This is a genomic window from Bartonella elizabethae F9251 = ATCC 49927, from assembly GCF_000518165.1.
In the GTDB taxonomy this organism is placed as follows: domain Bacteria; phylum Pseudomonadota; class Alphaproteobacteria; order Rhizobiales; family Rhizobiaceae; genus Bartonella; species Bartonella elizabethae.
Genome location: NZ_JADB01000003.1, coordinates 230,686 through 279,953 on the forward strand (window position 1 = coordinate 230,686; position 49,268 = coordinate 279,953).

At 38.5% G+C, this 49,268-nt stretch carries 40 protein-coding genes, 1 tRNA gene and 1 pseudogene (1 of these 42 running past the window's edge); 12 read left to right on the plus strand and 30 right to left on the minus strand.

The features are described 5' to 3' along the window. Positions 1-223, minus strand: the 5' portion of a protein-coding gene (gene rpiA, locus T429_RS0104845; protein ID WP_005773619.1) for a ribose-5-phosphate isomerase RpiA. 482 nt of this gene lie to the left of the window's left edge; only the first 223 of its 705 coding nucleotides appear in the window; the start codon lies at positions 221-223; its stop codon lies beyond the left edge, outside the window. On the opposite strand from rpiA, the gene T429_RS10615 reads away from it, so the two are divergent. Further along, on the plus strand, positions 222-395 hold the full coding sequence (locus tag T429_RS10615) for a hypothetical protein (RefSeq protein WP_154645784.1): 174 nt from the start codon (positions 222-224) through the stop codon (positions 393-395). The two genes, rpiA and T429_RS10615, sit on opposite strands and share 2 nt — an antisense overlap. Positions 396-561: 166 nt before the next feature. Here T429_RS10615 and T429_RS0104850 read toward each other — a convergent pair whose 3' ends face one another. Further along, entirely contained in the window at positions 562-2,838 is a 2,277-nt protein-coding gene (locus T429_RS0104850) for a ComEC/Rec2 family competence protein (RefSeq protein WP_005773620.1), read from the minus strand. A gap of 112 nt (positions 2,839-2,950) precedes the next feature. Between T429_RS0104850 and gltX the strand changes: the two genes are divergently transcribed. The 7 genes from gltX (at position 2,951) to T429_RS0104885 (ending at position 10,582) form a co-directional block, all read left to right on the plus strand. Next, on the plus strand, positions 2,951-4,381 hold the full coding sequence (gene gltX / locus T429_RS0104855) for a glutamate--tRNA ligase (RefSeq protein WP_005773621.1): 1,431 nt from the start codon (positions 2,951-2,953) through the stop codon (positions 4,379-4,381). Between the two features lie 267 nt (positions 4,382-4,648). After that, complete coding sequence (gene gltA, locus T429_RS0104860; RefSeq protein ID WP_005773623.1) at positions 4,649-5,944, plus strand: citrate synthase; 1,296 nt, start codon at positions 4,649-4,651, stop codon at positions 5,942-5,944. 320 nt (positions 5,945-6,264) lie between these two features. Then, complete coding sequence (locus tag T429_RS0104865) at positions 6,265-7,017, plus strand: transporter substrate-binding domain-containing protein (RefSeq protein ID WP_005773624.1); 753 nt, start codon at positions 6,265-6,267, stop codon at positions 7,015-7,017. Between the two features lie 453 nt (positions 7,018-7,470). Continuing rightward, a complete protein-coding gene (locus T429_RS0104870; protein ID WP_005773625.1) occupies positions 7,471-8,223 on the plus strand; it encodes a transporter substrate-binding domain-containing protein in 753 nt (250 codons plus the stop codon). 78 nt (positions 8,224-8,301) lie between these two features. Beyond that, positions 8,302-9,024, plus strand: coding sequence for an ABC transporter permease (locus T429_RS0104875; protein WP_005773626.1), 723 nt, complete (start codon positions 8,302-8,304; stop codon positions 9,022-9,024). After that, positions 9,021-9,728 carry an ABC transporter permease gene (locus T429_RS0104880; RefSeq protein ID WP_005773627.1) on the plus strand — a complete coding sequence of 236 codons (708 nt, stop codon included), beginning with the start codon at positions 9,021-9,023 and terminating at the stop codon, positions 9,726-9,728. Before T429_RS0104875 ends, T429_RS0104880 begins: the two co-directional genes overlap by 4 nt. A gap of 80 nt (positions 9,729-9,808) precedes the next feature. Beyond that, entirely contained in the window at positions 9,809-10,582 is a 774-nt protein-coding gene (locus tag T429_RS0104885) for an amino acid ABC transporter ATP-binding protein (protein ID WP_005773628.1), read from the plus strand. A gap of 23 nt (positions 10,583-10,605) precedes the next feature. On the opposite strand, the gene lpxB is transcribed toward T429_RS0104885, so the two are convergent. From lpxB to T429_RS0104950, 13 genes are all read right to left on the minus strand, one after another. Beyond that, entirely contained in the window at positions 10,606-11,802 is a 1,197-nt protein-coding gene (gene lpxB, locus T429_RS0104890) for a lipid-A-disaccharide synthase (protein WP_005773629.1), read from the minus strand. Further along, positions 11,795-12,667: an LpxI family protein gene (locus T429_RS0104895; RefSeq protein WP_005773631.1), complete on the minus strand. Its 873-nt coding sequence runs from the start codon at positions 12,665-12,667 to the stop codon at positions 11,795-11,797. Before T429_RS0104895 ends, lpxB begins: the two co-directional genes overlap by 8 nt. Before the next feature lie 2 nt (positions 12,668-12,669). Beyond that, positions 12,670-13,494, minus strand: a complete 825-nt coding sequence (lpxA, locus tag T429_RS0104900) for an acyl-ACP--UDP-N-acetylglucosamine O-acyltransferase (RefSeq protein WP_005773632.1) — start codon at positions 13,492-13,494, stop codon at positions 12,670-12,672. 24 nt (positions 13,495-13,518) lie between these two features. Further along, positions 13,519-13,986 carry a 3-hydroxyacyl-ACP dehydratase FabZ gene (fabZ, locus tag T429_RS0104905; protein WP_005773633.1) on the minus strand — a complete coding sequence of 156 codons (468 nt, stop codon included), beginning with the start codon at positions 13,984-13,986 and terminating at the stop codon, positions 13,519-13,521. A 1-nt stretch (position 13,987) separates the two neighbouring features. Beyond that, on the minus strand, positions 13,988-15,034 hold the full coding sequence (gene lpxD, locus T429_RS0104910) for a UDP-3-O-(3-hydroxymyristoyl)glucosamine N-acyltransferase (protein ID WP_005773634.1): 1,047 nt from the start codon (positions 15,032-15,034) through the stop codon (positions 13,988-13,990). A gap of 66 nt (positions 15,035-15,100) precedes the next feature. Beyond that, complete coding sequence (gene bamA / locus T429_RS0104915; RefSeq protein WP_005773635.1) at positions 15,101-17,497, minus strand: outer membrane protein assembly factor BamA; 2,397 nt, start codon at positions 17,495-17,497, stop codon at positions 15,101-15,103. A gap of 203 nt (positions 17,498-17,700) precedes the next feature. After that, on the minus strand, positions 17,701-18,849 hold the full coding sequence (locus T429_RS0104920; protein ID WP_005773636.1) for a M50 family metallopeptidase: 1,149 nt from the start codon (positions 18,847-18,849) through the stop codon (positions 17,701-17,703). Positions 18,850-18,864: 15 nt separating this feature from the next. Continuing rightward, a complete protein-coding gene (locus T429_RS0104925; protein WP_005773637.1) occupies positions 18,865-19,680 on the minus strand; it encodes a phosphatidate cytidylyltransferase in 816 nt (271 codons plus the stop codon). Positions 19,681-20,364: 684 nt separating this feature from the next. After that, complete coding sequence (gene frr / locus T429_RS0104930; RefSeq protein ID WP_005773638.1) at positions 20,365-20,925, minus strand: ribosome recycling factor; 561 nt, start codon at positions 20,923-20,925, stop codon at positions 20,365-20,367. Between the two features lie 37 nt (positions 20,926-20,962). After that, the gene (gene pyrH / locus T429_RS0104935; RefSeq protein ID WP_005773640.1) at positions 20,963-21,682 is read right to left on the minus strand and encodes a UMP kinase; all 720 of its coding nucleotides are present in this window, start codon (positions 21,680-21,682) and stop codon (positions 20,963-20,965) included. A gap of 156 nt (positions 21,683-21,838) precedes the next feature. Next, positions 21,839-22,762 (minus strand): translation elongation factor Ts, encoded by a 924-nt coding sequence (gene tsf / locus T429_RS0104940; protein ID WP_005773641.1) that lies wholly within the window; start codon positions 22,760-22,762, stop codon positions 21,839-21,841. Between the two features lie 102 nt (positions 22,763-22,864). Further along, on the minus strand, positions 22,865-23,644 hold the full coding sequence (gene rpsB / locus T429_RS0104945) for a 30S ribosomal protein S2 (protein ID WP_005773642.1): 780 nt from the start codon (positions 23,642-23,644) through the stop codon (positions 22,865-22,867). Between the two features lie 167 nt (positions 23,645-23,811). Then, positions 23,812-24,648: a cell envelope integrity EipB family protein gene (locus tag T429_RS0104950; protein WP_005773643.1), complete on the minus strand. Its 837-nt coding sequence runs from the start codon at positions 24,646-24,648 to the stop codon at positions 23,812-23,814. A 145-nt stretch (positions 24,649-24,793) separates the two neighbouring features. On the opposite strand from T429_RS0104950, the gene T429_RS0104955 reads away from it, so the two are divergent. Both T429_RS0104955 and T429_RS0104960 read left to right on the plus strand, forming a co-directional pair. Continuing rightward, entirely contained in the window at positions 24,794-25,255 is a 462-nt protein-coding gene (locus T429_RS0104955; protein WP_005773644.1) for a RidA family protein, read from the plus strand. A gap of 133 nt (positions 25,256-25,388) precedes the next feature. Further along, positions 25,389-25,811 (plus strand): HIT family protein, encoded by a 423-nt coding sequence (locus T429_RS0104960; protein WP_005773645.1) that lies wholly within the window; start codon positions 25,389-25,391, stop codon positions 25,809-25,811. 22 nt (positions 25,812-25,833) lie between these two features. Here T429_RS0104960 and clpA read toward each other — a convergent pair whose 3' ends face one another. Next, positions 25,834-28,185, minus strand: a complete 2,352-nt coding sequence (clpA, locus tag T429_RS0104965) for an ATP-dependent Clp protease ATP-binding subunit ClpA (RefSeq protein ID WP_005773647.1) — start codon at positions 28,183-28,185, stop codon at positions 25,834-25,836. Positions 28,186-28,191: 6 nt separating this feature from the next. Then, positions 28,192-28,587 (minus strand): ATP-dependent Clp protease adapter ClpS, encoded by a 396-nt coding sequence (clpS, locus tag T429_RS0104970; protein WP_005773648.1) that lies wholly within the window; start codon positions 28,585-28,587, stop codon positions 28,192-28,194. Between the two features lie 232 nt (positions 28,588-28,819). On the opposite strand from clpS, the gene T429_RS0104980 reads away from it, so the two are divergent. Together T429_RS0104980 and T429_RS0104985 are read left to right on the plus strand one after the other, a co-directional pair. Further along, the gene (locus T429_RS0104980) at positions 28,820-30,169 is read left to right on the plus strand and encodes a D-alanyl-D-alanine carboxypeptidase (RefSeq protein WP_005773649.1); all 1,350 of its coding nucleotides are present in this window, start codon (positions 28,820-28,822) and stop codon (positions 30,167-30,169) included. Between the two features lie 32 nt (positions 30,170-30,201). Continuing rightward, a complete protein-coding gene (locus T429_RS0104985) occupies positions 30,202-30,480 on the plus strand; it encodes a hypothetical protein (protein WP_005773650.1) in 279 nt (92 codons plus the stop codon). Positions 30,481-32,044: 1,564 nt separating this feature from the next. Here T429_RS0104985 and T429_RS0104995 read toward each other — a convergent pair. From T429_RS0104995 to tuf, 13 genes and pseudogenes are all read right to left on the minus strand, one after another. Next, complete coding sequence (locus T429_RS0104995) at positions 32,045-33,436, minus strand: L-serine ammonia-lyase (RefSeq protein WP_005775110.1); 1,392 nt, start codon at positions 33,434-33,436, stop codon at positions 32,045-32,047. Between the two features lie 340 nt (positions 33,437-33,776). Further along, positions 33,777-34,466, minus strand: coding sequence for a nitroreductase (locus T429_RS0105000; protein ID WP_005773652.1), 690 nt, complete (start codon positions 34,464-34,466; stop codon positions 33,777-33,779). A 221-nt stretch (positions 34,467-34,687) separates the two neighbouring features. Further along, a pseudogene (locus T429_RS11025) lies at positions 34,688-35,065 on the minus strand (MerR family transcriptional regulator); the annotation flags it as partial. Positions 35,066-35,529: 464 nt separating this feature from the next. Continuing rightward, on the minus strand, positions 35,530-39,741 hold the full coding sequence (gene rpoC, locus T429_RS0105010; protein ID WP_005773654.1) for a DNA-directed RNA polymerase subunit beta': 4,212 nt from the start codon (positions 39,739-39,741) through the stop codon (positions 35,530-35,532). A gap of 170 nt (positions 39,742-39,911) precedes the next feature. Then, positions 39,912-44,063, minus strand: a complete 4,152-nt coding sequence (gene rpoB, locus T429_RS0105015) for a DNA-directed RNA polymerase subunit beta (RefSeq protein ID WP_005773656.1) — start codon at positions 44,061-44,063, stop codon at positions 39,912-39,914. A gap of 287 nt (positions 44,064-44,350) precedes the next feature. Then, entirely contained in the window at positions 44,351-44,722 is a 372-nt protein-coding gene (gene rplL / locus T429_RS0105025) for a 50S ribosomal protein L7/L12 (protein WP_005773658.1), read from the minus strand. Positions 44,723-44,821: 99 nt separating this feature from the next. Next, positions 44,822-45,340: a 50S ribosomal protein L10 gene (gene rplJ, locus T429_RS0105030; RefSeq protein WP_005773659.1), complete on the minus strand. Its 519-nt coding sequence runs from the start codon at positions 45,338-45,340 to the stop codon at positions 44,822-44,824. A 355-nt stretch (positions 45,341-45,695) separates the two neighbouring features. Next, entirely contained in the window at positions 45,696-46,400 is a 705-nt protein-coding gene (gene rplA, locus T429_RS0105035; protein WP_005773660.1) for a 50S ribosomal protein L1, read from the minus strand. Positions 46,401-46,404: 4 nt separating this feature from the next. Next, positions 46,405-46,833 (minus strand): 50S ribosomal protein L11, encoded by a 429-nt coding sequence (gene rplK / locus T429_RS0105040; RefSeq protein WP_005773661.1) that lies wholly within the window; start codon positions 46,831-46,833, stop codon positions 46,405-46,407. A gap of 149 nt (positions 46,834-46,982) precedes the next feature. Continuing rightward, complete coding sequence (gene nusG, locus T429_RS0105045) at positions 46,983-47,513, minus strand: transcription termination/antitermination protein NusG (protein WP_005773664.1); 531 nt, start codon at positions 47,511-47,513, stop codon at positions 46,983-46,985. Positions 47,514-47,533: 20 nt separating this feature from the next. Beyond that, positions 47,534-47,746 (minus strand): preprotein translocase subunit SecE, encoded by a 213-nt coding sequence (secE, locus tag T429_RS0105050; protein WP_005773665.1) that lies wholly within the window; start codon positions 47,744-47,746, stop codon positions 47,534-47,536. A 223-nt stretch (positions 47,747-47,969) separates the two neighbouring features. After that, positions 47,970-48,045 (minus strand) — tRNA-Trp (locus T429_RS0105055). Positions 48,046-48,092: 47 nt separating this feature from the next. Next, on the minus strand, positions 48,093-49,268 hold the full coding sequence (gene tuf / locus T429_RS0105060; RefSeq protein ID WP_005773266.1) for an elongation factor Tu: 1,176 nt from the start codon (positions 49,266-49,268) through the stop codon (positions 48,093-48,095).

A 49,268-nucleotide genomic window follows, 5' to 3' on the forward strand; every position in this document is an offset into this window, starting at 1 on the left:
TTTGTTCTAAAGTGCGAACAGGTACCCCAAACTTATGACAGAGTTGTTCAGAATATCGTGAAGTCGCAACACCAGTCACCCGCAGACCATCCGCAACACGCTCACCAAGAAGACGAATAAATTCATTAACAGTTGACCCCGATCCGATGCCAAGCCGCATATCATCTTCAATAAATTCAAGCGCTTTAATAGCCGCTCTCTTTTTTAACTGCTGAACATCCATGAATGACTTTACCTTTTATCCGCAAACAACATTTACCACCACTCTTGCCACCAATAACAATGATAATAAAAGGCAGCCTCTTAAACTCAGTCTATCTAAACTTAACCGTCATCTTTCTCTTGAAGAGATGTTACTCGTTATAGAAATATATGATAAGAATAAAATAGGATAATCAACAATTATCTTTTTTATTTCTTCGAGAAAAGTTGTTGGGGCTTTTCCTCATTCACAATGCAATTGATAAACTGATCAATTTAAAAAACGTAAAAATGTATCAGAAAAATCTTCTGTTATTTTTTGTTTTGTCAAGTATCCAGATATGAAAAAAATGCGATAAATTATGGGATTTTTTGTGAATGCTGTCTGTGCATATTCCACGGTCTATGAAACCCTCGTGAAGACCAAATAATATCCCCGCCTTTAGTCACCATAACGCTTCCTCGTGATAATACTTGTTGAGGCGTAAAGGTTATTTTTGCCTTCTTATGACATGTTGGATTCTGCATTACAAATGTCTGAATGAGGATATCTGCCTCTATACAGTGATCTATTTTTTCACGTAAAATGATAATTTTTAATCCATTCTCTAATAAGGATGTGCATATATAATGATCACAAATAAATTGTCCAAGAAACGAAGGACCATACTTTGTTGGTTTAATTGTTTCATTCAAATGAAATGACTTTTTCCAGATGGATGTCGTAAACTTAGAATAATGGTAACGATCAATATATAATTTTTTATCCTGGATAACACCCACAAAACGCATATTATCTGCTATAATCAATTGTACAGGTGAATGCATTATACAAATAGAAATACCAGCTACAATAAAAAGATTAAAAAAGAGCCTGATGGGTGTTCTGCAAAAAGTCAGTCCAACCAAGCCTATGCTCAATAAAACTAACGCAGACAACGGCATAAAACCAGGATTCAAATCAGGAGAAATAGTCTTGATAGCATGTGCAATCTTTATCACAAGATCAACACCAAATCCCATAATTTGAAGAGGAAGCCATTCGAATCCTCCTAACATTGCAAGAACTGCGATTAATCCGAAAGGGATAACCAAAATTGAGATGATAGGCAAAGCAAAAGCATTACTGATAATGCTTAAAGATGCCATATTAGAAAAATGATAAGCAGCATAAATTCCACTTGCACTCCCTGCTATAAGCGAAGATGCACATGTTGAAAATATTGATATAAAAGCGAAATTTATCACTTTTTCTCCAACATAAGAGGAGATTATTTTTCTTGTACGAAAAAGTGACCTTCTGCTCCACCAATCAAAAAAAGCAATCAAAGCAGCCGTCGCAGAAAAAGACATTTGAAAGCTAGGACCTAATATTTCATGGGGTCTAATCGCTAGAGTTATCAACCCCGCAATAGAAAAATTACGCATTGTGATAGCTGAGCGATTACATAATATAGCAACCAACATGACAGCAATCATCACAAAACTTCTTTGTGCTGATATTGCTAAGCCCGACAAGAGTAAATAAAAAGCTGTTATCATAAATGCAACGATAGCAGCCAATTTTTTACTGGAATAATAGGAAGAAAAAACTGGAAAAAATGCTAAAAAGCTACGGATAGTCAAAAGAACTAGTCCGCTCAACAGAGCCATATGTAAACCTGATATGGATAAAATATGGGCTAATCCAGCCACACGCAGTGCCTCATTTGTCTCATTTGAAATACCAGCACGCTGTCCTGTTATGAGAGCTGCCGCAACACTTCCCTTTTCTCCTTCAAGGGCTAGACGGATTCTTTGTGTCATCTTCATGCGTAAATTTTCAATTTTCTGCAGAACAATAGCGAATATTCCATCAGACTGCGAAATGGATATTTTTCTTGGTTTTCCTAAATAAACGCCTTGCGCCCCAATCCCTTTAAAATAATTATGAAAACTAAAATCGTAGCCTCCTGGACGCACCGGTCCAGAGAATGCACGAAGCTTAACCTTCCCATAGAGTCCATCACCAATTACTAATCCAGATGGCAAATATCTTGCCGATAAACGAACACGATGAAGACTATGGTGTAATATGGGCTTTTCTGTACTTACAACATCCAAGACTAAACGAAATCCCCCTTTGGGGACTGATTCAATAGAAACAATTCTTCCCGTTAATGTAGTGACAATATCTCTGCTTAACATGGGTGTTGCAATACGCCATGTTTCTATTTTTGCCGCCAAAGCTCCCAATACAATACAAAACAAAAATCCCACGAGAATCCATATTTTTCGATAAAAACGCGCAATATAGAATATTCCCCAAAAGATGCTAACCAATGCCCCCAATTGTTCCCAACTTGGCTCCTGTTCTAAATGAAAATAAAAAATGATTCCTAGGGAAAAAAAGACTAAAATCAGTGAAAAATGGATACCAAAAGAAACTTCTTTATCAATACAATCCGCTAACCATTTTCTAATAACGATGATTGCTTCTTTGAAAGGCATCAATAAAAAAAGATTTTGTTGGTTATAAATACTATTCTTTGTATCATCACAGCTAGAAAAAATACTCCGCCCTATTTGACATGCGTTTTTTCTTTCTATAACAGATTTTACGGATAAACTCTTTTTAACTTTGCTTTGATTAAACATCCGCCCCCCACTTTAACGCGCAATGCGGCTATTCACACCCCGTTACCTATGCTAACATAACTTTTCTATAAAGTTCCATAAGTAATATCTCAATTTAAAGGAAAATATACTCGTGTCTGTTATTACTCGCTTTGCTCCCTCTCCCACAGGATTCCTTCATATTGGTGGCGCTCGTACTGCTCTTTTTAATTGGCTTTATGCAAAACATACCGGTGGAAAAATGCTTCTACGTATTGAAGATACAGACCGAGAACGCTCAACAGAAGCAGCTGTAAAAGCCATTATAGATGGCTTACACTGGATGGGACTTAGTTATGATGGTTCCCCTATTTCACAATTCGAACGTGCAGAACGTCACCGCCAAATCGCCGAACAGTTGGTCAAAAATGGCAAAGCATATTATTGTTATGCCTCACCTGAAGAGTTAGCTGAAATGCGTGAAAAAGCCCGTGCAGAAGGACGCCCTCCTCGTTATGATGGACGTTGGCGTAACCGAGACATTTCTGAAGCGCCTCAAGGTATCAAACCTGTTATTCGCATCAAAGCCCCTGAAGAAGGAGAAACAGTTGTACACGACCGTGTTCAAGGTGATGTTCGTTTTCCTAATAAAGATTTAGATGACTTTATTATTTTGCGTTCTGATGGTTCGCCTACCTATATGCACGCTGTTGTCGTTGATGATCACGATATGGGTGTCACACATATCATACGGGGTGATGATCATCTAACCAATGCAGCCCGACAAACGATCATCTTTAAAGCTATGGGTTGGGATATTCCTGTTATGGCCCATATTCCTCTTATCCATGGTGAAAACGGTGCAAAATTATCAAAGCGGCATGGTGCGCTCGGTGTTGATGCTTATCGAACAATGGGATACCTTCCTGCTGCTTTGCGCAATTACCTTGTCCGTTTAGGGTGGAGCCATGGTGATGACGAACTCATGTCACTTAAAGATATGATTTCTTGGTTTGATATTGAAGATATTAACAAAGGTGCTGCTCGTTTCGACCTCAAAAAGCTTGATTCCATCAACGGACATTATATGCGCATGAGCAAGGATCAAGAACTTTTTGATGCTGCTCTTGATATTCTACCAGAAACCGATGGGGGAGCACAAATCATTGAAAGACTTGATGAACAACGTCGTGTTCAATTTTTTAAAGCAATCCCACATTTGAAAGAGCGTTCAAAAACACTGTGCGAACTGATTGACAATGCCTCATTCATTTTTACGCAAAGACCATTAAAGCTTAATGAAAAGGCACAGACTCTCTTGGATAAAAATGGACGAACCATTTTAAATGATCTTTATTTTGCCCTGAAAGCTTGCCCCTCTTGGGATACAAAAGCCCTTGATGAAACTCTTCGCTCTTATATCCAAACACAGAATCTTAAATTTGGATCGATTGCTCAGCCACTTCGTGCAGCTCTTACAGGGTGTACCACATCGCCAGGTGTTTTGGATGTTCTTACTTTATTGGGACGCGATGAATCTCTTCATCGCATCAATGATCAGCTTATCACAACAATAGGTTCATAATGTGTACTGAGTATATCTCTTTACATGAGTATCTCATGTAGATACTTCAACGCAATCTAAAAGAGTTTTTTTATTTTATATCATTGAAATACAGTTTTTATTGAGTAATAATGATCAATAATGAAATATTTTTAGATTGCATGTCCTCATTTTTAGAGGCAATCTACCCTCAATATAAGTAAGAAAAGCTTCAATTATTATATATCTCGCACTCTCATGAAGCAGAGTTTTAATTTATAGAAGAGAAGGATCTGAAAGGAATACCGAATGTCTGAGAATAACGCACATATTATTGTGAACGATAAAAAAGTAGAACTTCCCCTGCGTAAAGGCACGAGTGGACCCGAGGTTATCGAAATCGCTTCTCTCTACAAAAAAACCAATATTTTTACTTATGATCCTGGTTTTACTTCAACAGCTTCTTGTGAATCAAAAATTACTTACATTGATGGCGATAAAGGAATATTGCTTTATCGTGGATACCCTATCGACCAATTAGCTGAAAAAGGTGACTTCCTCGAAAGTTGTTATCTTCTTCTTTATGGGGAACTCCCAACACAGCAAGAAAAAAATGACTTTGATCGATGTATCATGCAGCATACAATGGTCCACGAACAATTTTCACGCTTTTTCCACGGCTTTCGTCGTGACTCCCATCCCATGGCTGTCATGGTTGCCTGCCTTGGTGCTATGTCTGCGTTCTATCACGACTCTATTGATATTACAGATCCTCACCAGAGAATGATTGCTTCTGTTCGTCTGATCTCAAAAGTACCAACACTTGCTGCTATGGCCTATAAATATAGTATTGGACAAGCATTTGTTTATCCACGCAATGATCTTAGTTATGCTGCAAATTTCCTCCGTATGTGTTTTGCTGTTCCTTGTGAAGAATATAAAATAAACCCTGTGCTTGCCCGAGCAATGGATCAAATCTTTATCCTTCATGCAGATCATGAACAAAATGCTTCTACATCGACAGTCCGTCTTGCTGGATCATCAGGGGCTAATCCGTTTGCCTGTATTGCAGCAGGTGTTGCATGCCTTTGGGGGCCAGCCCATGGTGGCGCCAATGAAGCATGCCTAAAAATGCTACAGGAAATCGGTTCTATTAAAAGAATTCCTGAATTTATTGCTCGTGCAAAAGATAAAAATGATCCTTTCCGCCTTATGGGCTTTGGTCACCGTGTCTATAAAAATTATGACCCACGTGCAAAAATCATGCAAAAAACTTGTCATGAAGTTTTAAAAGAGCTCAATATTCAAGATGATCCGCTTCTTGATATTGCAATAGAACTGGAAAAAATTGCCTTAAGTGATGAATACTTTATTGAGAAAAAGCTTTATCCCAACGTTGATTTCTATTCCGGTATTACATTAAAAGCTCTAGGCTTTCCAACCGAAATGTTTACTGTTCTTTTTGCATTAGCACGCAGTGTCGGGTGGGTAGCACAGTGGAAAGAAATGATTGAAGATCCTGCACAAAAAATTGGTCGTCCTCGACAACTCTATACAGGCTATGCTACGCGTGACTATGTTCCTATAGATAAGCGTGTTAATTAAAGAAAGAAATCAATAAAGCTTCAGTAAACTGAAGCTTTATTGTAAATGATTAAAAACATCCTTTAAAATTTTTTAAAAAGGTAATTAATTAATTTTAAATAAAACTATTATTATTCATTCCATCATTAACAAGAACTTTCCTTCTTTCCTGTATTTCTCCCGTCATACTTTATACCAATAACTCATTTTTTTGACTGTAATTTAGCGTAATGATAGCAAAATGGAGACAGATAAATTTTTACATTGCTCCTAAAGAGCTTACAGATTATAAAAATGCCTCATAGTTTTATATTTGTCAGCTTATTGAATAGGAGAACATAATGAAGTTATTACGAAAAGCTCTTATAATAAGCGCAACACTCTTTACTTTATCGGCGAATTCTCAAACACTTAAAATTGCAAGTGATGCTTCTTATCCCCCGTTTAGTTATATTGATTCAAATAATGAGCTTAAAGGGTTTGATATTGATATATCTTATGCCCTTTGTGAAAAAATGAATATTGAATGTACAATTGTCACGCAAGACTTCGAGGGGATGATTCCCGGCCTTCTAGCCAAAAAATATGATGCGATTGTTTCTTCCCTTTCTCCTACAAAAGAGCGCTTACAAAAAATTGGTTTTACAGATCCTTACTACAACACAGTACTGGCTATCATTGTTACCAAAAATTCGGGGATTACAGAAATCTCAACACAAGCCTTTAGAGGTAAAAATCTTGGTGTACAATCGAATACAACACAAGCTGCCTATGCAGAGGATCATTACGCCTCTGAAGGCGTGAATATCAAACTTTATCCTACAGCAATAGAAGTTCATCGTGATCTTTTAAGCCATCGGCTTGATATCATCATCTTTGATAAAGTAAAGGCATTAAATTGGCTTGAGAATGAAGGAAAAGATTGCTGTAAGCTTCTAGGAACTTTGGAAGAAACAAAATTTCCTGTTTCAATTGCACTGCGTCAAAACAATAATGATCTTAAAAATAAGTTCAATGAAGCAATAAAAGAAATCCGTTTGGATGGAACTTATGAAAAAATTATGAGAAAATATTTTACATTCGATATCAATTAGATTTGAATCTTTTGAAGAAATGTCTTTTAACTTTTTGTTGGGCATGAAAAAATAGGTGAAAATTCAGCATTTTTATAAGAAGAATTTACATCTATCAAAAGAATTATTTTTTTCTCGATAGTTAAATGTTTATGAAATCCAATGACAACAATGAGGTTGTCTTATCTACATCTAATTTTATATTTAAATTGAATAGCCTTGCCTTGAAAGAAAATCTCTCAGTTTTTACTTATGAAATGATGTAAACTTAGCATTTCATAAAAATTAAGCCTTGTACAGAGTAAGATATTTATTCTTCTTTCAATCAATAAAAAAGATAATTTTTTGATAATAATGTCTAATATCATAATCTAAAATAAATACCGATAAATTTTTGCATTGCTCCAGAAAAGCTTACAGATTATAAAAACGTGACGATTTCATATTTGCCCGCTTATCCAATAGGAGAATATCATGAAACTACTAGCAGGAGCTCTTATAATAAGCGCCGCGCTATTCACCCCATTGGCTGATGCAAAAACATTAAAAATCGCCAGTGAAGGTACTTATCCTCCCTTTAGTTACATTGACTCAAATAATGAGCTTAAAGGATTTGATATTGATATATCTTATGCTCTTTGTAAAAAAATGAATATTGAGTGCACAATTGTCACGCAAGATTTCGAGGGGATGATCCCCGGACTTATTGCAAAAAAATATGATGCTATCGTTGCTTCCCTTTCTCATACACAAGAGCGTTTACAAAAAATTGACTTTACAGATCCTTACTACGATACAGCACTGGCTGTCATTGTTACCAAAGATTCGGGAATTAAAGAAGTCTCGTCACAAAGCTTTAAAGGCAAAAATCTTGGTGTACAATCAAATACAACACAAGCTGTTTATGCAGAAGATCATTATGCCTCTGAAGAGGTAAACATCAAACTCTATCCTTCTACAATAGAAGTGAATCGTGATCTTTTAAATCATCGACTTGATGTGATTATTGTTGATAAATTACAAGCATTAAATTGGCTTAAAAATGAAGGAAAAAATTGCTGTCTCCTCCTAGGAACTCTGGAAGAAACAAAATTTCCTGTTGCAATTGCGCTGCGTCAAAACAATAATGATCTTAAAAATAAGTTCAATGAAGCAATAAAAGAAATCCGTTTGGATGGAACTTATGAAAAAATTATGAGAAAATATTTTACAAGCGATGTTTATTAAAGATCACTATGATATTTAGATGAAACTCACTGTTGATTTCTAAAAACATTATCTAACTCTTTCATGAGGAACACAAGAATGATTGAAAATTTAGCATTGCTATCGTTTAGCAATGGTGGATGGGGAGCGGTTATACTTTCTAGCGCAGGAATGACATTGTCACTGGCTTTATGTTGTGGACTTCTAGGACTTCCTCTAGGACTTCTAAATGCAGTCATGATTCGATCTGATATTAAGATGGCGAAAACTATAGCACGTCTTTTTTCAACGGTATTTCGTGGGCTCCCAGAGCTTTTAACCTTGTTTTTAGTGTACTACGGATTACAAAGCCTTATCCAAAATGTCTTTGACTATTTTAATCTTGAAGTCATGTTCAGTATCAATGCTTTTGTTGCTGGTGTTCTTGCACTAAGTATGGTTCTTGCCGCTTTTTCTTGTGAAGTTTGGCTTGGAGCATTCAACATTTTTGATAAAGGGCAATATGAGGCTGCTAAAGCTTTAGGGCTTTCACGCTCAACCACATTCTTTCGTATTGTCTTTCCTCAGCTCATCCGAAATGCCTTGCCAGGACTTTCCAATAATTGGCTTACTTTACTGAAAGATACATCCCTCGTTTCAACTATCGCGCTTGTTGACCTCATGCGACAAACAAATTTAGCTGTCGCTGCAACCAATAAACCCATGCTATTTTACCTTGTGGCCTGTTTACTCTATTTATTATTTTCAGCGCTTTTTGGCGCAATCTTACGCCATTTGGAAACATACACTCAAATAGGCTATAAAAAGGTACCAAGTCAATGATTCCTGAATGGCTTTATTTCCTTTTTAATCCTGATCTTTTAAGCCGTTATGGGCCAAAATTTATTGATGGCTTTATTGTTACTGTTGAGCTTGTTTCTATCTCTTGTTCTCTTGGTTTTTTCCTTGGAATGCTTATCGCTTTTGCACGTTTATCAAAAAATACGTTTTTACAATATTTTGCAAATGCTTATGTCTATTTTTTTCGCGGCTCTCCTTTATTAGCCCAACTCTTCCTTTTTTATTATGGGCTTGGTTCAATGAACAATTTTTGGCAACAGATTGGTCTATGGTGGTTTTTTCAAAACGCGTGGTATTGTTGCCTTTTTATTTTCACACTCAATTCTGCTGCCTATCAATCTGAGATCTTTAAAGGAAGTTTTCTATCCGTAACCACTGGACAACGTGAAGCGTCAAAAGCTTTAGGTCTGAGTAATTCTGTCACATTTTTTAGAGTTATTCTTCCACAAGCAATGATTGTAGCATTACGTCCCTTAGGAAATGAGTTGATTTTAATGATTAAATCCAGTGCCATTGCCTCACTTGTTACTGTTTATGATTTAATGGGAATTGCTAAACTCACTTATTCACGTACATTTGACTTCCAAGTTTACGTTTGGGCCGCACTTATCTATCTTTTTATTGTTGAACTCATTCATCGTTTTATTGTTTTTATCGAACATCATCTCACGCGATATTTACGGTAAAATAAAATGATCATAAAAAACTTTACCAAATCAAAATGGTGCATTAATCAATTTATTCATCAATGAAAGAATAAAACAAGATGAATTTAAAAAATAATCAATCAATCTATCCCAATAAAAACTCTGTAATTTCCATTCAAAACCTCAATAAATGGTATGGAAACTTTCAGGTCTTACACGATATCAACTTTGATGTTCAAGCTGGTGAACATATCGTTATTTGTGGACCATCCGGATCAGGAAAATCAACGCTAATTCGTTGTATTAACCAATTAGAACAAGCACAAAAAGGTTCAATCTGTATTCATAACGTTGATATCAATACCGCACCTATACAACAACAAAAAAATGTTCTACGAAAGATAGGAATGGTTTTTCAGAACTTTAATTTATTTCCCCACATGAGCGTTCTACAAAATTGTATTTTAGCCCCTATGACAGTTCAAGGGCTTTCCAAACAACAAGCAAAAGAAAGGGCAATTCGTTACTTAACGCATGTCGGTATTGAAAAACACTGTGAAAAATATCCTTTACAACTTTCTGGTGGACAACAACAGCGTGTCGCGATTGCTCGTGCACTTTGTATGGAACCTGAAGTCATGCTTTTTGATGAACCCACTTCAGCTCTTGACCCAGAAAGTGTGGGAGAAGTTTTGGAAGTAATCGCTCAATTGGCCGATACTGGAATTACAATGCTTTGTGTTACCCATGAAATGGGCTTCGCAAAAAAAGTCTCAGAAAGAATACTCTTTCTAGAAAATGGAAAAATTGTTGAAGACACAGCCTCTGATAAATTTTTTACCAACCCTAAAAGCCAACGTGCTTGTGATTTTCTTGCTAAAATTAAACATTAGTCATCAAAATATTGCTTTATTATTTATACAATTTTACCCTTACTTTTTAAAAGAGTGATAATTTTTTGCGCGCCAACAATCCCTGATGGGATTTCAGTTTTCATTTTCTGTTGCACTATCTCAAAAGCGTCGAGTTGAGCTTGACGCAATAAAGGATTAGACAAAAGTTGTTCTACCTGTCTTGCTAACATGCCAGGACGGATCAATTCATTCAAATATTCTGGAATAATCGGCTTATCAGCAATAATATTTGGAAGAGCAGCACTCCATAACATCATTTTAGGAAAAATAAATAATTTAGAAAAATGATCAAGTTTATAGCAAAGAGCCATAGGAATTTTTGCTAAAGCTAATTCAAGAGAAACTGTCCCATGGGCTGCAAGAGCAACATCCGCTCGTGCAAAAGCATGCCATTTTTCATCTTCACCCACAACAATTTCTACTTTGCTTTTCCAGCCCTGCACAAAATCACGAGTTCTATCCACCAAATGGGGTAAAGTGGGTAAGATAATCTGTAAATGAGGGATACGTTGTAAGAGAATCTCTACTGTTTCTCCAAAAATAGGCATTAAAGAACGAAGCTCTAAATTGCGTGATCCTGGCAAAATAACCAATGTAGGCGATGATGTTTGTGGACCACACAAATTTCTTTGTTCTTCTTGGCGCTTTTTTTCTAACTGAACTCTCAAAAGAGGAGGATATGTCAAAAGACGATGTCCAACATAGGTGGTAGAAGGACCTTCCAAATCCTGCATAACCTTTTCTTCAAAAGGAAAAACCGCTAAAATATGATCTACAAATTCCCGCATAGCTTTTGCACGCTCTGGCCTCCATGCCCAAACGGTTGGTGCAATATATTTAATAATCGGAATAGAAGGCGCTAAAGCGCGGACCTTTTTTGCAACACGATGCGTGAAATCAGGACTATCAATAATAATTAAACAATCAGGTTGCTCTTGTGCGATAAATTTGGATAAATTACGAATATGCAGCAGCAGCAACGGTAATTTTTTCAATACCTCCTTTAAACCTATTAAAGCAATATCATGAGAATCAAAAAAGCTTTTTAAACCTAATGCCTTTAAATGCTGCCCCCCAACACCTATCAAATGAATGTTGCCTCCTATTTGTTGTGATAAACAAGAAATTAAATCCGCTCCAAGCAAATCACCAGATTCCTCACCTGCAACCACAGCAACTTTTAAGAAACAATCATTCATGGTCAGCCTTTTCAAATGTTTCTATAAATAGAGAATATTTGTTGGCTTTTTCTATTGTTGTTTTCACCGATAATATGAGACTTCTATTTGCCTCCACCGCAATACCAGATAAACCACTCTTTGCAATATTCATTATTGTCGCAGGCCCAATTGATGGCAAATCAACGCGATTATCCTGTTGTGGCTTTGCACATTTTACAAGAACACCACCTTGAGGAGGAATTTGGCCTCTCTCTCGCATTTCACAAACACGCCATAACATATTATCGGTTCCCTCAGCGCCTTCTAAAGCAACCACCCTTCCTTGAACAACGACAACGGCTTGTCCTATATCCAATTGACCTAAAAGCTTTGCTGCTTGTGCTGCTAAAAAAATATCTTTCTTTTCTTTCTGCGTAGCACGCCGTACTGTTAAATTAAATTCCATAGGAGCTAAAAGATCTGGAACTATTTCGTGAGCACCAATAACAGAAAAACCGTGTGCTTCAATAACCCGTATAAAAGCTTTTAATAACGCATCGTCCCCCCTCCTCAAAGCCCCAATTAACTTAGGAAGAGCTAAAAATGTTGTCCAGTCCAATCGCAATTGTGTAAGAAGGGGTCGCTTTTTCACACCACCTGCCAAAACAACATTATAAACTCCAGCTTCTTTTAAGATTTTAACGAGTCGCGCTAACTCTACAATTGATAGCTCGCAGTGCTCATAACGATAAAGAACAGAATCTGCCTCACCATGCAAAAGCACAAGAAAAGGATTCTCTCCATTCTTCTCAAGAGCCTGTGCAACAGTAATCGGTAAAACACCACTTCCTGCTATAATAGCAGTACGGCCGGAAAGAAAATTTCTGGCTCCCCACATAGGCATTTTTAATCCTTATGCTCTTTTATTCTATCACCTTCAAATTTTGGTGTGCAATAAAAACGCTTTCCTTCTTCTTTAATAAAATTAACAACGTCAGCAACCGACTGAGAAGAAGAATAGAAAGAAGCAACATCATTAACACGCTCTTTAAATGGCTTGCTATGATCAAAAAGCATCGCAACCGCATGACGAAGTGCGTGGATATCTTCACGCTCAAGCCCTGCACGCTTCATACCAATAATATTGAGTCCGGCAAGTTTTGCCTGCACACCAACAGCTGTTCCATAAGGAATCAGATCACCCACTAGTGCAGATACACCGCCAATAAATGCATGATGCCCAACACGAACAAATTGGTGAACAGCAGCACCACCACCGATAATCACATAATCACCAACAGTAACATGACCAGCAATCATGGCATTATTAGCAAATGTAACATGATTGCCGACATGACAATCATGAGCGATATGCGCATAACAAAAAAATTGACAATTATCACCAACAACTGTCATCCCCACACTCGAATCGGAGCCTCTATGCATTGTTACGCCTTCACGAATCGTACAATTCTTACCAATAAAAAGTGTGGTAGCTCCCCCTTTATGTTTATTATTTTGCGGATCTGCCCCCAAAACTGCATGAGAAAAGACTTTACTCTTGGCGCCTAACGTTGTCTTTCCCATTATTACAACATGACTTGTCAAACTACATTCATCACCAATAACAGCCTCTGAACTAATATGGCAAAATGGTCCAACGCGTACATTCTCACCAAGCTGCGCTCCCTTCTCCACAAGAGCCGTTGGATGGATTTTCGTACCGGACATTTTTAATTTCCCATCAAATATCGTTTATTCTTCTTCAACAATCATCGCAGCAATTTCTGCCTCAGCGACGCGGACATCTTCTACTTTTGCAACACATGAAAAACGCCTCATACCAGATCTCTTTTTCAAAAGCTGAACATGAATTTTAAGCTGATCACCGGGCATAACGGGCTTACGAAATTTCGCATTATCAACCGTCATAAGGTAAACTAAATTTGTTTGCTTATTGCCTAAATTTAAAAGTGCTATTGCTCCAGCCGTTTGTGCCATAGCTTCTAAAATCAAAACCCCAGGCATAACAGGCTTTGCTGGAAAATGTCCCGTAAAATGTGGCTCGTTAATCGTTATATTTTTAATACCAATCGCTTCTTGTTCACCATCAATATCAACGATACGATCAATCAATAAAAATGGATAACGGTGCGGTAATATTGAGAGCAATTTTTCAATATCAACAGCCTCTAAATCTCTAGTTCCTTCAGTGCTGATCATCTCAGCTTTTCTCCTTTTTAACTTTTCCCATACTGCGCAACGTTGCTACTTCACGAAACCATTGTTTAAATGGTCGTGCTGGACTCCCTCCCCATTTTTCACCATCAGGAATGTCATTCATAACGCCACTACGACCAGCAATCTGAACACATTTACCTATTACGATATGATCGGCTACCCCAACTCCCCCGCCAAGCTGAGACATATCCCCTATCGATGTACTTCCCGCAATTCCACATTGAGCAGCAATAAGGCAATAACGACCAATTTTTACATTGTGGGCAATTTGTACAAGATTATCAATCTTGCTTCCTTCTCCAATAACAGTATCTTGAAATGTTCCTCGATCAATCGTGGTATTTGCACCAATTTCCACACCATCCTCAATAATCACGCGACCAAGTTGTGGAATTTTCTCAATACCAGCTTTCCCCCCAACATAACCAAAACCATCTTGCCCAATGCAAACACCAGGATAAAGCTGAACCCTATCCCCTATTAAGGAACACTGAATAGTTACTTTAGGAGCAATATAGCAGTCACGTCCAATACGGCAATTTTCACCGATAACGGCTGTGGACGAAATAAGAGTTCCTGCACCAATCTCAACATTTCTTCCAATAACAGCTCCCGCTTCAATACACACATCATCAGCAAACTTAGCCGTTGGATGAATATGCGCATGCGGTGAAATCTCTTTCTGTCCAAACCAAGGCATTGGCTTGACAGAATCAGGAAATAGAATACGACCAATCTGAGCAAAATCACGTTGTGGTGTGGATGTCACCAAAATTGCCATTGTGTCAGGAACTTTAAAAACAATATCATTCGTACAAAAAACAGCAACAGCAGAACTGTCTCGTAGAGCATCAGAAAATTTCCGATGCTCCACAAAAACAAGAGAGCCTTCCACAGCACTGTCAAGCGAAGAAAGAGTATTGATAACTTTATGAGAAAACTCTGGATTAAGAAGCTTTGCACCCGTCAACTCAGCAACATTTGCAACTGTCAATTGCCGGGACGGCGTAAAAAAAAATGTATCCGCCATCAAAACACTTTCTCTCCCAGCTTAAGCTATTCTCTTCAAGCTTTTCCTTCTTAAAAAACGCTCAAATCAGAACTTCGTAGAAATACCAAAGTTCAATTGCTGCAAACGATCTCCCTCCTGCTTTGTTATTGGCCAAGCATAATCAAAACGCAAAGGACCAAACGGAGAATCCCACATCAAGCTCACACCTGCAGATGAACGCCAAGCACTTTTAGTATGGGTAACAGGTGGTTCACCCTTAAAAACGGCTTTATAATTATTGCCATAGAGCGTAGCAATATCTGCAAACAAAGCACCGCGCAAACCGAATCCTTCAGGGACAACAGGAATAGGAAACTGTACTTCAGCCGTCGCATTCATATATGTCGTTCCCCCTAAGAAATAAACTTCACCTTTACTGGAAACCTGTCGTGGACCTATTCCATTGTATTTGAAACCTCGGAGCATATCCGTATTCGCTTTAAACATATCGAAAATACGAACACCCTCCTTGCCTATTTCGTGGATATAACCACCGCCAAAGGAAAGTAAACCAACAATATCCCTTTGATCAGAGAGAGTCTTATACATCATCGCCTTACCCGTGGTCTTCAAGAATTTTGCTCTCCCACCAAGTCCGGCATATTCCTGCAGAAGATGCACGTACCATCCATCATGGGGGTTTCTCATATCATCAATCGTATTATAGGTTAAACCATAACTAATTGATGAACGTTTCCACGGGCTTTGCTTAGCTGCTTGAACAATCGCACCAGAATATTTCCCATATAATTCTATTATATCACTCTCTTTGTTGAAATCATACTCTCCACCAAAATCATATTCTTCCTGTACATAAGAATAAGCAACATTCGCAGATAATTGATTATTAATAGGCAACGAAAACCGTAGTGATCCCCCTGTCTGCCGTACATCATAGGCTTTATCAGCACGGTAAGTGCTGCGAAAAACATCAACGCCAGCCGATAAACGATACCCTAGGAAATAAGGATCAACAAATGATAAATTATAATTACGGGATTTTTCTTGCCCTGCCCCTAACCCCAAACGAATGTACTGACCACGCCCCCCAAGATTACGCTCAGTAACAGAAACTTCAAGCGACATACCAGGGCTTGTTCCCCCCGTTGTATAACCTCCAGAAAGAGAGAGATCTCCTGTTGAAGCTTCAACGACATCTATCACCAAAACAACTTGGTCAGATTGCTCAGTGGGAACCATTGAAATATTAACGGCTTTGAAAAAACCTAAACTTTCTAGACGACGTTTCGCCCGTTGCAATAAAGTTTGATTGTAAGCATCTCCTTCATTTAAATCAAGCTCACGACGAATGACGTAATCACGCGTTTTCTCATTGCCACGTATATCAATACGCTGAATATATGCACGTGTACCTTGTTCAATATTGTATAAGATTGAAATCGTATGATTTGCTAAATTACGATTTCCCCGTGGTTCAACTTTAGCAAAAGCATATCCTGAATCAGCAACCTTATTATTAATAATAGCAACAGACTGTTCAATATCTTCTGCACTATAAACATTCCCTGGCTGAGTTTTAAGCTTGCCTTTCACAGATTGAACGTCAATTCCATCAACATCACTTTCAACCTGAATATCACTAATTTTATAGCGCGGACCTTCATCAAGAACGAAAGAAATTTTATACGTATTGCTTGCAGCATCAAAAGTCGCTTTAGAAGAAACAACACGAAAATCTGCATAACCACGATTATAATAAAAGCGCCGTAAAGCCTCTTCATCAGCAGCGAGGCGCTCTTCACTGTAAACATCGCCTCCCAACAACTTCGAAAAAATTCCTGAAGACTTTGTTGAAATCACATCACGCAACCGGCGGCTCGCAAAGACAGTATTTCCCTTAAACGTGATATCACTAATCTTTGTTTTTTGTCCTTCAACAACATTAAACACCACATTAACACGCCCTTTTCCAAGATTAATGGTTTGAACGTTAACAGTGATATTATTACGACCTAGCGTTTTATAAGCTTCACGAATTGTATTAATATCAGCAGAAAGCTTAGCAGAATTAAAAGGTTCATTTGGCTTTAAAGAAATAAACCGTTTAAGATCTGGGTCTTTAAAAGATTTATTTCCCTGAAATAATATTTGATTGACAACCTCATATTCTTTTACGAATACAATCAATTTATCACCTACTTGATTTATTTTAACATCATAAAATAAACCTAACTCGAAAAGATTTTTCACAGCATGATCAACATCACCACTGGAAATCCCTTGTCCAGCTTTAATACCCATATTGTCACGAATCGCCTGAGAACTTACAAACTTATTCCCACGAACCTCAATAGAACGGACTACAGATGCTTGTATTTCTCCAACCGCAGCAATTGACATAAAAACCGTTGCTGGGGCAATCATCCCCATCTTTAACACCAACACAGATGCTGCATTTAAAAACTTTGAATTCGTAGTCATTGGCTTTTTTACCTTACTCTTGTTCCTTGGACACGATGCCTTAAAAAGCTAACTGCCATAACAACCCTTTTACAGCGAGACTTTTCATCCCTTAATTACTCATTATAATGTACGACGCCACAATATTTTGCAGACATGGTAAACAACCTTCAATTTGTTTTTGCTATTATTACCCAATTTACAAAGCGTTTTCCATAATTTAATTAGCTAAACCAACAAAAATAATCATTAAAGAAGACAAAAATCATAAAAAGGAGAAGAAGGGAAAAACCTAAACGAAAAAAAATTCCCTGAATTTTAGTGGATATTTTTCTCCCAGTAATGACCTCAATGACATGGAATAAAAGATGTCCACCATCAAGCGGTAGAATCGGAAAAAGATTAATAAGCCCAACGCTTATTGAAAGAAAAGCGGCCAAATTCAATAAAGAGATAAAACCTGTCTCGCTCACTTTCCAAGCAATTTTTACGGTTTTAGAAGGCCCACTTAGCCGACAACGATCTTCTTTGCCTCCGATTAAACGACTCATAAAAAGAACAGTTTGAGTGGCAATAAACACCGTACGGTTTAAAGCTTCTCCTATAGCTGTTACAAAATCATAGCGAATATGTTTTATATAAGTTGGATCTAAACGTGGAGGATTATTTAAATCAACAGGAACACCTACACCGATCATAGCACTTTGTGTTCGATTCCCAAATCCATCATCTCGCTCAATGACTTTTGGGGTAATGACAGTGGTAAACACATGCCCCATGCGTTCTATTTTAAACTCTATCGGTTCTCTTCCATGAAAAGCTACATAATTCATCAAATCTTCAAAACTTTCAACCCGTCGACCATCCATTTCAACAAAACGGTCCCCTAATTCCAAACCGGACTGAATAGCAGGGCTCTCTTTTACCAAAGAACCAACAACGGGTTCAATGGTGAAACGACCAAAAGTGAAGAAAAAAAACGTTAGAATAACAATAGTAAAAAGAGCGTTGAAAAAGGGGCCAGCAAAAACAGTTGCTGCTTTTTTCCAAGCATGCGCACCGGCAAACGAACCATCAACAATCGGAGATGATGGTGATAATAGCGCCTCATCTTTATCCTCCTCCCCAACAAACTTTACATACCCGCCTAAAGGGATAAGGGCTAAACGCCATTTCGTACCATGCTTATCTATGTAACTGGCTATTTGTGGTCCAAATCCAAGGGAAAAAACTAATGCCTTAATACCACACCACCGTCCAATGAGATAATGCCCAAGTTCATGCACAAAAATGATAAGCATAATGATAAAAAGAATACTCAAACTTCTTAAAAGAAGATCACCCATAGTGACCATATAATTTAAAAGTCCCAAAATATCTTCTCCCCATTAAATCATACTAAAAAGATGAAAAGGTGAATCCATATCAGACATCAATGAACCAATTAAATAAAGAAGACAAGTTGCTCCTACCAATCCATCCATACGATCCATAAAACCACCATGTCCAGGCAGTAAAGAACCAGAGTCTTTAACAGAAAACCGTCTTTTAAGCCATGATTGTCCTAAATCACTCAGTTGTGAAACAATTGACAAAACAAGTGTAAGGAGTGGCATAAAAAAACTTGCTAAATTTATATCAAAAAATCCAAAAGCCACCCATATACCACCAAAAACACCTACAAATGTACCACCAAGTGCTCCTGACCATGTTTTATTAGGAGAAAATTGTGGTGCTAATTTAGGCCCCCCTAATGCACGTCCGATAAAATATCCACCAATATCGGTTCCCCACACTATCGTAAATAAGAAAATAACAACTTGAAACCCCAGCATCTCATGATCCCGTAAAAAGCATAAAGCCACAACAGGAAAAGATGCATATAAAAAACCACAAAAAACCCAACCACTGTTTTTTATAGATATAATAGCCAACACTGCAGCCAACACGATTAAAACACAAAAAATCAATGAAGCTGATACATTCAACACTAAAAAAAAGCCAAAGAGAAAATAAAAAATACCTGCTAATATCTTTTGTAAAACACACCACTTCTCTTGAGTAATATTTATCCACTCATAAAGAATAAAACTGCCAATACACCATGCAAACAGAAAAAAGGTGGTCCCTCCCAACCATGTTAGATACAAAGCAATAACGCCAAACACAAAAGCCGTTAGAACACGATAAACCAAATTAGACAAAACAACATCCAAACAATAAAAATAGAAAATACAAGCTCTAAAATTGATGCAAGAAAAACTTCCCTACCCAGTATTTTTATTTCATACTTGTGCAAATCTCTCTTATAATTTATCATAAACAGTTAAGTTTACCAAGATAGCGCTTATACGACGAATAATCAATGAAAACAGATCAAAAATCTTCCTTATCTAGATTAATCTTAAAATAAACTTTCAAAGATTTTCTTAAACATAAAATGAGAAAGTGGTTATCTGCGCCCTACATAAATTAACACATATAGGTTTGCGTATAAAAGAGCTACTCTATTAACTCTTCATCATTAAAAATAAATTACGCCCCATAACATCTTCTTGTCCAACCATCCTGCGCAAAGTTTTTTAATGGATGATAAGGAGTAAGGCATTATTTTTTCTGCCATATTACCTCAAACCCATCTTAGAATGTTTGAGTCATTCCTCATGAATATTTCTTATCATGCAGTCAAACAATGTGCTTAAGTAAAGGGCAAAACTGGTAGATTAAAGAATAAAAGCATCAACTCTTTTCAACAAATCTTCCCCCATCAAGACGATAAAACAGCCAGCTCCATCAAACTTGCTATCACAGCGCAGATGACCCTCTGCTCTTATCCATAAAAATAATTGAAACGCTAGAAGTAGAGTATTCTATAGCAAGAAAACGTTTTAAACGTGCATAATTTCAGATTCTTTCACGGCTAAAATTTTATCGATATCAGCAATGGTTTCATCTGTGAGCTTTTGAACTTTTTCGGATAGACTGTGGGCTTCATCTTGTCCAATTTCACCATCTTTTTCTAATTTTTTCAAATTGTCCATACCATCACGACGAACATGACGTGTCGCAACACGCGCTTGCTCCGCGTAGTGATGCGCAATTTTTACAAGTTCTTTACGGCGCTCTTCATTCAACTCAGGTAAAGGAATACGTAAATTCGTACCATCAGTTATGGGATTCAAACCAAGACCAGAATCGCGAATAGCACGCTCGACTGCTCCTACCATTGTTTTATCCCATACAGAAACAAAAAGCATCCGAGGTTCAGGAACAGAAATATTAGCAACCTGATTAATGTGCACAACAGAACCATAAGATTCAACGGTTAAAGGTTCTAATAAACTCGCAGATGCCCGTCCCGTCCGTAAACCACCCAACTCATGTTTAAAAGCCGTAATAGCGCCATCCATGCGACGTTTCAGATCATCCATAATTGATGCAACATTCATATTTCTGTCTCCTTCAATTGTCCTTTGAAGCTTACTCTTATTCCGATACCATTGTAAAGCGCCCTGTTCCATTCAAGACCTTCGCTAAACCGCCTTTTTCATGAATGGAATACACAATAATCGGTACATTATTCTCACGGGCTAAAGTGACCGCCGTTGAATCCATAACCGATAATCCCCATTGCAAAATTTCAACATGTGTTAATTGGTCAAAACGCTTAGCTGTAGGGTCTATTTTGGGATCGGCTGAATAAATACCATCGACCTGTGTTCCTTTAAGAAGAACATCCGCACCAATTTCTGCTGCACGTAACGTCGCAGCAGAATCAGTGGTAAAAAATGGATTGCCCGTACCACCCGCGAAAATAACAACTTTTCCCTGATTCATATAAGCTATTGCTTTACGTTGTGAAAAACTTTCACAAATTTGTGGCATAGCAATCGCAGAAAGTACAACAGTTTCAACCCCTAATTTTGTCAATGATGTTCGCAATGCTAAAGAATTAATAGCCGTTGCAAGCATTCCCATATGATCACCTGTCACGCGATCCCCCCCATGCGAAGCAACAGCAACACCACGAAAAATATTTCCCCCACCGATAACAACTGCGACTTCTATTCCCATTGCGCGCACTTCTGCAATATCAGCGGCAATACGATCGACAACAGAAACATCAATACCAAAACTCTGCCCCCCCATAAGAGCTTCACCAGAAGCCTTTAAAAGAATACGTTTATACGGAAGTGCTAATGCCATTAAATAATCTCCCCAAAAGCATATTGTCTTTTTGCTTTTGACACCACGAAGGGCACCACTTTTTTCACGTGACGCCCTCACAAAAATTATATTGCTTCCATCAGAGACTCTAAAACCAATGGAGATTTTAAATCTCTGATCAAAACTTTGCAATAACTAGCCTTTTGCTGCTGCCGCAACTTCTGCAGCAAAATCAGACTCTTCTTTTTCTACACCTTCACCAAGTGCAAAACGAACAAAGCCTGTAATTTTTGCTGGAGCACCAATTGATTTCTCAGCGTCCTTTAAAGCAGCCTCAATAGTCATATCAGGATTCATAACAAAAGCTTGAGAAAGTAAGACAACCTCTTCAAAAAACTTACGCATACGCCCTTCCACCATTTTTTCAATGATATTTTCAGGTTTTCCAGACTGACGTGCTTGATCTGAAAAAATTGCTTTTTCACGCTCAATGGCACCAGCATCGACATCTTGTGCTGTAAGTGCTAATGGATTGGTTGCCGCAATATGCATCGCAACTTGCCGTCCAAAAGCAAGAGCTGCTTCTTTATTTCCCGTTGTTTCAATTGCAACCAAAACACCAAGTTTTCCAAGCCCATCAGCCACACTATTGTGTATATAAGTCGCAACAACACCATTCTCAACAGACAATTTAACAGAACGACGAAACGTCATATTTTCGCCAATTGTACCAATTGCATCTTTAATTGCAAGCTCTACTGTCTTTTCAGAGCCTGGATAAAGAGAAACAGAAACAGATTCAACATCACCTGGCGTATCCAAAGCGGCAGTTGCTACTTTGCGCACAATGTCTTGGAATCCATCATTGCGTGCAACAAAATCTGTTTCAGAATTAATCTCGACCAAAACTGCATGTGAATCTTTTGATACGACTCCAATTAATCCCTCAGCGGCTGTACGACCCGCCTTTTTATCTGCTTTTGCTATTCCTTTTTTACGAAGCCAATCAACAGCAGCTTCCATATTACCATTGGTTTCTGCCAACGCTGCTTTACAGTCCATCATTCCGGCGCCAGATAATTCTCGAAGTTCTTTTACTTGTGCAGCAGTAACGCTCATATTTGCCTCTTCATTCTGTAACAGTGAAAGCGTGCAAACTTCCTCTGCACGCCTATAACTTTTTCTTTAGATAATAAAAGTACCTTAATTAGGCGTTTTATATTACTCAGAAACTGCCAAAACCGCATTTTCTTCCAAAACAGGCTCCACAGGTGCATCAACTTGAGCACCTAAATCGACACCCATTGCACCTTGCTGGCGTGCAATACCATCAAGAGCAGCACGTGCAAAAAGATCACAATAAAGAGAAATCGCACGTGAAGCATCGTCATTCCCTGGTATTGGATGTGTTACATCATCAGGATCACAATTAGTATCAATAATAGCAATCACTGGAATGTTTAAACGTTTCGCTTCTTGGAGTGCAATATTTTCTTTATTTGTATCGATAACAAAGATAAGATCTGGGACAGAACCCATATCTTTAATACCACCAAGCGCACGATTAAGCTTTTCACGATCACGCTCAAGATTTAAACGTTCCTTTTTAGTAAAGCCTTGCGCTTCAGCAGCAAGAATTTTATCAAGCTTTCGCAAACGATGTATCGAATTGGAAATCGTTTTCCAATTCGTTAGCATACCGCCAAGCCAACGCGCATTAACATAATATTGGGCAGAACGATTTGCTGCATCAGCGATAATTTCAGATGCCTGCCGTTTTGTGCCAACAAAGAGAATACGACCTCCACGCGCAACAGTGTCTGAAACAAGCTTAAGCGCTTGATGTAAAAGTGGAACGGTCTGAGAAAGATCAATAATATGAATATTATTACGCTGACCATAAATATAGGGAGTCATTTTTGGATTCCAGCGATGAGTCTGGTGACCAAAATGAACACCTGCTTCTAAAAGCTGGTGCATAGTAAAATCGGGTAGTGCCATAAATCTTATCCTTTCCGGTTCAACCTCCGCGGAAAAAGCAGGAAAACCTACTACCGGCGGATGCTTACTAGACTTTCCTCACAGATCATCTACAAACACCCAAACTCCGCGTGTGGAATAGCGCAAACATACTAATATTTGATTCTTTTTCAAGTTATTTTCTTCAATCATTTAATATTTACATTTTTACATTGATCAAGATCTTTTCCAAGTTCAAGAAATTCAAGACTGTTCAATTTTGCACGCACTGAAAAAGTTCCATAATCTATATGAAGATCACGCATGACACCATTCTCATGTAAGAGAAAACTGCTCTGATAAACTGGTAAACCATCTTTATTTTCACCATCATCAAAATAAGAGATTGTAACAGGCCAATATTCTTCTTCATCCAATTTTTTCATTTTTTCCGTCTCGCTATCAGATAAAAGCGCTTTCTTTTCCCCGATGACGATACTTTCTTTTATAACTTTATCCGCTTTATTTGTCCCATCAAACACAGTAACATTATAAAAATGATCCCCCGCTTTTGCATGGCGGATAATATTTTTTAGTTGCATCATTGGAAATTCAGCCATTGCAAGCTTATATTCTTTTTCCTTTGGCTTCTTTAAGGTCACTGTAATACCATCTCCCGTTCGCTCCGCGACCCCTTCAGCACGATGTGTAACCTCTTCGCCTTCTTGATCGGTAACATTAAAACGAAACGTACGGCTATCTCCTGTTTCATAACTCGTCGTCTGTTGATCCGTTAAACGGACCGGCATATCTTCAACATGAAGACGGCTAATGAAACGAAAACGTGTGCTATAGCCTTGGCATGCAGAACCAGTAAGCTCGTAAACCATTCGCCCTGACATCCCAGAAATTGTCATTTCATGAGAAACATTATCGAGCTGAAAATCATAAATTGCTCGATGAGGCGCAATAAAAATAGGCTCTTCAGCGTTCGCCGTACAGAAAAAAATAATATATAAGATTATTGTAAATAATGCTCTAATCATTCCCAACTTCCAAACTTTATTCCTGTTCCATAACATCATACAATAAGGCAAAAAAAGCTAATTTCTCAATTAACCACACATTTCCTTCAATAAAAAAATAGGTTATGCAATGATATGTTTATAGAATAGTTATGGAGTTTAAATTATGACCAATGTAATTGAAAGAAACTTAAAAAAGTTCGGCATCACTCTTCCTGCAGCAACGCAACCCCTTGCCAATTACATCACAACTTCACAAAGTGGCAATCAACTCTTTATTTCTGGACAGCTCCCTCTTACGAATGGAAAACCTATAGCCATCGGTAAAGTTGGTAGCACTGTGAATACTGAGCAAGCCAAAAAAGCGTCTGAAGCTTGTGCTCTTAATATTCTCGCTCAACTCAAAGCAACTCTGGGTGACCTCAATAGAATAAAACGCGTGGTAAAAATTACTGTTTTTGTGGCTGTTGATTCCCATTTTACCGATATCCCTTTTGTTGCCAATGGAGCTTCTGATTTATTTGTCAATATTCTTGGTGAAATTGGGAAACACGCCCGTTCTGCTATTGGTGTTGCCTCCCTCCCTATGGATGTTCCTGTAGAAGTTGAAGCCATCATAGAAATCTAAATCTTCATTCAAAGACAGTGCGTTCCTTAAAGATCACTGAAGGTAAAATATTTTTTATCTTATACTCTGATAAACCTTGCACTTTTCCCTTTTGACATTAAAATCCACCCTTATAATAAAAGGAAATATTCGTATGAAACAAGCTTATGACAATAACAATATTTTTGCTAAATTAATTCGTAATGAAATCCCTTCTGTTCGCGTTTACGAAGATGATGATGTTATTGGATTCATGGATATCATGCCACAAGCACCAGGTCATACACTGGTCATTCCTAAAAAAGGTTCTCGAAATTTACTTGACGCCGATACTGAAACATTATTTCCTGTTATTAAAGCTGTTCAAAAAATCGCTAATGCTGTCAAAAAAGCCTTTCAAGCTGATGGCATAACGATCATGCAATTTAATGAAGCGGCTAGTCAACAAAGCGTTTATCATCTCCATTTTCATATTATACCACGTATGGAAGGAATAGAACTTACCCCTCATAATGGAGTGATAACACCTACAGAAATACTTGAAGAGAATGCCAAAAAAATTCGTGCTGCCCTATGATAAGCCCTTTTGTAGCATATTCTTAAGATGTTGCACTTTTCTTTCCTAAAGTTTTTTTATTAAAATTTTTCGTTTTACTTTTCTTTGAGCTAACAGATAGATTAGAAGAAGAAATTTCTAACTGTAATCTTTCTTTTTCGCCATTTGATTTTTGCGTCAATACGCGAACGATGCCACCGTTGCGTAACTTTCCAAATAAAATTTCATCTGCTAATGGCTTTTTAATATATTCTTGTATAACACGTCCTAATGGGCGTGCTCCCATCTGAGAATCATACCCTTTATTGGAAAGCCATAAAGTTGCAGAAGGACTTAATTCAAAACAAATCTCCCGATCAGCTAATTGTCCTTCAAGCTGAAAAATAAATTTTTGCACGATCTGATTGATCGTTAAGTAAGATAAAGGTGCAAACGGAATAATTGCATCCAACCGATTACGAAATTCTGGTGTAAATAACCGATTGATTGCTTCTATGTCTTCACCATCACGGCGAACTTTCCCAAATCCAATCGCTGATTTTGCCATATCTGAAGCACCAGCATTGGTTGTCATAATCAAAATAATATTGCGGAAATCAATTTTCTTGCCGTTATGGTCTGTTAATCGACCATAATCCATGACCTGCAATAAAATATTAAATAACTCCGGATGAGCTTTCTCAATCTCATCGAGCAATAAGACTGCGTGAGGTTTCTGATCAACGGCATCTGTAAGGAGACCTCCTTGATCAAACCCTATGTAGCCAGGGGGAGCACCGATTAAGCGCGCTACTGTATGGCGTTCCATATATTCTGACATATCAAAACGTAAGAGCTCAATACCTAAAGATGATGCAAGCTGTTTTGCAACTTCAGTTTTTCCAACACCTGTTGGTCCGGAAAATAAATAACTTCCTATTGGTTTATCTGGTTCGCGTAAACCTGCTCGCGCCAATTTTATGGATGACACTAAAGCGGAAATTGCTTGATCTTGTCCGTAAACAACATGCTTGAGTTCTCTCTCGAGCTTACTCAATATCTTTTGATCATTCCGCGAAACTGTTTTAGGTGGAATCCTTGCAATTGTTGCAACGGTCGCTTCAATTTCTTTAACACCGATAGTCTTTTTGCGCTGTTTTTGTGGCAACAGCTTTTGTGCTGCACCACTTTCATCAATAATATCAATTGCTTTGTCAGGTAATCGACGATCAACCATATAGCGTGAAGATAACTCTACGGATGCCTTCATCGCCTGATCTGTATATTTGATCTGATGAAAATCTTCAAAGTAAGGCTTCATTCCCTGCAAAATCTTAATCGCATCAGGAACAGAAGGTTCATTAATATCAATCTTTTGAAAACGGCGCTCTAAAGCACGATCCTGTTCAAAGAATTTTCGATATTCTCTGTAAGTTGTCGACCCAATACATCGCATAGTTCCAGAAGATAATGCAGGCTTTAAAAGATTTGCTGCATCCATATTTCCCCCTAATGTTGCCCCAGCTCCAATTAAGGTATGAATTTCATCAATAAATAAAATAGCATCTGGATATAGCTCAAACTCTTTAATAACTTGTTTTAATCGTTCTTCAAAATCACCGCGATAACGTGTACCAGCAACAAGTCCCCCCATATCAAGAGAAAAGATCGTAGCATTTGATAAAACTTCAGGCACTTGCCCATCAACAATACGCTTTGCCAATCCCTCAATGATAGCGGTTTTTCCTACTCCAGGATCACCAACCAAAAGTGGGTTATTTTTTGATCTTCGACATAAAATCTGAATCATGCGTGAAATTTCTCTTTCACGGCCAATTAATAAATCAGTTTTTCCATTTCGTGCTTTACAATTGAGATCAACACAATAACCCGTTAAAGCATTCGTTACCCTTTCACCATTGTCTGAAATCTGCTGATCTAATTGCTCTTCAAGTCCTTCAAGTAACATGGATAATCCATCATCACGGGTAATACCATGTGAAATAAAACGGACAGCATCATAGCGTGTCATTCCCATCTCTTGAAGAAAATAGGCTGCATGGCTTTCACGTTCAGAAAAAATTGCAACAAGAACATTTGCCCCTGATACTTCATCTTTTCCAGCAGATTGAGCATGTATCACCGCACGTTGGATAACACGCTGGAAAAAAGCTGTAGGCTTTGTATCCTCATCAGCTCTAATCTGTTCATCTAACTCTGAGCGAAGATAGTTGGTTAAGCGCTCGCGCAATTCGTCCACATCTACTTGGCATGCTTGAATAACGGAATTTGCATCGGCATCATCTAACAGTGCAAGAAGAAGATGTTCTAATGTTGCATATTCATGTCGCGCTTGAGTGGCAATTGTTAATGCACGATGCAAAACCTCTTCAAGACTAGGTGTAAAAGATGGCATAATTCCTCACTTCCATTCCATTACACATTGTAACGGATGTTCATTTTGACGTGCACACTCCCTCACTTGTACGATTTTCATTTCAGCAACTTCATAAGTATAAGTTCCACATTCCCCTATCCCATTGTGATGAACATTTAACATAATCCGCGTTGCCTCTTCGAAATTTTTTTTAAAAAAGTTTTTCAAAACGAAAACAACAAAATCCATAGGTGTGTAATCATCATTCAGTAAAAGAACGCGATATAATTTAGGTTTTTGGAGTTTTGTTCTAGCTTTAGGTATTATAACCGCACCCTGCCTACCTTTCTTCCAATTCTTGCCCTTTTCATTATGCATAATGTGGAATTTTTCATTATGCATAATATGAGATAGAGGGTTTATTATGAGTGTTTGTCCCATTATTGTTTTCCATGCAGCACATTTTTTATTAATTTTAAGTTCTTTCAAAACTATTGCAATAGCTCTTTTGTATAAGAAAAAACTTTCCCCCTATGGTTAGATTGAAGTCACTCATAAAATAATTTCTGTAAACAAATTAGTAATACCATTCGTCTAGACTGCATCAACACGTTACAGAACAGGAAGTTTTATAGAGGTTTTTCACAGTAAATGGAGAAATAGGATACTGCAAGTGTATATTAATGATCAAAAAATTATGCGCTGCTATAAAAAGATGGCAATTTCTTTTATTATGTTAGCTTTTTCTTGTTGTTGGGCATCAGCAACACCTCAGGGTGCCTATCCTGATAAGTATGCGGCTATTGTGATAGATGCGTCGACTGGGAAAACTCTCTTCCAAGCCAATGCAACACTGAAACGTTATCCTGCTTCTTTAACAAAAATGATGACATTGTACCTCCTGTTTGAATCTATGCAGATGGGGCGTGTGACACCCAATACTCCAATTCCTGTTTCACATTATGCAGCAATGCGTCCACCAACAAAAATTGGATTTAAAGCAGGCCAAACAATTTCTGCAGAAGCCGCCGCTAAAGCACTCATTACAAGATCTGCAAATGATGTTGCTACAGCCATTGCAGAATATCTTGGAGGGAGTGAAAAAAAATTCGCTCGAATGATGACCACAAAAGCGCGTAAACTTGGCATGAAACATACACATTTTGCCAATGCTTCAGGACTTCCAGATGTACACAACTATTCTACGGCACGAGACATCGCCACTTTGTCTTTAGCCCTCCGAAAACATTTTCCAAAACAATATAAATTGTTCAAAATAAAAAGTTTTAATTTCCGTGGACATACAATTAACAGCCACAATAAACTCGTTAAAATAATGAAAGGGGTCGATGGAATTAAAACAGGTTACACACAAATGTCAGGTTCTAATTTAGCAACTTCAATGCGTCTTGAAGGACGTTCTATTGTCGCTGTTGTTATGGGAGGTAAATCATCTACTGCACGTGACGAGCACATGGCTAGCTTATTGAATCAATATTTGCCCAAAGCAAGCCAAATGAAAACTGGGGAACGTTTAATGGCCTCTGTACACTATCACTTACCCACTGGCGCAAAAACTCCTATACCGACCATTAAATCTGATTCAAATGATTTTAGCGGTGAAATTTCAACTATGTTGACAGCATTTGCTGAACAACCTAAAAACTCTAATGTTGCAATAACGGCTGTAAATAGAGTCATTGTACCAATACCTAACCCTCAAAAAGCTATATCGGTTGAGACTCATAAAATTGTAAACGTTTCTTTGTCCACAAATGCCGGGTGGGCTATCCAAATTGGTTCTCTTCCCAGTAAAGAACAAGCAAACACTCTGCTTTTAAAAGCAAAAAACACAGCTTTTTCTACTTTAAAGAACGCCTCTTCACATATGCAACTGTTTGAAAAAAATGGGCAGCGTTATTACCGTGCCCGTTTTACGGGATTTCAATCAAAAAAAGCTGCTTTTGATGCTTGTTCTACATTAAAGAAAGCAAATTTTAACTGCTATACTGTAGCTTACTAAAAGTTTTTGAATTCTGCGTTAAGGATAGTATTATGACAGATAATGCTTTTGCTTCATTCCATGAAAAAGAAAAATTATTGAAGCAATCATCCCTCCTTTCATTACGTTCTCTTCACGATGCTGCCGTAAAACTTACTGGTTTAAAATATAATTCAACTGCCTTAGATACACAATCTCTTGTTAATCTTCTCATTTGTCAAACGATGCGCAATCGTCGTATCATGCTGCCTCCTGTACGCATCCATTTACGTGTTGCTAGTCAAACTGGTAATGTACCTATTAAAATCCGTCTAGGAGCAACAAATATTTAATTATACAAACCTTTTCTAAAAGAATTATTTAATTATTGCACCATCATCTACAGTCTTAGAAAATCCTTTGATAGACATACTTCTTTATTAAGTCGTAGGAATTATATTTATGGCTTTTTCAATTATCCAATATCTTCAAGCTTCCAATCAAACTATTTTTTAAGGACACAAAAAATACCAAATATTTTTCTACTTTTTGATTTAATAGCAAAAATTATCCTTGATATATTTCTGAAAAAAATGATCCTTACATGGGATGAAAGCTTATCATTTTAGAGGTTATTGTAAAAATACAATAAAAAAAAACCTTTTAATAACGATTTCCTCTACAACAAACACGCCGTAAAAAATAAAATCACTTTTAGAGATGTAACTGGCTTTTTAATTATTTTCATTGCTTCTAATGATCAAGATACACGAAATTCTTCTTTAGCATCTCATCGGTCTCCCATACCTTCAGCAGAGATTATCCATAAATCATCCTCAATCTAATTCTCACAAATATAAAGCAATAGATGTTTACGAATACCTGTAAAAACAAACGAACATAAAGTTAAATGTGTTACGTGTTGTTTGGCAAAGTTTTTTATATAAAAAGAAGGCTCTTCTCTTCAGTACATTACTGGTAAATTTTGTGTTTTATGGAGTTATTTTCTTAAGAGAAGCCCATGCTCTTTCTATTGTCTACAAATCAACATCCAAATCCAAAGCAACCGCATGTTTGAGACAAATATTCAAGCGATTTAGTGTTTTTTCTTCTGTTGCAACTTTTGTATGCCAGATGAAAACAAGGACATTGTGTATTTCTTGTTTGTATAATCTCTAAAATAAGCAGAAAACTTAATTTTGGAAGAAATATGAAGTTTTAAAAGCCCAAGCCTTTCTATCTCCTTTTAATTCAGCTTTACAACTTTCAAAAGTACCTAAAGCGAGTCCTTTAAATAATGAAGATTATGCACTATCTCACGCTTTTGTTTATTGTGTTCTTTAATGGTATCACAATCTTCATGTAAAACAAATCCACGAATGAACAACATGATAATATCGTATTATCTGTATTCTATTCTTCATGAAAATTTTGACAAATATTTTTAATGTATAGGCTATTATTTATTTTAATTTTTTATCGGGACAAGATTTTAAATAAAAGTTGGAGAATAAGATTTTCTAACACACCTTTTGATTATTGCGAATTAGACTTTTTTTCAAGGTATTTTTTCGCCATAACAGATGTCCAAAAAGTCTCTCCTTTTAAAATCCAGCTAGAAAGTAATGATAAATTGATCGCTCATTTTATTTATTTGCGCTTTTTTTCTAATAAGACTGTTTTTCCATTTAAGAGACAAATCAAACAGATATAAGTAATGTTCTCCCTCCAATCTTGCGGATAAAAGCTCCTCCTCGTTCAGAAAGGACGAAACCATCTCAAATTTATCTTAAGCATACTGCTGAATTAAATTGCAACTTTGTTTTATAAGCAACAAAAAATATAAGTTTTCTTAGGAAGAAAAAATGCTGTTCTTCCCCGACGAGTCCAGTTATGGATTGAAAAAATATTCAGCTCTTAACAAGATATTGCATTGACTGCGAGACCACCTTTACTTGTTTCTTTATAGCGTTCACTCATATCATGACCCGTCTGACGCATTGTTTCTATACAAGCATCAAGAGAAACAAAATGTTCCCCATTACCATATAATGCAAGAGAAGAAGCCGTTACGGCCTTAACCGCCCCCATTGCATTACGCTCAATACAAGGAACTTGAACAAGACCTGCAACCGGATCACACGTCATTCCCAAATGATGCTCAAGCGCAATTTCCGCTGCATTTTCAATTTGAGCCGGCGTTCCACCTAACGCTGCAGTCAACCCCGCCGCAGCCATTGAAGATGCCGTTCCAACTTCACCTTGACATCCAACTTCTGCACCAGAAATAGAGGCATTATGTTTGATAACACCGCCAATCGCTGCTGCCGTCAATAGGAAATTATGTATTCCCTCTTGATCTGAATCATCATTAAACTGAAGATAGTAACGTAAAACTGCGGGGACAACACCAGCGGCCCCATTTGTTGGAGCGGTAACAACACAACCACCTGCTGCATTTTCCTCATTGACTGCCATAGCATATACCGAAAGCCAATCATTTGCCCAAAGTGGATAATTAAAATTTTTCTTTTGATTTTTCAAAAGCATTTCATGCAGCTTTTTAGCACGCCTTAGAACACGTAATCCACCAGGCAACTCACCTTCTTGTGAAAGACCTCTATCAATACAATTTGTCATCGCTGAAAAAATTTTATCAAGTCCTGCATCTAGAGAAGAACGCTCAATCTTTGTTTCTTCATTTAAGCGCTTCATTTCAGCAATCGAAAGTCCGGATTTTTCCGCCATTGATAACATTGTACGCGCAGAATCAAAAGGATATGGCACCTCAAATGCTTCTGGTTGTATATCATCATTTATATGGTTTAATTCATCCTCAGTCACAACAAAGCCACCCCCGATAGAATAATAAATCTGCCGCAATAGGATATTCCCACCCGTATCAAGTCCTTCAAATGCCAGTCCATTAGTATGTCCAGGTAAGGTTTCTTTTCGTTCAAAAATAAGATCATGTTGCAAATCAAACTGATAAGCGGGATGCTTTTCTGGTTGCACTTTTTTTTCACGGATAACTTTTTCTAACAGAAATTCCATATTATCAGGATTAACACTCGAAGCTTTTTCTCCTAAAAGTCCTAATACAATAGCTCTATCTGTCGCATGACCAATACCCGTGAAAGCTAAAGAACCGTAAAGATAAACACGTATACGAGAAACTTGAATATCGGATGACTGAGAAAAATCTCGTATCTTTTGCAAAAACATATTAGCAGCTGTCATCGGTCCCATCGTGTGTGAGCTAGAAGGACCAATTCCAATTTTAAAAAGTTCAAAAACAGATAAAAACACGTATCACCTCAAAACTGTAGTATGGTTTGAGCATACGCTTTTTATAACGTTTGTCCCATTTAAAATCAAATTGTGAGATAAACTAAAAAAATGACAGCAATAAACACGAATGTCGCTCGTCTTGCTACCACCCAACACTTTCTTTCTATAGTGCTTTCCATAGTCAACCTTTAAAATGAACAATGCCCCTAGAGTCATCACTCTCTTAACTTTAGAATCCTAGTAAAATAAGTGTTAATATGCAAGACTAGAATTTAATGAGAATGTGAAATTTTCACCGGAAATACTTTTTATAATATAGTAAGTCATTCAAAACGTATACTTGATTACACAAAATATTTTATGGAGATGCTTCAATGAAACGTACAAAGTTTTCTAATGGTTCTCGTTCTGTCTCAAAGTTATTTTCTGGAGCATTCATATCGCGATAACCAAGTGCCATACCACAGATAATATGGCGATCAGAAGGAATCGATAAAAGTGTACGAATCTGTTTGTGATAATCAGCAAAAGCCGCTTGAGGGCAAGTATCCAATCCAAATCCACGTGCTGCGAGCATAATAGTCTGCATAAACATACCTAAATCAAGCCAACTCCCCATTTCCATGTCGTGATCCATTGTAAACAAGAGTCCCACGGGTGCATCGAAAAATAAAAAATTACGCGCCTTTTGATGAAGCATTTTTTCTTCATCACCTTTTTGAATTCCAAGACTCTGATAAAGATCCAAACCAACTTTTCGACGCCTTGAAAGATAAGGCTCACGCCATTGACGTGGATAATAATGATATTCACGTTCTCCTTTTACACCTGAAAGCACAAGTTTTGAAAGCTCTTGCCCTACTTTCTGTAATACACTTCCCGTAAGCACAATCACTTGCCATGGCTGAATATTTGTTCCAGATGGTGCACGTGCTGCAAGTTTTAAAATTTCTTTGATTGTTTCCAAACTAACGGGCTGGTCAGTAAAAGCGCGAATTGACTTTCGCGATAAAATAGATTGAAAAATACTCATGGGAGAAACTGCCATTGTCTTTGCTTTCTTTAATTGAAAAATATTTTTTGCTTATTAAGGACAATATATTGCGAAAATACCTTTGCTGCTTTTTGCGCACGCTCTATTTTTTCAAATGACTTACACATTTCACGCAGTGTTAAAGACCATCTATCTATTAAGATAGCACAATCTATCTCTTTTAATAGAAAGAAAATTTTCCAAAAATAGATGAAATAAATTTCATAATTAACGATTACCCCCAACTCTGCTAAGCTCTCAAAAAAATTCTCCTCAATTCGTTCTAAATCCTGTAGAAGATCATCAATATCATGCTGCATCTTCTTTAAATCAGCTCGCTTTTTATGAATTCCTGCAATTAACTTCTTAAGCTTTTTCTCATCATCAGGTGGATCTCTAACCATAGCCAACATCTCAGATATTTCAGACAATGAAAATTTAACTCTTTTAGCACGTAGTATTCGTTTTAACTTATGACGGTCCGTTTGTGTATAAAGCCGTATACTTCCACGCCGGAAAGGAATAAGAAGCCCTTCTTCTTCATAATAACGCAAAGTCCGAGCTGTTATTGAAAACTCACGCGTCAATTCTCTAATTGAATAATATTCGTACATTTTAGCATTCTGTTTTCATAGACTGCATTGTTATAAGAAATATGCCTGTTTTTTATAAAATTTTAGTAAGCACCCTATCCTTTACTTTCCCGCATTCTAAAATATAAAGACATACATTCTTATCATAAGACTTTTTAAATCTTTGCAGAAAATATTAATCAAAAAATTTTCTTAAAATTCAAAATTAATCGTTATTTCACTTATAGATAATCCTCTCTTTTTCTTGAAATATGGCTTTTAGGCTTTACACACCCTGAAAAGAATTTTCTATACTGCCTTCAGAAATAAGAAAACTTTAAAATGAAGCAACAAAAAAGATAAGCATCATTACAAAATAATAAACGACTATCGGCTTATAATTTTTTATGATTATTCTGGGGAATATGCAACTTCTACGTTTTGATATAAAAAAACGTCTGAACCTCTATTCAGACGTTTTTTTATTATATGATATTGTCTCTAAATTATTCAGCAACGGTTTCGGCTGTCATATTTGTCAACATAGCCTTCGCTGCTTCGTTATTACTAGACTTACGTTGTTCATCTACAATTAAATCATCACGAACTGCTGCAATACGACGAATTTGAGAAATCGTACCGCCTGTACCAGCAGGAATAAGACGACCGACAATAACGTTCTCTTTAAGTCCTTGCAAAGTATCAATTTTTCCAGAAACCGCCGCTTCGGTCAGAACGCGCGTTGTTTCCTGAAACGATGCTGCTGAAATAAAAGAAGGCGTTTGAAGAGAAGCTTTTGTAATTCCAAGAAGAATGGGATTACCAGATGCGGGTTTCTTCCCTTCTGCAATCAAATTATCATTGATTTCATCAAGTTCAATACGATCAACATTATCACCTGGAATATAACCAGAATCTCCAGATTCAGTAATTTCAACCTTTTGCAACATTTGACGAACAATCACTTCAATATGCTTGTCATTGATAAGAACCCCCTGCAAACGATAAACTTCCTGAATCTCATTAACAAGGTAAGATGCCAAAGCTTCAACACCCTTAATCGCTAAGATATCATGAGGGGCTGGATTACCATCAAGGATATAATCACCCTTTTCAATTTGATCACCTTCTTGGAAGTGAAACAACTTACCTTTTGGAATCAAATATTCCACGGGCTCAAGAGTTTCATCATTTGGTTCAATAATAATACGGCGTTTATTCTTATAACCACGACCAAAACGAATTGTACCACTGACTTCAGCAATAATCGCATGATCCTTTGGACGACGCGCTTCAAAAAGTTCTGCCACCCGCGGTAGCCCTCCTGTAATGTCTTTCGTCTTAGCACTTTCCATTGGCAAACGAGCAATAACATCACCAGCTTTAACATGAGCACCAAGCTCAACAGAAAGAATAGTTTCCACTGACATCATATAACGGGCTTCACCTCCCTTATATAATTTAGCAATGGACTTACCCTCTTTATCTGCGTGGATAATAATGGCTGGTTTGAGCTCCGCACCACGTGGATTAGCACGCCAATCAATCACCAAACGTTTCGTAATCCCTGTAGATTCATCAGCTGTTTCAGTGACTGATAAACCATCAACCATATCCTCAAAACCCACATAACCTTCAACTTCCGTTAAAACTGGACGTGTATAAGGATCCCATTCTGCTATACGCTGGCCACGTTTAACCACATCACCATCATCAACAAAAATATGTGCACCATAGCTAACACGATGCACAACGCGTTCTTTTCCTAACTCATCCTTGATAAGGATAGCCATATTACGCCCCATAACAACCAAATGACCTTCAGAGTTACGAACCACATTACGATTACGAATTTCCACCGTACCTTCATAAGATGCCTCTAAATACGATGAATCAACAACTTGTGCAGTTCCTCCTAAGTGGAAAGTACGCATAGTAAGCTGCGTTCCCGGCTCACCAATGGATTGAGCAGCAATAACACCAACGGCTTCTCCCTGATTAACCGGTGTTCCACGCGCCAAATCACGACCATAGCATTTTGCACAAACACCAAGACGTGTTTCACATGTTAAAGCAGAACGAATTTGAACAGATTGAATTCCGGCTTCTTCAATCTTCGCGACATCAGCCTCCTCAATCATCGCTCCACCTTCAAGAATAACCTCTCCAGAGACAGGATGTAAAATATCAACAAGGGCTGTACGACCAAGAATTCGTTGTCCAAGAGAGGCAACAATTTGTCCTGCATCAACAATCGGCTGCATCGTAAGCCCTTTTGCAGTACCACAATCAACAGCTGAAATAATAGCATCCTGTGCCACATCAACAAGACGCCGTGTGAGATAACCAGAGTTTGCTGTTTTTAATGCAGTATCCGCAAGACCTTTACGCGCACCATGGGTAGAGTTAAAGTATTCGTTAACAGTTAGACCTTCCTTAAAATTTGAAATAATGGGGGTTTCAATAATTTCACCCGATGGTTTTGCCATTAATCCACGCATACCAGCCAACTGTCTCATCTGGTTAGCTGAACCACGAGCACCAGAGTGCGACATCATATAGATTGAATTCATAGGCCGTTGACGACCTGTTTTAGGATCAAAATCGACGGCTTGAATTCGTTTCATCATTTCATCCGCAACACGGTCTGTACACTTACCCCAAGCATCCACAACCTTATTGTATTTTTCACCCTGTGTAATCAAACCATCATTATATTGCTGTTCGTATTCCTTCGCCAAAGCTTCTGTTTCTGCAACCAAACGTGACTTGCTATCGGGAATAACCATATCATCCTTCCCGAATGAAATTCCTGCACGACAAGCATAAGAAAAACCAAGCTGCATAATACGGTCACAAAAAATAACCGTCTCTTTTTGTCCACAGTGGCGATAAACGTGATCAATCATTTTAGAAATATTCTTTTTTGTCATTTCTTGATTGACAATATCAAATGAGATACTCGAATTTTTGGGCAAAAGCTCACCGATAATCAAACGACCAGGTGTCGTATCATAAAGTTTAGAAACTTCTTTTCCATCCTCGCCAATATTCTTAACGCGGCCTTTAATCTTCGTATGAAGCGTTACGACCTTATTTTCCAAGGCATAATGAAGCTCACCTATATCAGAAAAAGCCATTCCTTCACCGGGTTCTTTTTCAGAAACAATCGAGAGATAATAAAGTCCAAGAACCATATCCTGTGATGGAACAATAATAGGGGCACCATTCGCTGGATGAAGAATATTATTGGTCGACATCATCAAAACACGGGCTTCAAGCTGTGCTTCAAGAGAAAGCGGAACGTGAACCGCCATCTGATCTCCATCAAAGTCCGCATTAAAAGCGGTACATACCAATGGATGAAGTTGGATAGCCTTCCCTTCAATTAAGATAGGTTCAAAAGCCTGAATTCCCAAACGGTGTAATGTTGGGGCACGATTGAGTAAAACAGGATGTTCACGAATAACCTCATCTAAGATATCCCAAACTTCTGGATGCTCTTTTTCAACAAGCTTTTTTGCTTGTTTTACAGTCGAAGAATATCCTTTTGCATCAAGGCGCGCATAAATAAAGGGCTTAAATAATTCAAGGGCCATTTTTTTAGGAAGACCACATTGATGTAACTTTAATTCAGGACCTGTCACGATAACAGAACGCCCCGAGTAATCAACACGCTTTCCAAGTAGGTTTTGACGGAAACGGCCTTGCTTACCCTTTAACATATCTGAAAGAGATTTTAATGGACGTTTATTGGCTCCCGTAATCACACGCCCACGCCGTCCGTTATCAAACAATGCGTCAACAGCTTCTTGCACCATACGTTTTTCATTACGCACAATAATCCCAGGAGCACGCAATTCAATTAGCCGTTTCAAACGATTATTACGATTGATAACACGCCGATAAAGATCATTGAGATCTGATGTCGCAAAACGTCCACCATCAAGTGGAACCAATGGACGTAAATCCGGTGGAATAACCGGAATTGTTTTCATAATCATCCATTCTGGCTTATTCCCAGATTCAAGAAAATTTTCAACGATCTTAAGTCGTTTAATCAATTTTTTCTGCTTTAACTCTGAAGTTGTTTCAGCTAATTCGAGACGTAAATCATTAGCGATTTTATCGAGCTCCATACTTGCTAAAAGCTCGTAAATAGCTTCAGCGCCAATCATCGCTGTAAACTGATCTTCTCCAAACTCATCAATCGCAAGCATATATTCTTCTTCAGAAAGAAGCTGGTGGAGCTTAAGAGAGGTCAATCCTGGTTCGGTTACAATATAATTCTCGAAATAAAGAACACGCTCAATGTCTTTTAAAGTCAAATCTAAAAGTGTAGAAATACGACCAGGTAATGATTTCAGAAACCATATATGCGCAACAGGTGCTGCCAGCTCAATGTGTCCCATACGCTCACGACGTACGCGCGAAAGGGTAACTTCCACACCACATTTTTCACAAATAATTCCCTTATATTTCATGCGTTTATATTTACCGCATAGACATTCATAGTCTTTAATCGGGCCAAATATACGTGCACAAAAAAGACCATCACGCTCTGGTTTAAAAGTCCGATAATTAATAGTCTCAGGCTTCTTAATCTCACCATACGACCAAGACAAAATTTTCTCAGGACTCGCAATCGAAATACGAATAGAGTCAAATGTTTGCGCTGGCGCTTGAGGATTGAAAAGATTCATGACCTCGTGGTTCATGCTGTTCTCCTTCAAAGATTCTTAGAACCTGTTGTAATATCTCATTCATTTTGTAACAGATCTTCTTTAAAATACATTTACTTCCAAAAATGATCTGTACAACCTTCAATAAGGTTATTGAGCCTCTTAAAGTAATCAGAGCGCAACCTTTTTCCCGTGCGCTCCTTGGATTATTGTTCTGCCGTATCAGATAACACACGCTGTGCAATAAGTTCACGCGCATCATCAAGTTCTACATTGAGAGCAAGTGAACGCATTTCTTTCACCAACACATTAAAGCTCTCAGGGATACCGGCTTCAAATGTATCATCACCACGCACAATCGCTTCATAGACTTTCGTCCGACCAGCGACATCATCCGATTTTACTGTCAACATCTCCTGCAAAGTATATGCAGCACCATAAGCTTCAAGAGCCCAAACCTCCATTTCACCAAAACGTTGACCACCAAACTGTGCCTTACCTCCCAATGGTTGCTGCGTAACAAGTGAGTAGGGACCAATAGAACGTGCATGAATCTTATCATCAACAAGGTGATGCAATTTCAACATGTAAATATACCCCACCGTTACTGGACGATCAAAAGGCTCTCCCGTACGACCATCATAAAGCGTAACCTGCCCTGAACTATCCAATCCTGCATCTTCCAGCATCATGTTGATATCAGACTCATGAGCTCCATCAAAAACAGGCGTTGCAATTGAAACCCCTTTCTTCATCTGAAGTGCCAATTTGTAAAGACTTTCGTTATCATACTGACGCACTGGTTCATTATGATTATCATCAGGCATAAGATTTTCAATACGTTGACGTAAAGGAAGTATATCCCCTGTCTCTTGATATAATTCTAATAAATCACCAATCTTTTTGCCCATCCCCGCACATGCCCAACCAAGGTGCGTCTCAAGAATTTGCCCAACATTCATACGACTAGGCACACCAAGGGGATTTAAGACGATGTCAGCATGCGTTCCATCTTCAAGAAATGGCATATCCTCTACAGGAAGAATACGTGAAACAACCCCCTTATTCCCATGTCGTCCCGCCATCTTATCACCTGGTTGGATTTTGCGCTTCACAGCCACAAAAACCTTTACCATTTTCATGACACCAGGAGGCATTTCATCACCTCTTTGGACCTTTTCAACTTTATCCATAAAGCGACGTTGTAATGCTTCTTTTGATTCATCATATTGCTTACGCAAAGCTTCAATTTCATTTTGAAGCTTTTCATCTTCAACTGCAAATTGCCACCACTGCGAGCGTGGATAACGCCCCATTACCGTACTATCAAGCTTTTTGCTCTCCGAAAAGCCTTTCGGACCTTCTACAGCGACTTTACCTGTCAACATATCGGTAAGACGCGCATAAACATTGCGATCAAGAATCGACTGTTCATCATCACGGTCTTTTGCTAAACGCTCAATTTCTTCACGTTCAATGGCCATAGCGCGCTCATCTTTTTCCACTCCATGGCGATTAAAAACGCGAACCTCAACAACAGTACCAAACGTCCCAGGAGGCATACGCATAGAAGTGTCGCGAACATCTGAAGCCTTTTCACCAAAAATTGCACGCAGAAGCTTTTCTTCTGGCGTCATGGGACTTTCACCCTTTGGTGTAATCTTTCCAACCAAAATATCACCCGGTTGAACTTCAGCACCAATATAAATAATGCCAGCTTCGTCAAGATTTCTTAAGGCTTCTTCTGCAACGTTGGGAATATCGCGGGTAATTTCCTCAGGCCCAAGTTTTGTATCACGTGCTGCAACTTCAAATTCCTCAATATGAATTGAAGTAAACACATCATCCGCAACAATGCGCTCAGATAACAAAATGGAATCTTCATAGTTGTATCCATTCCAAGGCATAAAGGCGACAAGAACATTCCGCCCAAGAGCCAAATCACCCAGATCCGTGGATGGGCCATCTGCAATGATATCACCCTTCTCTACCCGATCACCGACATGCACAAGAGGGCGCTGATTAATACAAGTGGACTGATTAGAACGCTGAAATTTTTGCAAGCGATAAATATCAACGCCTGATTTTGAAGGATCTAAATCTTCTGTTGCACGAATAACAATACGGGTCGCATCGACTTGATCAACAATACCACTGCGTTTTGCGCTCACCGCAGCTCCTGAATCGCGTGCAACAACGGATTCCATGCCCGTCCCAACAAATGGCGCTTCAGCGCGCACAAGAGGCACTGCCTGACGCTGCATGTTCGATCCCATAAGCGCACGATTCGCATCATCATTTTCTAAAAACGGAATAAGTGCGGCTGCGACTGAAACCAACTGTTTTGGTGAAACATCCATCAAATCAACATGATCGCGCGGTGCCATTAAAACTTCACCCGCATGACGACAAACAACAAACTCTTCTATAAAACGACCTTCACTATCTAATGAGGAATTTGCTTGAGCAACATAATGCTTTGCTTCTTCCATCGCTGAAAGATAAATAACCTCTTTGGTAACTTTACCATCAATAATTTTACGATATGGACTTTCAATAAAGCCATATTTGTTAACCCGAGCAAATGTTGCTAAGGAATTAATCAGACCAATATTGGGACCTTCAGGTGTTTCAATCGGACAAATACGACCATAATGCGTAGGATGGACGTCACGAACTTCAAAACCCGCACGCTCACGAGTCAATCCCCCTGGACCAAGAGCAGAAAGACGGCGCTTATGGGTGATTTCCGACAATGGATTAGTTTGATCCATAAATTGCGACAATTGAGAAGATCCAAAAAACTCACGAACAGCTGCTGCAGCAGGCTTTGCATTGATTAAATCCTGCGGCATCACTGTATCAATTTCAACCGATGACATACGCTCTTTTATCGCGCGCTCCATACGAAGGAGACCAATGCGATATTGATTTTCCATCAACTCCCCAACGGAGCGAACACGACGATTGCCAAGATTATCAATATCATCGATTTCACCACGACCATCACGCAACTCAACCAACATCTTAACAACAGCAAGAATATCTTCTTGACGCAAAACGCGAACGGTATCTGGACAATCAAGATCCATACGCAAATTCATCTTAACACGTCCAACAGCTGAAAGATCATAACGCTCTGGATCAAAAAACAATGAATGAAACATTGCTTCTGCTGTATCGATTGTGGGAGGCTCACCTGGACGCATTACTCTGTAAATATCAAACAATGCATCCTGTCGACTTTCATTCTTATCCACTTTTAAAGTATTGCGGATATAAGCGCCAATATTCATGTGATCAATATCAAGGATATTAATTTGATCAGCACTAACATCAAGCAAAATTTTCAATACTTTTTCGTCAATTTCATCGCCCGCTTCAAGGTAAATCTCACCTGTTTCGTAATTGACGATATCTTCAGCAAGATAACACCCTAATAAATCATCTTCACTAACTTTAACCGCCTTGAGGCCCTTTTCTGCCAAAGACTTCGCAGTACGAACTGTCAGTTTTTTACCAGCTTCCGCAACAACTTCACCACTCTCTGCATCTATAAGGTCAGAAATGAGCTTCATTCCTTTAAAGCGATCAACAGAATAAGGAACACGCCATCCTTCTCCATCACGCTCATAAGTCACTTTATCGTAAAAGGTCGATAAAATATCTGAGGCATCCATACCTAATGCCATTAACAGACTGGTAACAGGTATCTTACGTCGCCGATCAATACGCGCATAAATAATGTCCTTAGCATCGAATTCAATATCCAGCCAAGAACCGCGGTAGGGAATAACACGAGCAGCAAAAAGAAGCTTTCCTGATGAATGAGACTTGCCCTTATCATGGTCAAAAAATACACCTGGAGAACGATGCATTTGAGAAACAATAACACGCTCCGTACCATTAACAATAAAGGTACCATTGGTCGTCATTAAAGGCATATCACCCATATAGACGCCCTGCTCTTTAATGTCTTTGATATCTTTGGAGCCAGTATCCTCATCAACATCAAAAACAATCAAACGCAATATCACCTTCAATGGGGCTGCATAAGTTAAATCACGTTGACGACATTCTTCAACATCAAATTTCGGTAAATCAAATTCATAACCAACAAACTCAAGCATAGCTGTACCGGAAAAATCAGAAATAGGAAATACCGATTTAAAAACAGCTTGCAAACCTTCATCTGGTCGTCCACCTCTCGGTTCCTCAACCATGAGAAACTGATCATATGACGCTTTTTGAACCTCAATAAGATTCGGCATCTCTGCTACTTCAGGAATCTTACCAAAAAATTTGCGTACCCGCTTACGACCATTGAATTGAGACATCATTGCGTGAGTCTGAGCCATCGTCGCTCCTTGATCCTTACTCTTCAAGGTAGACCAACCTTGAAAGTTTTATATCATTAACCTGCATATGCAGACCAGTTCACCGGACACCCAATAACGAGCATCATTAACTTTCTCCACCAACACAAGCCTTTTTTAAACTTGGCTCTATGATGAGAGATGAGTAGCTCAACCCTATACCCACTATTGCGATTAAACCGTTGGTAAAAGGTTTTTTTACTCATTACTTTTCCTCTTTTTAGAGAAAGAAAATCGGCGAACATAAATGTCCGCCGATAAAATTAAATTTATTTAAGTTCAACTTTAGCACCAGCAGCTTCAAGTTGAGATTTAATTTTCTCTGCTTCTTCTTTAGAAGCCCCTTCTTTAATAGGCTTAGGTGCTCCTTCAACAAGATCTTTCGCTTCTTTAAGACCAAGTCCTGTCAGAGCACGAACTTCTTTAATAACATTAATTTTTTGCGCGCCACCTTCAACAAGAATAACATCAAATTCTGTTTTTTCTTCAGCAGCTGGAGCAGCACCACCAGCAACAGCAGCGACAGCTACAGGAGCAGCAGCCGAAACACCCCACTTTTCTTCAAGTAACTTAGAAAGCTCAGCAGCTTCCAAAAGAGTTAGATTAGAAAGGTCTTCTACGATCTTCGCTAGATCAGCCATTTTTAAATTCCTTTAATTAAAAGATTTGAACCATTATTAAAACTTATTCAGAAAAACAGAAAAGCATGAAAGCTCTTCCATCAACGTGAATAAACAGCCTTAAGCCGCCTTATCCTCCTGAGCATATGCGCCAATGACACGTGCAACCTGACCGCCAGGTGCATTAACAACCTGTGCAATACGGGTTGCAGGAGTAGAAATCATACCTACAAGTTTTGCCCGCAACTCGTTTAATGAAGGCAACGAAGCCAATGACTTCACAGCATCTACAGTTAAACTTGTTGCACCCATTGAACCGCCAAGGATGACAAATTTGTCATTGCTTTTTGCAAAATCAACAGCAACCTTCGGTGCTGTGATTGGATCTTCTGAATAAGCAATAAGTGTTTGTCCTGTAAACAAACCCATTATCGATTCAGATTCCGTGCCCTGAAGAGCGATTTTAGCAAGACGGTTTTTGGCGACTTTAACGGCACCGCCAGCTTCACCCATTTTCGAACGCAAATCGTTCATCTGTGAAACTGTCAGACCGGAATAATGTGCAACAACAACAGAACCAGACTTTTGAAAAGCCTCGTTAAGCCATGTAACAAATTCGCGTTTTTCCGCTCTATTCACTGTCTCTCTCCATTTAACAGATTTATTTTTAAACAAATCTGTTGGTTACCTTTGATAACATAAAATACTTCATGTCACCGATGAGGATCCTGTCCCCTTTTTCACGCACAGCGCTCAAAGGCAACCCTGGCTCAAACCCTTTAAGTCTTTAACTCTCAGTTTTTTACCCCAGTCTCATGCAGGTTTTTTTTGATTAAGATGCTTAAAACATCACCTACAATCTCGGACAGGATATTCCGGAATTTCTCCCGGCATAACCTAAGCCCTATAAAGCTTAGATGGCTAAATGCCGGACAAAACCGGCATTTAAAATACAATTTTAATCGTCACTTACCTCAAAAAATTATCAATCAGCTTATACTGACTCTGAACGAACCGTTGCTGGATCAACTTTAACACCAACCCCCATCGTTGAAGAAACAGCAACGCGCTTAATATACTCACCTTTTGCACCTTGCGGTTTTGCTTTAATAACTGCACTTGCAAAGGCTTTAATATTTTCTACGATTTTTTCAACACCAAAAGAAGCCTTCCCAATACCAGCATGCACAATCCCAGCTTTTTCAACACGAAACTCGACAGCACCACCTTTAGAAGCTTTGACAGCACCAGCAACATCAAGTGTTACAGTCCCAACTTTTGGATTTGGCATCAAACTGCGTGGACCAAGAATCTTACCAAGACGACCAACAAGAGGCATCATGTCTGGTGTTGCAATGCAACGATCAAAGTCAATCACCCCCCTATTAATGTTTTCAAACAAATCTTCAGCCCCCACAATATCCGCTCCTGCTGCCTTAGCTTCCTCAGCCTTATCTCCACGAGCAAAAACGGCAACACGAATATTTCTTCCCGTGCCATTTGGTAAATGAGCAACACCCCGAACCATCTGATCAGCATGACGAGGATCAACACCTAAGTTCATTGAAATTTCAATTGTTTCATCAAACTTAGCTACGGCACGCTCCTTAACCATTGAAACAGCATCTTTTAAAGTGTAAAGTTCATTAAAATCAATATCTTTTCGGATATTTTTTATTCTCTTTGCTACTTTTGCCATAATATTAGCCCACCACTTCTAAGCCCATCGAACGCGCAGAGCCTTCAATCATACGCATCGCTGCCTCAATGTCATTTGCATTAAGATCCTTCATCTTTGATTCCGCAATCGAACGAATTTTATCGCGAGAGATACTTCCTACAGACACCTTACCAGGCTCCTTTGAACCAGATTTCAGCTGCGCTTCTTTCTTTAAAAAGAACGACACAGGAGGTGTCTTGAGAGAAAACGTGAAAGACTTATCTTGGTAATATGTAATAACAACTGGAATCGGTGCCCCCTTTTCCATTTCTTGTGTGGCTGCATTAAACGCCTTACAAAATTCCATGATATTAATACCACGTTGCCCAAGAGCCGGACCAATTGGTGGAGATGGAGTAGCAGCCCCTGCAGGAACCTGCAATTTGAGCTGACCTATACTTTTTTTTGCCATAATAACCTGCCTTCAATTTCACTGGTATACGAACAATTTATCTTGCTTTCTACCCGCTGCAGTGATGTGGTACGGATCATTAAGCCGACAAAAGCCATAAATCACCTCCCACTCCTTCCTTAAAGTAATTAAAACTACTCTAAGCCTCATCAGAGTTTTTCAACCTGACCAAATTCCAAATCAACAGGCGTAGGACGCCCAAAAATGAGAACCTCAACCTTAAGACGAGAGCGCTCTTCTTCTACCTCTTGAACAATTCCATTAAACGAAACAAAAGGACCATCAGCAACGCGAACTTGCTCTCCAACCTCAAACAATACAGAAGACTTCGGAGACTCAACCCCTTCCTGAACTTGTTTGAGAATTTGCTCAACCTCTCGATCAGAAATCGGAACAGGACGCGCATCCGATCCTAAAAAACCTGTCACTTTAGGCGTATTCTTAATAAGATGATAAACTTCATCGGTTAATTCAGCACGAACAAGAACATAACCAGGAAAAAATTTTCGTTCTGTATCGACTTTACGTCCGCGGCGAACTTCTACAACACGCTCTGTTGGAACAAAAATCTTTTCAAATAGATGATCAAGTCCTTTTTGCTTTGCCTCCTTATCAATAGCTTCCGCTACTTTCTTTTCAAAATTTGAATATGCCTGAACAATATACCAACGAGCCGCCACAATCACACTTCCTTACATTCTCAACCAAAAAGATATTTCAGAAGATCAATAACCCGCCAAACACCAAAATGCATAACCTGATCCACAATAAAAAAGAAAGCCGAAGCCAATGCGGTTACCAACAAAACCATAACAGTAGAAATAACCGTCTCGCGACGCGTAGGCCACTTTACTTTAACTGTTTCTGCATAAACTTGCTTCAAAAAGGCAATTGGATTGGTTTTAGATGCCATCGTCACACTATACTCTCTCGCCCTATTACACTTTCTTTTAGTGTTATTGTGTTTTATCAAACAAAATAAATACGAAAAAATGCAAAAGCCACCTTTTAGACTGATGCAATTCTTTTACTTCCTATTCAATAGCGTTTCACACACAAAAAAACAAGCCCTAGATAAAAAAAAGCGAAAAAGACACTAAGATCCGCTCCCCCATATCTAAAATCCTATTCCCCTTTGGCAGGGGCAGCAGGACTTGAACCCGCGACCTGCGGTTTTGGAGACCGCCGCTCTACCAACTGAGCTATACCCCTAACTTTGAAAACTAAAACGCCTTTAGTAACCTTTCAACAAGCATTATTTATTCAATGATTTTAGAGACGATACCGGCACCAACAGTACGACCACCTTCACGAATAGCGAAACGAAGCTTCTCTTCCATCGCTATCGGCACAATCAATGACACATCCATCGCAACATTATCACCGGGCATAACCATTTCTGTTCCTTCTGGAAGCGTAACAATACCCGTAACATCTGTCGTACGGAAGTAAAACTGTGGACGATAATTCGTGAAAAACGGCGTATGACGACCCCCTTCATCTTTCGTCAAAATGTAAGCTTCCGCTTTAAAACGTGTATGTGGGGTAACCGATCCTGGTTTTGCCAATACTTGACCACGCTCAATACCTTCACGGTCAACACCACGAAGCAGCGCCCCAATATTATCTCCAGCTTGACCCTGATCTAAAAGCTTGCGGAACATTTCAACACCTGTCACCGTCGTCTTAGATGTTGGGCGAATACCAATAATCTCGATTTCTTCTCCAACTTTAATAACACCACGCTCAACACGACCCGTAACAACCGTCCCACGACCCGAAATCGAAAAAACATCTTCTATCGGCATCAAAAATGGTTGATCAACAGGACGCTCAGGGGTTGGAATATAATTATCAACCTCGCTCATTAAAAGACGAACCGCATCTTCTCCAATGCTTTTATCCTTGTCCTCAAGAGCAGCTAACGCAGAACCTTTTACAATCGGTATCTCATCTCCTGGAAAATCATATTTGGATAAAAGTTCCCGAACCTCAAGCTCTACAAGTTCCAAAAGCTCCGCATCATCAACCTGATCAACTTTATTGAGGAAAACAACAATCGCTGGAACGCCAACCTGACGAGCAAGCAAAATATGCTCACGGGTCTGTGGCATCGGACCATCAGCTGCAGAAACAACCAAAATGGCTCCATCCATCTGTGCTGCACCTGTGATCATGTTTTTAACATAATCTGCGTGTCCAGGACAGTCAACGTGCGCATAGTGACGGCTTTCCGTTTCATACTCAACGTGGGCTGTAGAAATGGTAATACCACGCGCACGCTCTTCTGGTGCTGCATCAATTTGGTCATATGCTTTAAACTCACCAAAAAATTTCGTAATCGCTGCTGTCAATGAAGTCTTCCCATGATCAACGTGACCAATCGTACCAATATTAACATGCGGTTTTGTTCGTTCAAATTTGCTCTTCGCCAT

What these genes read in the sequence shown, in the direction of transcription:
- T429_RS10615 (WP_154645784.1), top strand. Translation starts at nt 222, where the DNA reads ATGAATGACTTTACCTTTTATCCGCAAACAACATTTACCACCACTCTT.
- T429_RS0104850 (WP_005773620.1), bottom strand. Translation starts at nt 2,838, where the DNA reads ATGTTTAATCAAAGCAAAGTTAAAAAGAGTTTATCCGTAAAATCTGTT.
- gltA (WP_005773623.1), top strand. Translation starts at nt 4,649, where the DNA reads ATGTCTGAGAATAACGCACATATTATTGTGAACGATAAAAAAGTAGAA.
- T429_RS0104865 (WP_005773624.1), top strand. Translation starts at nt 6,265, where the DNA reads ATGAAGTTATTACGAAAAGCTCTTATAATAAGCGCAACACTCTTTACT.
- T429_RS0104870 (WP_005773625.1), top strand. Translation starts at nt 7,471, where the DNA reads ATGAAACTACTAGCAGGAGCTCTTATAATAAGCGCCGCGCTATTCACC.
- T429_RS0104875 (WP_005773626.1), top strand. Translation starts at nt 8,302, where the DNA reads ATGATTGAAAATTTAGCATTGCTATCGTTTAGCAATGGTGGATGGGGA.
- T429_RS0104880 (WP_005773627.1), top strand. Translation starts at nt 9,021, where the DNA reads ATGATTCCTGAATGGCTTTATTTCCTTTTTAATCCTGATCTTTTAAGC.
- T429_RS0104885 (WP_005773628.1), top strand. Translation starts at nt 9,809, where the DNA reads ATGAATTTAAAAAATAATCAATCAATCTATCCCAATAAAAACTCTGTA.
- lpxB (WP_005773629.1), bottom strand. Translation starts at nt 11,802, where the DNA reads ATGAATGATTGTTTCTTAAAAGTTGCTGTGGTTGCAGGTGAGGAATCT.
- T429_RS0104895 (WP_005773631.1), bottom strand. Translation starts at nt 12,667, where the DNA reads ATGCCTATGTGGGGAGCCAGAAATTTTCTTTCCGGCCGTACTGCTATT.
- lpxA (WP_005773632.1), bottom strand. Translation starts at nt 13,494, where the DNA reads ATGTCCGGTACGAAAATCCATCCAACGGCTCTTGTGGAGAAGGGAGCG.
- fabZ (WP_005773633.1), bottom strand. Translation starts at nt 13,986, where the DNA reads ATGATCAGCACTGAAGGAACTAGAGATTTAGAGGCTGTTGATATTGAA.
- lpxD (WP_005773634.1), bottom strand. Translation starts at nt 15,034, where the DNA reads ATGGCGGATACATTTTTTTTTACGCCGTCCCGGCAATTGACAGTTGCA.
- bamA (WP_005773635.1), bottom strand. Translation starts at nt 17,497, where the DNA reads ATGACTACGAATTCAAAGTTTTTAAATGCAGCATCTGTGTTGGTGTTA.
- frr (WP_005773638.1), bottom strand. Translation starts at nt 20,925, where the DNA reads ATGAATGTTGCATCAATTATGGATGATCTGAAACGTCGCATGGATGGC.
- pyrH (WP_005773640.1), bottom strand. Translation starts at nt 21,682, where the DNA reads ATGGCATTAGCACTTCCGTATAAACGTATTCTTTTAAAGGCTTCTGGT.
- tsf (WP_005773641.1), bottom strand. Translation starts at nt 22,762, where the DNA reads ATGAGCGTTACTGCTGCACAAGTAAAAGAACTTCGAGAATTATCTGGC.
- rpsB (WP_005773642.1), bottom strand. Translation starts at nt 23,644, where the DNA reads ATGGCACTACCCGATTTTACTATGCACCAGCTTTTAGAAGCAGGTGTT.
- T429_RS0104950 (WP_005773643.1), bottom strand. Translation starts at nt 24,648, where the DNA reads ATGATTAGAGCATTATTTACAATAATCTTATATATTATTTTTTTCTGT.
- T429_RS0104955 (WP_005773644.1), top strand. Translation starts at nt 24,794, where the DNA reads ATGACCAATGTAATTGAAAGAAACTTAAAAAAGTTCGGCATCACTCTT.
- T429_RS0104960 (WP_005773645.1), top strand. Translation starts at nt 25,389, where the DNA reads ATGAAACAAGCTTATGACAATAACAATATTTTTGCTAAATTAATTCGT.
- clpA (WP_005773647.1), bottom strand. Translation starts at nt 28,185, where the DNA reads ATGCCATCTTTTACACCTAGTCTTGAAGAGGTTTTGCATCGTGCATTA.
- clpS (WP_005773648.1), bottom strand. Translation starts at nt 28,587, where the DNA reads ATGGGACAAACACTCATAATAAACCCTCTATCTCATATTATGCATAAT.
- T429_RS0104985 (WP_005773650.1), top strand. Translation starts at nt 30,202, where the DNA reads ATGACAGATAATGCTTTTGCTTCATTCCATGAAAAAGAAAAATTATTG.
- T429_RS0105000 (WP_005773652.1), bottom strand. Translation starts at nt 34,466, where the DNA reads ATGGCAGTTTCTCCCATGAGTATTTTTCAATCTATTTTATCGCGAAAG.
- rpoC (WP_005773654.1), bottom strand. Translation starts at nt 39,741, where the DNA reads ATGAACCACGAGGTCATGAATCTTTTCAATCCTCAAGCGCCAGCGCAA.
- rpoB (WP_005773656.1), bottom strand. Translation starts at nt 44,063, where the DNA reads ATGGCTCAGACTCACGCAATGATGTCTCAATTCAATGGTCGTAAGCGG.
- rplL (WP_005773658.1), bottom strand. Translation starts at nt 44,722, where the DNA reads ATGGCTGATCTAGCGAAGATCGTAGAAGACCTTTCTAATCTAACTCTT.
- rplA (WP_005773660.1), bottom strand. Translation starts at nt 46,400, where the DNA reads ATGGCAAAAGTAGCAAAGAGAATAAAAAATATCCGAAAAGATATTGAT.
- rplK (WP_005773661.1), bottom strand. Translation starts at nt 46,833, where the DNA reads ATGGCAAAAAAAAGTATAGGTCAGCTCAAATTGCAGGTTCCTGCAGGG.
- secE (WP_005773665.1), bottom strand. Translation starts at nt 47,746, where the DNA reads ATGGCATCTAAAACCAATCCAATTGCCTTTTTGAAGCAAGTTTATGCA.
- tuf (WP_005773266.1), bottom strand. Translation starts at nt 49,268, where the DNA reads ATGGCGAAGAGCAAATTTGAACGAACAAAACCGCATGTTAATATTGGT.